This window comes from Acidiferrobacter sp. (genome assembly GCF_054609335.1).
The window spans coordinates 1-54,177 of the sequence record NZ_JBTRWP010000017.1; the positions used below are offsets into that span (position 1 = coordinate 1).

Annotated in this window: 45 protein-coding genes and 1 tRNA gene; 10 read left to right on the top strand and 36 right to left on the bottom strand. The window is 63.3% G+C overall.

Annotation, left to right across the window (positions count from 1 at the left end):
* Positions 1-168: 168 nt before the first annotated feature.
* Positions 169-984 (bottom strand): hypothetical protein, encoded by an 816-nt coding sequence (locus ACYCTF_RS06200; protein WP_461284697.1) that lies wholly within the window; start codon positions 982-984, stop codon positions 169-171.
* Positions 985-1,027: 43 nt separating this feature from the next.
* Here ACYCTF_RS06200 and ACYCTF_RS06205 point away from each other — a divergent pair, with 43 nt between their 5' ends.
* Both ACYCTF_RS06205 and ACYCTF_RS06210 read left to right on the top strand, forming a co-directional pair.
* Positions 1,028-1,375: a hypothetical protein gene (locus ACYCTF_RS06205; RefSeq protein WP_461284698.1), complete on the top strand. Its 348-nt coding sequence runs from the start codon at positions 1,028-1,030 to the stop codon at positions 1,373-1,375.
* A 1,573-nt stretch (positions 1,376-2,948) separates the two neighbouring features.
* The gene (locus ACYCTF_RS06210) at positions 2,949-4,445 is read left to right on the top strand and encodes an MFS transporter (protein ID WP_461284699.1); all 1,497 of its coding nucleotides are present in this window, start codon (positions 2,949-2,951) and stop codon (positions 4,443-4,445) included.
* A 171-nt stretch (positions 4,446-4,616) separates the two neighbouring features.
* Here the strand turns inward: ACYCTF_RS06210 and panD are convergent, their stop codons facing one another.
* The 6 genes from panD to pcnB are packed head-to-tail and all read right to left on the bottom strand — an operon-like array spanning position 4,617 to position 9,181.
* Complete coding sequence (gene panD, locus ACYCTF_RS06215) at positions 4,617-5,000, bottom strand: aspartate 1-decarboxylase (protein WP_110137493.1); 384 nt, start codon at positions 4,998-5,000, stop codon at positions 4,617-4,619.
* A gap of 7 nt (positions 5,001-5,007) precedes the next feature.
* Positions 5,008-5,889: a pantoate--beta-alanine ligase gene (gene panC / locus ACYCTF_RS06220; protein ID WP_461284700.1), complete on the bottom strand. Its 882-nt coding sequence runs from the start codon at positions 5,887-5,889 to the stop codon at positions 5,008-5,010.
* 45 nt (positions 5,890-5,934) lie between these two features.
* Positions 5,935-6,744 carry a 3-methyl-2-oxobutanoate hydroxymethyltransferase gene (gene panB, locus ACYCTF_RS06225; protein WP_461284701.1) on the bottom strand — a complete coding sequence of 270 codons (810 nt, stop codon included), beginning with the start codon at positions 6,742-6,744 and terminating at the stop codon, positions 5,935-5,937.
* Positions 6,741-7,418 (bottom strand): deoxynucleoside kinase, encoded by a 678-nt coding sequence (locus ACYCTF_RS06230; protein WP_461284702.1) that lies wholly within the window; start codon positions 7,416-7,418, stop codon positions 6,741-6,743. The genes panB and ACYCTF_RS06230 overlap by 4 nt, the downstream gene beginning before the upstream one ends.
* Before the next feature lie 10 nt (positions 7,419-7,428).
* On the bottom strand, positions 7,429-7,929 hold the full coding sequence (folK, locus tag ACYCTF_RS06235; protein ID WP_461284703.1) for a 2-amino-4-hydroxy-6-hydroxymethyldihydropteridine diphosphokinase: 501 nt from the start codon (positions 7,927-7,929) through the stop codon (positions 7,429-7,431).
* Positions 7,913-9,181: a polynucleotide adenylyltransferase PcnB gene (gene pcnB / locus ACYCTF_RS06240; RefSeq protein ID WP_461284704.1), complete on the bottom strand. Its 1,269-nt coding sequence runs from the start codon at positions 9,179-9,181 to the stop codon at positions 7,913-7,915. Before pcnB ends, folK begins: the two co-directional genes overlap by 17 nt.
* Positions 9,182-9,277: 96 nt before the next feature.
* Between pcnB and ACYCTF_RS06245 the strand changes: the two genes are divergently transcribed.
* Together ACYCTF_RS06245 and trxA are read left to right on the top strand one after the other, a co-directional pair.
* A tRNA-Glu gene (locus tag ACYCTF_RS06245) sits at positions 9,278-9,353 on the top strand.
* A gap of 67 nt (positions 9,354-9,420) precedes the next feature.
* A complete protein-coding gene (trxA, locus tag ACYCTF_RS06250; protein ID WP_461284705.1) occupies positions 9,421-10,284 on the top strand; it encodes a thioredoxin in 864 nt (287 codons plus the stop codon).
* On the opposite strand, the gene ACYCTF_RS06255 is transcribed toward trxA, so the two are convergent.
* Complete coding sequence (locus ACYCTF_RS06255; RefSeq protein WP_461284706.1) at positions 10,281-11,336, bottom strand: NAD-dependent epimerase; 1,056 nt, start codon at positions 11,334-11,336, stop codon at positions 10,281-10,283. The genes trxA and ACYCTF_RS06255 overlap by 4 nt on opposite strands.
* A gap of 28 nt (positions 11,337-11,364) precedes the next feature.
* Positions 11,365-12,645: a nucleotide sugar dehydrogenase gene (locus ACYCTF_RS06260; RefSeq protein ID WP_461284737.1), complete on the bottom strand. Its 1,281-nt coding sequence runs from the start codon at positions 12,643-12,645 to the stop codon at positions 11,365-11,367.
* 190 nt (positions 12,646-12,835) lie between these two features.
* On the opposite strand from ACYCTF_RS06260, the gene ACYCTF_RS06265 reads away from it, so the two are divergent.
* Together ACYCTF_RS06265 and ACYCTF_RS06270 are read left to right on the top strand one after the other, a co-directional pair.
* Positions 12,836-13,780 (top strand): NAD-dependent epimerase/dehydratase family protein, encoded by a 945-nt coding sequence (locus tag ACYCTF_RS06265; protein WP_461284707.1) that lies wholly within the window; start codon positions 12,836-12,838, stop codon positions 13,778-13,780.
* A 535-nt stretch (positions 13,781-14,315) separates the two neighbouring features.
* A complete protein-coding gene (locus ACYCTF_RS06270) occupies positions 14,316-14,684 on the top strand; it encodes a KGG domain-containing protein (RefSeq protein ID WP_461284708.1) in 369 nt (122 codons plus the stop codon).
* 144 nt (positions 14,685-14,828) lie between these two features.
* On the opposite strand, the gene ACYCTF_RS06275 is transcribed toward ACYCTF_RS06270, so the two are convergent.
* The 24 genes from ACYCTF_RS06275 to ald all read right to left on the bottom strand — a co-directional run bounded on the left by ACYCTF_RS06275 (position 14,829) and on the right by ald (position 44,621).
* A complete protein-coding gene (locus ACYCTF_RS06275; protein ID WP_461284709.1) occupies positions 14,829-16,715 on the bottom strand; it encodes a DUF4091 domain-containing protein in 1,887 nt (628 codons plus the stop codon).
* 37 nt (positions 16,716-16,752) lie between these two features.
* Entirely contained in the window at positions 16,753-17,868 is a 1,116-nt protein-coding gene (locus ACYCTF_RS06280; RefSeq protein WP_461284710.1) for a glycosyltransferase, read from the bottom strand.
* 568 nt (positions 17,869-18,436) lie between these two features.
* Positions 18,437-19,651, bottom strand: coding sequence for a glycosyltransferase (locus ACYCTF_RS06285; protein WP_461284711.1), 1,215 nt, complete (start codon positions 19,649-19,651; stop codon positions 18,437-18,439).
* A complete protein-coding gene (locus tag ACYCTF_RS06290; protein ID WP_461284712.1) occupies positions 19,648-20,772 on the bottom strand; it encodes a glycosyltransferase family 2 protein in 1,125 nt (374 codons plus the stop codon). The genes ACYCTF_RS06285 and ACYCTF_RS06290 overlap by 4 nt, the downstream gene beginning before the upstream one ends.
* Complete coding sequence (locus ACYCTF_RS06295; protein ID WP_461284713.1) at positions 20,769-21,920, bottom strand: glycosyltransferase family 4 protein; 1,152 nt, start codon at positions 21,918-21,920, stop codon at positions 20,769-20,771. Before ACYCTF_RS06295 ends, ACYCTF_RS06290 begins: the two co-directional genes overlap by 4 nt.
* Position 21,921: 1 nt before the next feature.
* Complete coding sequence (locus ACYCTF_RS06300; RefSeq protein ID WP_461284714.1) at positions 21,922-22,647, bottom strand: acyltransferase; 726 nt, start codon at positions 22,645-22,647, stop codon at positions 21,922-21,924.
* Entirely contained in the window at positions 22,622-23,905 is a 1,284-nt protein-coding gene (locus tag ACYCTF_RS06305) for an O-antigen ligase family protein (protein WP_461284715.1), read from the bottom strand. The genes ACYCTF_RS06300 and ACYCTF_RS06305 overlap by 26 nt, the downstream gene beginning before the upstream one ends.
* A 21-nt stretch (positions 23,906-23,926) precedes the next feature.
* On the bottom strand, positions 23,927-25,297 hold the full coding sequence (locus ACYCTF_RS06310; RefSeq protein WP_461284716.1) for a lipopolysaccharide biosynthesis protein: 1,371 nt from the start codon (positions 25,295-25,297) through the stop codon (positions 23,927-23,929).
* 111 nt (positions 25,298-25,408) lie between these two features.
* Entirely contained in the window at positions 25,409-26,011 is a 603-nt protein-coding gene (locus tag ACYCTF_RS06315; protein WP_461284717.1) for an acyltransferase, read from the bottom strand.
* Entirely contained in the window at positions 25,996-26,994 is a 999-nt protein-coding gene (nadE, locus tag ACYCTF_RS06320) for an NAD(+) synthase (RefSeq protein WP_461284718.1), read from the bottom strand. Before nadE ends, ACYCTF_RS06315 begins: the two co-directional genes overlap by 16 nt.
* A gap of 10 nt (positions 26,995-27,004) precedes the next feature.
* Positions 27,005-27,277, bottom strand: coding sequence for an acyl carrier protein (locus ACYCTF_RS06325; protein WP_461284738.1), 273 nt, complete (start codon positions 27,275-27,277; stop codon positions 27,005-27,007).
* The gene (locus ACYCTF_RS06330) at positions 27,277-28,890 is read right to left on the bottom strand and encodes a class I adenylate-forming enzyme family protein (RefSeq protein ID WP_461284719.1); all 1,614 of its coding nucleotides are present in this window, start codon (positions 28,888-28,890) and stop codon (positions 27,277-27,279) included. The genes ACYCTF_RS06325 and ACYCTF_RS06330 overlap by 1 nt, the downstream gene beginning before the upstream one ends.
* A 9-nt stretch (positions 28,891-28,899) precedes the next feature.
* Positions 28,900-30,873, bottom strand: coding sequence for an asparagine synthase (glutamine-hydrolyzing) (asnB, locus tag ACYCTF_RS06335; protein WP_461284720.1), 1,974 nt, complete (start codon positions 30,871-30,873; stop codon positions 28,900-28,902).
* Between the two features lie 11 nt (positions 30,874-30,884).
* On the bottom strand, positions 30,885-31,970 hold the full coding sequence (locus ACYCTF_RS06340; protein WP_461284721.1) for an ExeA family protein: 1,086 nt from the start codon (positions 31,968-31,970) through the stop codon (positions 30,885-30,887).
* A gap of 2 nt (positions 31,971-31,972) precedes the next feature.
* Positions 31,973-33,319, bottom strand: coding sequence for a hypothetical protein (locus ACYCTF_RS06345; RefSeq protein WP_461284722.1), 1,347 nt, complete (start codon positions 33,317-33,319; stop codon positions 31,973-31,975).
* A 49-nt stretch (positions 33,320-33,368) separates the two neighbouring features.
* Positions 33,369-34,208 (bottom strand): P-loop NTPase family protein, encoded by an 840-nt coding sequence (locus tag ACYCTF_RS06350; protein ID WP_461284723.1) that lies wholly within the window; start codon positions 34,206-34,208, stop codon positions 33,369-33,371.
* Positions 34,205-35,734, bottom strand: a complete 1,530-nt coding sequence (locus ACYCTF_RS06355) for a hypothetical protein (protein WP_461284724.1) — start codon at positions 35,732-35,734, stop codon at positions 34,205-34,207. The genes ACYCTF_RS06350 and ACYCTF_RS06355 overlap by 4 nt, the downstream gene beginning before the upstream one ends.
* Positions 35,735-35,762: 28 nt before the next feature.
* A complete protein-coding gene (locus ACYCTF_RS06360; RefSeq protein WP_461284725.1) occupies positions 35,763-36,389 on the bottom strand; it encodes an XrtA/PEP-CTERM system exopolysaccharide export protein in 627 nt (208 codons plus the stop codon).
* Positions 36,390-36,492: 103 nt separating this feature from the next.
* The gene (locus ACYCTF_RS06365; protein ID WP_461284726.1) at positions 36,493-37,878 is read right to left on the bottom strand and encodes a TIGR03013 family XrtA/PEP-CTERM system glycosyltransferase; all 1,386 of its coding nucleotides are present in this window, start codon (positions 37,876-37,878) and stop codon (positions 36,493-36,495) included.
* 360 nt (positions 37,879-38,238) lie between these two features.
* Positions 38,239-39,294: a DMT family transporter gene (locus tag ACYCTF_RS06370; RefSeq protein ID WP_461284727.1), complete on the bottom strand. Its 1,056-nt coding sequence runs from the start codon at positions 39,292-39,294 to the stop codon at positions 38,239-38,241.
* Positions 39,295-39,364: 70 nt separating this feature from the next.
* Positions 39,365-40,654: a replication-associated recombination protein A gene (locus tag ACYCTF_RS06375; protein ID WP_461284728.1), complete on the bottom strand. Its 1,290-nt coding sequence runs from the start codon at positions 40,652-40,654 to the stop codon at positions 39,365-39,367.
* Positions 40,654-41,268, bottom strand: a complete 615-nt coding sequence (gene lolA / locus ACYCTF_RS06380; RefSeq protein WP_461284729.1) for an outer membrane lipoprotein chaperone LolA — start codon at positions 41,266-41,268, stop codon at positions 40,654-40,656. The genes ACYCTF_RS06375 and lolA overlap by 1 nt, the downstream gene beginning before the upstream one ends.
* A complete protein-coding gene (locus ACYCTF_RS06385) occupies positions 41,265-43,523 on the bottom strand; it encodes a DNA translocase FtsK (RefSeq protein ID WP_461284730.1) in 2,259 nt (752 codons plus the stop codon). Before ACYCTF_RS06385 ends, lolA begins: the two co-directional genes overlap by 4 nt.
* 33 nt (positions 43,524-43,556) lie before the next feature.
* Positions 43,557-44,621 carry an alanine dehydrogenase gene (gene ald, locus ACYCTF_RS06390; protein ID WP_461284739.1) on the bottom strand — a complete coding sequence of 355 codons (1,065 nt, stop codon included), beginning with the start codon at positions 44,619-44,621 and terminating at the stop codon, positions 43,557-43,559.
* 126 nt (positions 44,622-44,747) lie between these two features.
* Here ald and trxB point away from each other — a divergent pair, with 126 nt between their 5' ends.
* Both trxB and ACYCTF_RS06400 read left to right on the top strand, forming a co-directional pair.
* Positions 44,748-45,719 (top strand): thioredoxin-disulfide reductase, encoded by a 972-nt coding sequence (gene trxB / locus ACYCTF_RS06395; RefSeq protein ID WP_461284731.1) that lies wholly within the window; start codon positions 44,748-44,750, stop codon positions 45,717-45,719.
* Positions 45,703-46,239 (top strand): Smr/MutS family protein, encoded by a 537-nt coding sequence (locus ACYCTF_RS06400; RefSeq protein ID WP_461284732.1) that lies wholly within the window; start codon positions 45,703-45,705, stop codon positions 46,237-46,239. Before trxB ends, ACYCTF_RS06400 begins: the two co-directional genes overlap by 17 nt.
* Here ACYCTF_RS06400 and ispF read toward each other — a convergent pair.
* Genes ispF through ACYCTF_RS06415 form a run of 3 tightly spaced genes read right to left on the bottom strand, consistent with a single transcriptional unit; the run spans position 46,236 to position 48,002 of the window.
* Positions 46,236-46,718: a 2-C-methyl-D-erythritol 2,4-cyclodiphosphate synthase gene (gene ispF, locus ACYCTF_RS06405; protein WP_065971072.1), complete on the bottom strand. Its 483-nt coding sequence runs from the start codon at positions 46,716-46,718 to the stop codon at positions 46,236-46,238. The genes ACYCTF_RS06400 and ispF overlap by 4 nt on opposite strands.
* 7 nt (positions 46,719-46,725) lie before the next feature.
* Positions 46,726-47,439: a 2-C-methyl-D-erythritol 4-phosphate cytidylyltransferase gene (gene ispD, locus ACYCTF_RS06410; RefSeq protein WP_461284733.1), complete on the bottom strand. Its 714-nt coding sequence runs from the start codon at positions 47,437-47,439 to the stop codon at positions 46,726-46,728.
* Positions 47,436-48,002: a CarD family transcriptional regulator gene (locus tag ACYCTF_RS06415; RefSeq protein ID WP_461284734.1), complete on the bottom strand. Its 567-nt coding sequence runs from the start codon at positions 48,000-48,002 to the stop codon at positions 47,436-47,438. Before ACYCTF_RS06415 ends, ispD begins: the two co-directional genes overlap by 4 nt.
* A gap of 373 nt (positions 48,003-48,375) precedes the next feature.
* On the opposite strand from ACYCTF_RS06415, the gene mfd reads away from it, so the two are divergent.
* Together mfd and ACYCTF_RS06425 are read left to right on the top strand one after the other, a co-directional pair.
* The gene (gene mfd / locus ACYCTF_RS06420) at positions 48,376-51,885 is read left to right on the top strand and encodes a transcription-repair coupling factor (RefSeq protein ID WP_461284735.1); all 3,510 of its coding nucleotides are present in this window, start codon (positions 48,376-48,378) and stop codon (positions 51,883-51,885) included.
* A 632-nt stretch (positions 51,886-52,517) separates the two neighbouring features.
* Positions 52,518-53,945, top strand: coding sequence for an RNA-guided endonuclease TnpB family protein (locus ACYCTF_RS06425; protein WP_461284736.1), 1,428 nt, complete (start codon positions 52,518-52,520; stop codon positions 53,943-53,945).
* Positions 53,946-54,177: the final 232 nt, after the last annotated feature.

Here is a 54,177-nt window from a genome sequence, read left to right on the forward strand (position 1 = left end):
CGTCCTGAACCGCACGGACCGCCTGAAAGCGGATCTCTTCGAGTTTCTCGTGAGAGAGTTTGCGTCCATCAACCTTCATATGACCATTGTAGCACATGGTCTCTAAGTTGTGAACTGATTAGTAAGTCCTTTGTTTCTATGTTGCCGGTATCCTGGTATGGCAGACAGCTACGGCGTATGGGCGAGGGGCGGTACCACTGCGGGCGCAGGTGCCGCGTCTAGAAAATCGATATGGAGATGGGTTGCATGGACCGTAATAAGATCTTGGACGTTATCTCCCTGGCACAAGAACCATGTAGGATGTTTGGATAATCCGCACCTGACATTAAATGCCGGTAGTGTTGCCGTACCGCCGGGGGTCCCTTCTAATCTCCGGTGCGTACCATGACCTATCCAATGCTGGTGCGGGCCGGTGGTCCCTACCCAAATAAAAGGGGTAGCATTAACCATCTTACTGGGTAGGCCCATCTGGTTTATGCGATAACTGATATCATACGGGCGCCATCCACAATGACCTTTGTGATAACGGTCGAACGCCATGGTTGCTTCATAATGGGCCCCAACATGACGTATAGGCAACGGGACCAGCAATAATTGTTGTTCTGCACCGACCAAAGGGTTGGTCCCCTCTTTGCAGGATCTGCGGGTGGTTACGTAAAGGGCCTGTAGTTTGACGATAAGAGAGGGGGCGATGGTGCCGGAAATATGTAGAACCTGCGCAGGATGAGCGCGTAATTTATGGGCATCACGAGGGGTTGCAACCGCATTATGGATATCGTCGCCGATCATCTTCATACCGCCAACCACAAACAAAACAAGAAATACCGGTACAGCGATGATGGTGGCCAAAATAGGCACATGGCCTGACATTGTATGTAGAGGTTTCATCAAGAGCCAGTATAGCCACCAATTTTCGGTCACTGTCAAGAAGTCCCGGCCAGCCGACATCGGCGATCGCCGCCGCCAAATGGCGGTTTCGCTCAAGGAGGTGAGGTCCATCCTGAGCCTGCGGGATGAGCAATAGATTATGCTCGTGTACGTCAACCATTTCCTGTTTGAGCCTGCGCAGGGCCTGGACCAGATCATGGAGTTCGTGGCCGAATGGGTGGGGCAGCGTGCAAAAAGTTATGGCGATGCCTCGCGGCTTGCCGAGGGAATCCGAGAGCTGAAGCTCAAGGATGGCAGTACATTGAGCTCACGTGCCACTTGGTCTCACGACAAAGGAAAGACCTATCCTTTCTGGTTCTGTGCGCAGCTTAGCCACCGAGATAAAAAAGACCGCCTTGCCATGGGAATCCACGCCATGGACCGCAAAGACCGTTTTTGCCAGATTAACTCCGTTGTAATCTTCAGGATCGTCTCCTCTCTAGTTTGAGTGGCACGCCACACTCGTCACCTTGGCACAGCTGATGCCGTTTAGGGAGGGGGCGGCCGTCCCATTATCTGCGGACCGAGGATCTGGTGGGGAGGTTGGGGTAGGCAGCGCCATAGGGCTGGCGCCGGTGGTCGTGGTGGGTTATTTGTGCTTGTGGCCGCGATGATTAAACCATGCCAACGCAAGGCCGCCGCCACCAAAAACTAAAATCACCCATCCCCAAGCAATCCACAACTGTGTCGTTGTAATAGTGCTCATGAGTCTCGATCTCCTAATATCAAGATAGCGGCGAACTCAATAAGGGCAAAGCCAATCGCCGCCGCTCTCATAAACCACCAATCCTTTCGCGCAAGTCCCGCCGTATACCCAAAGAAACCGAACTGAGCGATTGCGACAACCCGTAAGGTGTCCGCCGCATGCTTGGCCTGTTCGTCGTTGAGTTGCATCTCGTATATTTCCCAGCATATCCGCCCTTTCTGTCATGCTCAAGCCTCGCCCATTGCGGGCCGAATGGGCCGTTCGGCCCACAATGCGGCCTATCCCCGCCGTGCCGGTATGGCGGAGAGATCTATGAGGGTGGGACGAAGCGGCTGGCGCGGATCCTGCCGCGCCTCCTTCTCCACCCTCTTGCGCGCCCTGTAGCGCCTCGCCGCCTCAGTGTCGCCGACACGACGCAGGATCTCGCGGGCTGGCCGCGTTGGGGGCGTGGTTTTGGGGTGGCCGGCCCGGTTGCTCATATCGTCGCCCCATGTGCCGTTCCTGTGACCTATTAACGGTGACCGATCCTATTGAATCAGGATATTTCGGTGATGAGTCATCGACAATAGGGGCTTTGGGGGGGTCGGCGGGCCTTACCTATAGATATCGGGGATACCGGCCACGATCGGGCAGTTCGGACCGCAAGATCCTGAACGCGCGCCAGCTCTCGTATGCCCACTGGCATATCCGGGCCGCCCATTGCCGCCCGCATTGGGCAGCCTCCTCACACTGCGCGTCCTCGCCGTGTCCTCCACGGCACACACTCGCCGAAGCCCATGCGCACAAAATGCGATCGGGATCGACAGGCACCCGTTCGTCTCGGCGACTAGGGCTAGGCCTATGAGCCCGCCGAGATCGCCACCCCCTTTCCGGCCTCATTCGGGGTAGGCCATGCCACGAAAGGCCCGCCCTTGGGAACCGACAAAACAGGCCCCTGCCGCGCTTACGCTCGCGCCCTTGGCACCGTGATGATCGGTCTCCCGCCGTATTCATCCCGGATCCGGATGGCCACCGACGGCTGGCTACCCCAAAAAAGGCCGCACCGACCCCTTCCTTTCGGTATATCAGATTATGCTAAAAATCGGTGGCATCGACCCTAAGCCCGGCGTATACTATTCGCCTCAATCGCCGCCTTTTTTGCGATCCCTTTCGAACCCTGCGTTCGATATGCCATCCGACAAGGGACGACGAGCAACCAGGGTATAACTTTCGCGGATTGGCGGACGTAGCCCCATTAGCCGGTCTCAGGCAAGCCACGGCCGCCGCAAGGCGCGCCGAAGGTTCCCTGCGGCCTTGACTTTGAGAGGACCATTGCGTGGAATCTCGATTTCCCCACCCCTACTTCAGTTCGCATCCCCAATGGCGTTGGTTCATCCTGATCACCGTCCTGATCGGGGCGTCGATGTCGGCCCTGGACGTGAGCATCGTGAATGTCGCCCTGCCGACGCTCCAAGGGGATTTCAAGGTCAATATGGCGGTCATCGAGTGGGTGGCGATGGCCTATATGCTCACTCTCACCATCTTCCTTCCTCTCTTTGGGCGTCTTGCCGACATCTTCGGCCGCACCAAGATGTACAATACCGGTTTCGTGGTCTTTACCGTCGGCTCGGCGCTCTGCGGACTGGCCTCCTCCGCCGGCTTTCTGATCGGTGCACGCATCCTGCAGGCGATCGGCGCGGGCCTTCTCCAGGCCAACTCGGTGGCGATCATCACCGCCGCATTCCCAAGCAGTGAGCGTGGACGTGCCATCGGTATTCAGGGCGCGGTGCAGGCGGTCGCCATGTCGATCGGCCCGTTCGTCGGCGGCATTCTGATCTCGGCGGTCAGCTGGCGGGCGATCTTCTACGTCAACGTGCCGATCGGTATCATCGGTACATTCGCGGCCCTCTACTGTCTGCCGGCGGCCGAGCGCTCCGACAAGGCGCGCGAGAAGATCGACTACCTGGGCACCGCCTTCTTCGCCACCGGGCTTGCCTTCCTGGTGCTCGCAGTGAACGAGGGCGAGGCCATCGGTTGGACGGCCCCCATCATCCTGACCTACTTCGCGCTCGCCGCCGTCTTGCTCACCGCCTTCCTGATCACCGAGATGCGCGTCGCGCACCCCATGATCGATCTCACGCTCTTCAAGCGTTATGCATTCTGGGCGGGCAACCTGACCGGACTGCTGTCCTATTACGTCCTGTTCGCGGTGCTCTTCCTGATGCCCTTCTATCTGGAAAAGATCGCCGGCTACAACCCGGTCGTGACGGGGTCCATCCTCACACCCATCCCGCTCGCCATGGCGATCGTGGCCCCATTCGCGGGCCATATCTCGGACAAGTACGGCTCACGCCTCATGACCATGTGGGGTATGGCGGTGTGCGCGCTCGCGACCCTGCTTCTGATCTTCACCGGTCGCTCCCCCAACATGCTGATATTGATCGTCGAACTCGTCATCCTGGGAATCGGCATGGGCCTTTTCACACCGCCCAACAACTCCGCCATCATGGGCTCGGTCCCGCGCGAGCGCTTAGGGGTGGCGGGCGGCATTCTCAATATGATGCGCGCGCTCGGCCTCATCTTTGGGGTCGATATCTCGGGCGTGATCTTCACCTCCGTCGAGCATAGCTACATCATTCAACATGGCTATAAGGTGATGGTCTTCAAGGACCTGCCGGTGGCGCTGCGCAAGGAGGCCTTCCTGCACGGCTTTGCCCCGGTCATGATCACCCTGCTCGTGATCAACGTCATCGCCGGGCTCCTGTCGGCCGCCAAGAAGGATCAGGAGCACAAGGGCCCGATCGAACACGGCGAGCCGATCGATCTCATGTGATACCCCTGGGGCCGGGACGAACCGGTTCCGGCCCCGGGGACTGGTGAGACGCGACGTCCGGACGATCCCGTCGCAGGTCGTGCGATCCACGGCCTTTACGCCGTCCCAGGCGTCCCCAACCCGCTTGTTTTTCCTGTCCCTGAAAGGATCACCGGGACACAGGGTGACCGATCAGCCGGCCGCCTGCATGGGGATGGTGTGGCTGCTGCGCACGATGCGGTTGCCGGCATCGACATAGATGAGGCGGGGCTTCATCGCATGGGCCTCATGCTCCTCGTAGATGCCGAAGGCGCAGATGATGATGAGGTCACCGACAGCGGCCTTGTGGGCTGCCGCGCCGTTTACCGAGATGAGACCGGAGGCCGGCTCTCCGCGTATGGCATAGGTGCTGAAGCGCTCGCCATTACGGACATTGAAGACATCGATACGCTCATACTCGCGGATACCGGCGGCATCCAGCAAGGTCGCGTCGATCGCCACCGACCCTTCGTAGTCGATCTCGACTTGGGTGACGCGCACGCGGTGCAATTTGGCATGAAGCATGGTTTTCTGCATGGGGTTATTATCCGGTTTTCGCGCATCCCTGCCAATGCCCGCCATCGCCCCGCCCGATCCTGCGAAATTCCCGATTATCGATGAGCCGGGTACGTCCCAGACGCGCCGCGGCCAACGCCACGAGCTCGGCGTCGCCGGGAGACGGGGGCGCAAGATCGACGGCGCGCCGCACGGCAAGGTAGTCGGGCACGAACCCGAGCGCCACAAGGCGCGCCATCCCGGCCACCTCGGCGTCGGCCGGCGCCATGCCCGCGGCCACCTGCCTGGTGGCCTGCGTCAAGGTCTCATAGAGACCCGGGGCGCGCGCACGTTCCGCGCTGCTGAGATAGGTATTGCGCGTACTGAGGGCTAGGCCGTCGCGCTCGCGTACAGTATCGATACCGGTCACGGCAACCGGGAGCATCAGGTCCGCCACCATGCGTGTCACGATCCGCCATTGCTGGTAGTCCTTCTTACCCATATAGCAGGCCCGCGGGCGCACGATGCCCAGCAATCGCGCGACTACGGTCGTCACCCCCTCGAAATGGCCGGGTCGGTAGCGTCCGCACAGATCCTCGGACAGCCCCGGCACACGCACCTGGGTGTGCTGCTCGCGACCACGCGGATAGATGGCGGCCTCGGCCGGCAGGAAGACGGCATCGACGCCGGCCTGGGCGAGCCGCGCGCAATCGGCCTCCTCGGTACGCGGATAGGCGGCAAAGTCCTCCTGTGGTCCGAACTGCAGCGGGTTCACATAGATGCTGACCACCACGCGCGCATGCTGGCGCGCGGCGCCTACGAGCGCGAGATGACCGTCATGCAGCCCGCCCATGGTCGGCACAAAGCCAATGTCATCCGGACACTGCATCCGATACTCCCACCACTCGCCGAGCGTGCGCGCGACGATCATGGGCCACAGGCCGCGCAGGACAGGGCTCGGCCGCGGCGCACGGACCTATTCCCCATAGCTCTCTTCAGCGGCAGGGAAGAGGCCCTGGCGCACGGCGTCGATATAGGCGGCGAAGGCCGCCGCGATACCGCCTTGCCCCGCCAGAAAATCCCGCACGAAGCGTGGGGGATGCGCGCCCATCCCCAGGGCGTCATGCATGACCAGGATCTGGCCGTCGCATGAAGGGCCGGCCCCGATGCCGATGGTCGGCACCGTCACCGCCGCGCCGATCTCGGCGGCCAACGCCGCGGGTACCGCCTCCAGCACGAGAAGCGACACCCCCGCATCGGCCAGCTCCTTGGCCTCGGCGAGCAGCCGTGCACCGTGGGCACCCCGGCCCTGCACACGATAGCCGCCCAGGCTGTGGACGAATTGCGGGGTCAGTCCGATATGACCGCAGACCGGTACCCCACGCGCCGCGAGATAGGCGGCGTTCGCCGCGAATGGACCGGCACCCTCGCCTTTCACCATGTGCGCGCCGGCACGCATGAGCACCGCGGCATCGGCCAGCGCGCGATCGGCGCTTCCCTGAAAGCTCAAGAACGGCAGATCGGCCATGAGCAGGGCGCGGCTCACGGCGCGCGCCACGCAGCGGGTGTGGTAGGCCACGTCCTCCAGCATCACGGGGACCGTGCTCTTGCGTCCCTGAATCACATTCCCAAGCGAATCCCCGACCAGGATGATGTCCATGCCGGCCTCATCCATGGCGCGCGCGAAGCTCGCATCATAGGCGGTCATGGCGGCAATCTTACGGCCCTCCCTTTTCAGGGCGACGAGCCGTGGTATGGTCATCGCCTTGGGTGCGGGCATGGTCATGATCCGGTCCTCGACGCCAAAGGATTGAAGAAGTGCCGCCCGCTATGGATGCTGCGAATCGATTCGATGAGCGAGGCCAGATCCTCGTCGCTCTCGACAAAATTGGCCTCGGCGGCGTTGACCATGAGCAGCGGCGAGTCCTGATAGCGATGAAAGAACTCCGTGTACCCCTCGGCGAGCGCCGCCAGATAGTCACGGTCCACATGCTCATAGCCGCGACCCCGACGACGGATCCGGTCGATCAACACATCCACAGGGGCCTGCAGGAATACCACGAGATCGGGCGTCTGGACAGGTTCGGGCATGGTCGAGGTGATCTGCTCATAGAGCCGCCATTCGTCATCGTCGAGCGTGATGCGGGCAAATACCCGGTCCTTGGCCCATAGAAAATCCGCCACGACCCCGGCGCGCAGAAAATCCCCCTGGGCGAGGTCTTCCAGCAGGCGGCGGCGCTGGAACAGGAAAAAGAGCTGCGTGGCCAGCGCATAGGCCCGGCGATTCTCATAAAAGCGGGTGAGAAACGGGTTTTCCTCCGGCTCCTCGAACAGACCTTCGAGACCGAGTCTTAACGACAGGCGCCGGGCGAGACTCGTCTTGCCGACCCCGATTGGCCCCTCAATGACCAGAAACGATCCCGCAGACAATGATATTGGCAGCGCTGCCTGTCCCTTCACCGAAGTCCCCTCACCACTGTCTATCCAGTCGCTCCACCCGCTGATCGCATACCGCCTGGCCGAGGTCCGCCAGCGCCCCAAGCCCCGGGATCCGGAAATCCGGCATGATCTCCCTCCAAGGATACAGCACAAAGGCGCGCTCCTGCAGGCGCGGGTGGGGCAGACGCAAGGCCGGGTCCTCCCGGATCACGCCCTCATAGTATAAGAGGTCGATGTCGATGGCGCGCGGCTCGTTGCGCACGCCGGTGCGCACCCGCCCGAGCCGTCTCTCAATGGCAAAAAGCGCATCCGCCAACCCCTCCGGGGTCAGCGCCGTCTGCAGCCGGCACACGGCATTCAGGTAATCCGGCTGTCGCTGCCCACCGATGGGGGCCGTCCGATAGAGGGAGGAGGCCGCCACCAGGGTGGTCTGCGGAAGGCCGGACAGGGCCTGACGCGCGCGGCCCAGGATGGCGGCGGTCTCCCCGAGATTGCCGCCCAGCCCCACGATGGCGTCAACCGCCGGCGGCACGCCGTCTACGCCGCTTGCGCGGACGCTTCTCGCCCTGCGCGCTCAAGGCCCCCACCATGGCCTCGCGCTCGTCGGCGGCGGCCTCCTGGAAGCGTGTCCACCAGTCGAACAACGCCTCCGGCGCCTCGCCGGAGGCGACACGCAGCCCGAGAAAATCATAGGCCGCCCGGAATCTCTTGCTCTCCAGAAAGCGGAAGGCATGGCGCCCGGCGCGCCGCTCGAAGCGCGATTGCAAACCCCATATCTCGCGCATCGGCACGCTGAAGCGCTTGGGGATCGTAACGACCCGCAACTGTTCGCGCAGCACATGCTCGGCGGCCCGTGCCCACGCCTCGACCGGAACCGCACCCTCGGCAATGCTGTGCATGGCCTCTTCGCGCACACCCTCCCAAAGCAGCGCGGCAAACAGGAAGGCCGGGGTCACGGGTTTGCCCTCGGACAGGCGCTGATCGCTATTGGCGAGCGCTCGCCCGAGCAATGAGTCGCGATCGGCATGCGGACCCAAGATCGCCGCCACCCCCGGGAACAACACCTCGAACAGCCGGTACTCGCACAGCGTCTCGTAAGTCGCGGCGGCATTGCCGGTGTGAAAGAGCTTCAGCACTTCCTCGAAGAGCCGCGCCGGCGCGACACCCTGCAAAAGCGGCCCCAGAACCGGCAGCAACCGGCGCCCGTCCTCGGTTAACTGGAGACGCAATTTGGCGGCGAAGCGCACGGCGCGCAACATGCGCACCGGATCCTCCCGAAACCGCGCCTCCGGGTCGCCTATGACCCGCAGCCTGGCGTGCGTGAGGTCATGAAGACCGTTGACGTAATCGGTGATGAGGCCCTCGTCGGGATCGTAATAGAGGGCGTTGACCGTGAAGTCGCGGCGGAAGGCGTCCTCCTCCAAGGTGCCGAAGACATTGCCATTGTCGTCCTCCGAGTCTGCGGAAGGCGCGGCGCGATAAGTGGCGACCTCGATGATCTCGCGTCCGAAATGGACATGCGCCAACCGAAAGCGTCGGCCGATCAGGCGCGCGTTGCGGAACACCTGACGAATCTCCTCGGGCCGCGCCTGGGTCACGACGTCAAAATCCTTGGGCTCCTCGCCCAGGATGAGGTCGCGCACGCAACCCCCGACCAGATAAGCGGTATAGCCCGCGTCCTTCAGCCGCTCTATGACCTGACGGGCCTGCGCACTGATCCTCCCCGGTATCAAGCCGTAGGATGTGGCATCCACGATCCCCGGCGCCTTACTGATGTCTGTCAAAGGAAAAAGAACCCTCCCGATCTCAAGTTTGTTTCAATTTGCAGAGAGCCTTGTATAATAGCACCGCTTCGCCGCGGCCAAGAATCGGCGCGCACTGCTCCCTTCGTCTAGTGGCCTAGGACGCTGGCCTCTCACGCCGGTAACAGGGGTTCGAATCCCCTAGGGAGCGCCACTCCCCCCGCTTGATATTCGCTCGATGTGACCGCACATCACCCCGCAACGGAATCAAAGGGGGGTTCATGGCCACGTCGCCTTACATCACCGATGTCACTGAGAGCAGCTTCGATCATGCCGTCCTCGCCCGCTCGCGCGAGGCGCCTGTACTGGTCGACTTCTGGGCGGCATGGTGCGGGCCCTGCCGATCCCTCATGCCGATCCTCGCCAAACTGGCTGAAGAGTACCAGGGCCGGTTTTTTCTTGCCAAGGTTAATAGCGATGAACAGCAAGGCCTGGCGGCCCGCTATGGTGTGCGCAGCCTGCCGACCGTGAAACTCTTCAAGCAGGGCGCAGAGGTCGCCCAATTCGTGGGGGCACAGCCGGAACGGATGATTCGCGAGTTGCTCGATGCCCATATCGACAGGCCTTCGGATGCCCTGTTAAGGGCGGCCCTCGACCAGGAAGCGGCGGGCGACCGCGCGGGCGCCCTTGCTCGGCTCCAGGCCGCGCACGAGACGGATCCGGGAAACGACCGGCTGACCGCCCATCTCGGGCGGCTGCTATGCGAGCACGGCCGGGTCGCCGAAGGCGAAGCGGTGCTAAAAGGCCTGTCCGCGCGCGCCCTGGGAGACGCCGAGATCAGCGCGGTGATGGCGCGGCTCGAGTTCGTGCGCATGGCCGCCGACGCCCCGCCCCTGGCCGATCTCGAGCGGACCGTCAGCGCGCACCCTGAGGACTTGCGGGCGCGGCTGGCCCTCGGGGCGCGTTACCTCCTCGCCGGTCGCCACGAGGAGGCCCTGGAACAATGGCTTACGATCGTGCGAACCGATCGGCGCTTTGGCGACGATGCCGGCCGCCGGGCGCTGCTCGCAGCCTTCACGCTGCTCGGCGGCAAGGGCGATCTCGTGCGCCGCTACCGCGGCCTGCTCGCCGCCACCATTACCTAACCCGCACCTACGGCGCGGCTGGCGGCGGACCCGCTGGCCTCGTGCCCGTCCTTGTAATAACCGACATACCACTCTACGAACCGGTCGATACCGGTCTCCACGGAGGTCGCGGGCTTGAAACCGAGATCGGCGGCCAGATCATCGACATTGGCTACCGTCGAGGGGACATCCCCCGGCTGCATGGGCAACATCTCAATCCGGGCCTTGCGGCCGAGCCGCTCCTCGAGTACCTGGATATAATGCATGAGCTCGACCGGTTGGTTGTTCCCGATATTATAGAGACGAAACGGGGCATCGCTGGTGGCCGGATCCGGCGCCGCCGGCGACCAGCCATCGGCCGGTCGCGCCGGGCGGTCGATCACGCGCACCACCCCTTCCACGATGTCGTCGATGTAGGTGAAGTCGCGCACCATGCGCCCATGGTTGAAGACCTTGATGGGGGTGCCTTCCAAGATCCCCTTGGTGAACAAAAACAAGGCCATGTCCGGACGTCCCCACGGCCCATAGACCGTGAAGAACCGCAGACCCGTGCACGGCAGGCGAAACAGGTGGGCATAGCTGTGCGCCATGAGCTCGTTGGCACGCTTGCTGGCCGCGTACAAGGACACCGGGTGAGCGACGCCATCGTGTTCGGAAAACGGCTGCCGGCTGTTTGACCCATACACGGAACTCGAGGAGGCGTACACGAAGTGCCCGACCCCGCCATGGCGGGCGCCCTCGAGGAGATTCACGAACCCCACGATGTTGGCGTCGACATAGGCATGCGGATCCTTCAGGGAATGGCGCACGCCGGCCTGCGCCGCGAGATTCATGACGGCATCGTAATGGTCGGCCGCAAACAGTTCAGCCACGGCCTTGCGGTCGGCGATATCCAGATGGCGAAAGCGAAACCCCGGCTGGGCCTCAAGACGCGCAAGCCGCGCCTTCTTGAGCTCCACCGAGTAGTAATCGTTCAGGTTGTCAACGCCGGTCACGGTATCCCCGCGCGCGAGCAACCTGTGGGCGAGCGTCGAGCCGATGAACCCGGCGGCCCCGGTAATCAAGATATGCATATCACCGTCCTTGCGTCCTACCGCACCATTATAGCCGCCAGAGCGAAAGCCCGCATGCCGAAAGTGCCGCGGCATCGAATCGCGCCTTCACGTCGACGAACACCCCCCCGGGCCTGACCTTGGTGGCCAGGGTTTCCACATCCTGGGTCAAGAAATCCGTGTGCGCCACGGCCACCACCATGGCGTCTGCGACCGGCAACTCCTCCCATGACAACAGCGTAATGCCATACTCCTCGCGCGCCGCATCCTGCGCCGGCACCGGATCATGCACAAACACCTCGGCGCCATAGGAGCGCAACTCGCCAATGAGGTCCATGACCCGCGAGTTGCGCAGATCCGGACAGTTCTCCTTGAACGTGAGCCCCAACACATTGACGCGCGCCCCTTTCACCGTGCCCCCCGAACGGATCATCTGCTTGACCGTCTGCTCGGCGACATACTGGCCCATGCCGTCATTGATGCGCCGGCCGGCCAGGATCACCTGCGGATGGTACCCGAGTTTATCGGCCTTGTAGGTCAGGTAATAGGGATCGACGCCGATACAGTGGCCGCCCACGAGACCAGGACGAAACGGCAGAAAATTCCATTTGGTGCCGGCCGCGGCCAACACCTCGCCGGTATCGAGATCCAGCTTGTGAAACAGGATCGACAACTCATTCATGAGCGCGATATTGAGATCGCGCTGCGTATTCTCGATCACCTTCGCGGCCTCCGCGACCTTGATCGACGAAGCCCTATAGATACCGGCCTCGATGATCGATCCATAGAGGGCCGCGACCTTCTCAAGGGTCTCGGCATCGTCGCCGGCCACGATTTTCGTGATGCGCGTCAGGGTATGCTCCTTGTCGCCCGGATTGATGCGCTCCGGCGAGTATCCGACATGGAAGTCCCGCCCGCAGACGAGTCCCGAGCGCTGCTCGAGAATGGGCACACAGATCTCCTCGGTGGCCCCAGGATACACCGTGGACTCATATACGACCACGGCGCCGCGCTTCAAATGTTCGCCGACCGTGCGACTGGAGCGGACGAGCGGTCCAAAGTCCGGCTGATGCGCGGCATCTATGGGCGTCGGTACCGCCACGATGACGTAATCGGCCTCGGCGAGCGCCGCAGGATCCGTTGTCACCGCAAGCCGACGGGCCGCGCGCAATTCATCGCTCGTGACCTCCCCCGTCGGGTCGCAAAAATGCCGATAACTGTCGACCTTCCCTTCATCGAGATCGAAGCCTATGGTAGGCCACTTCCTGCCGAAGGCCACGGCCAAGGGCAGACCCACGTAACCCAGCCCCACCACTGCTACTGTATTCATCATACGTCCTTGTTCATCCATGAACCTTCCAGGCCTACCGTTCCAATGGCCAACCGCTTCAGGCCGCCACGCTACTGGTCTTGGATGCCGGCAACAATAAGCCTAAAGCAGGATACCGCGCACGGCGACCGGCCCCCACCATGAGGGCGTCTTCCAAAAGCCGGGCCGCTGAGCCATGGACGGTGCACGCATGAAAGTCTTGATCACTGGTGGTGCCGGCTTCATCGGCTCCCATCTCGCCGACCGTCTTGTGATCGACGGACACACAGTGACGCTTCTCGACAACCTCTCGACCGGGAAACGCGAGAACCTGCAAGGGCCGGCCAGGGGCGCGCGACTCGTAATCGCCGACGTACGCGACCGTGAGGCGCTCATGCGCGCGGCCCGCGGCATGGACGCCCTCGTGCACCTCGCGGCGGTGGCGTCGGTCCAGGCGAGCATGCACGATCCGCTCGCCACCCATGCCACCAATTTCGGCGGGACCCTGAATGCCCTGCTGGCGGCCACCGCTTGCCAGGTGCCGCGCGTACTATACGCAAGCTCGGCCGCGGTCTACGGCGATGACGCGCCCACTCCGGTCCCCGAGAGCGCGCCATTGGCGCCGCTTTCTCCCTACGCCGCCGACAAGCTTGCCAGCGAACATTATCTCGCGTACTTCGCGCGCACACGGGGGATCAATGCCACGAGCTTTCGCTTCTTCAACATCTATGGCCCTCGCCAGGATGCCAGCTCCCCCTACTCGGGCGTCATCAGCCTATATGCCCAATGCCTGGCTACGGGCGCGCCCTGCGTCGTCTATGGCGACGGCCGACAGAGTCGTGACTTCGTCTACATCGACGACCTAATCGAGGTCCTGGCACGCGCATTGGCCCGTAACGACCTGTCATGTACGGTCATGAACGTCGGCACCGGCGTCGAACAAGACCTGCTCGCCCTCATAAACGCCTTCGAGACGCTCGCCGGCAGGCCGATCGTATGCGACTTCCGGCCCCCGCGCGCCGGAGACATTCGCCGCTCCCTTGCCGACGTCACCGAGCTGCGGGCAGCCTTCGGTTATGTCCCTCAAACCCTTTTGTCTGCAGGTCTTAGGCATCTTTTGCGCGATCTCGCACCGCTGGCGCGCTGCGCCACATGAGCCACCCCTCGCCGCATTACCGGCCGCTGCCAGCGCCCCTCATTCGGTGTCAAAGCCGGAGGGTGCGCCGCTTGCTTTTCGCAAGCCTCCGCCCCTCCGACTTTCGTCTGATGCCTATGGCCTTCCGTTTTCCGAATAATGGCGCTTCCGCTCGTCCTCCTCCCTGAGCGGCGCCTTAAACCTTTTAAGGCCTTTGCTACCTCCGACTTTCCCCCCCTAGTTCGGAGGTTTTTTTTCGCCTATCGCCAGCCGAGAGCGCTCACGTCACCGGGCCTTGCAATCGGTGCCGCGGGCCTACCGGCACATACCTAACCAGTCGTAGACCTATTTATTTCCATAATATTTGTTCCGATATTTCGATTCTGAGTGTTTCCACACCATTAATTTGTGGTTTTTAGTCTCATAAATCACACAATATCGGGCCTTTGTCCGATGACGGACTAAAGTGCATCTCCTAGACTGCCCCCAATGTCATGCACATCCAGTCGTGGGTGCGTTCTTGAGCATTTCTTCATACGAAAAGGAGACAGGATTCATGCCGAATGAGCGCAAAAGCAAGCGCGGTTTCGCGGCGATGGACGCCAACAAGCAGCGCGAGATCGCCAGCAAAGGCGGAAAGGCTGCGCACGAAAAGGGCACGGCCCACGAATTTACGCCCGAGGAGGCCCGCGAGGCGGGGCGCAAGGGTGGCGAGGCCGTGAGCCAGAATCGCGAACACATGGCGGCCATAGGGCGCAAGGGCGGAGAGAGTTCCCATGGAGGGTGGGAGAGCCGACCCCGGCAAGGCGGCGAAGCCTATTCCGATGGACACAAGGGCGAGCCGCAGGTCAAGCGCGGTGAAGGCGAGGAAGCGGAGAAGGCGACAACGCCCCACAGTGGGCCGAAAAGCGGAAAGTCCTCGTAAGGCCCGCGCGCGGCCGCTCCGGCCGCGCGGATTTTTGCCTCTTTGCTTGCGACCCCGCCCGAATCGACGCCCTTACGCCTTTCGCCCCGCCATCCGAAAAGGCACAACTGCCCAAGCCTTCGCTTGGGGAGCAGTGTTTTGTGATCAGCCATGTGGCCCGCCTTTCAGGCGTCGTTCGATCATCATGGCAAGCCGCCATTTAAGCGCACGTAACACTTTGGGGCTCTTGGTCCAGCTGTGCGTGGAGCGAATCGCATGGTCTATGACGCGCAATACCGCCGGTCGCCCATACAGGCGCGAGGCCATGTGCAGATATTCGTAGTCCTGGTACCCGGCTCGTATCATCATGAGGCGTATGCTCTGTATGGGAATATCGCGCTTGCCGCCGATCACCGATGGCAGACCAGGGTAGAAAAGCGTGCCGTCACCGTTTCCCCCGAAATGGTACTGGTCCTTCCAGGGATTCTTACGGCCCATGCTGAAACCGATATCCGTGTCGTAATACAATTCTCCCTGCATTTTATACTTCCAGGTAAGCCACGGCATGATGCGATTGTAGATGGCAGGCTGGTCTATCATGTAGCTCGGCCATCCGAGACTGCTGCGCCTGCCAACCACCCAGCAGCCATGGCTCATGCACGACTGGTACCACCAGAGTTTCAAGTGATAGCGCTTGGCTACGCGCCCAAGCAGGGGCCGCTTGTTGACATCGTTGAGTCCGTCCACGTCGTTTATGACAGGACACAGGATGCCGAAATCCTTGAGATCGAGCCTGTGTACATGAATGGTCGTCACCATTGGCAGTATGGCGTGCGTGGCACGACGGATGATCGCTGCGCGCCGATCGGCAAGCGCGAACTGCGCTGGCGTATGCGGCTCGTCGACTCCCAGCGCGTACAGGCCGACATGCCAGTGCTCGTGCCGGAAATGGCGCGCCCATGCCCGGAAATAGGCGACCTGCTCGCGCGGCGGCATCTTGTGATAGAACACATGGGTCAACCAGCGGACGTCGGTCATGCGCCATCGGGCACCATGGGCGGCCTTGCACCCGGTCATGAACGGCCGCACCTCCTTGTCGTATTCATGCCAGTTCAAGGTGAGTCGGCCGTGCGCCCAGTGCATGGGCGCCGGTATGCCGGAGCCCCCGCTCAGGGCGATGCGATCCTTGAGTGCCGCAATGTTGAAAAGCTGGGTCAGATGCATGAGCTGGGTGTTCGACAGCCGCCCATAATGGCCGCGGAACACGAGCGACAGTGGCGCGCCGTCGAAACCGAAACTCGACGGCAGAGAGGATGTCGCGGGGATAGCAAACGGCAGGACCCGCAAACGCACGCGTAACACCCGCACCTGAACGTGCCCATGGGTGCGGATCATGACCGCAACCGTACCCCGGTAGCGACCGGCGCTCACGGTCCGCGGCACATAGATCTCGATCCAGAAAGACTGCGTGAACCGCGCCGGTACCGCCCATGGCAGGGCGTTGCGCCGTTCATGGTAATAGTTATCGACCGTCGGGATCAGGGCGTCGGGCCATAGACCCACGGGGGCCACGACATTGGTAGGATGCACGGTCCTTATGAAGGCCTCCCGATAGACCGTCATCTGCCAGCGGCCGATCGCGGAGGCATGATCCTCGAGCGCGGTCGGCACGATACGCAGCACCCGCAGCGGATGGTCGGCCCTGACCGAGATCTGCAAGGCGGCGTATTCGCCATGGGCCGCGAACAGGTGAATCACCGATCGCACCCGCGCCGGGGCATCGGGACGGATCTTGTGCGTGCTGTGCGAGAGCCACACGGACACCTGAGCGTGGGCGGCGACTGCCCACAAGAGGCATACGGCGAGCGCCGCGACCCTTAGGAGGCCCGCACCGACATGCGCGCGCGCCGGGTCCTGGCCGCCAGCAATCGTGCGTGCCACACGACTATGCGCGCGCCGCCGCGGTCGATACGCGCATTCGCTATCGGCATTCTCTGGACCGTGGATCCCGTCCTGCCGGCAAGGCCATGCACACTGTAATCGATCTTCCATAACTGCCCTCTTCGTGCTGGCCCGTCGCCGTCTGCGATCAGGCTGTCTTATACGACGTTTTTTTGATTCGTATTCCGAGTTCCGCGGCATACGAACGGCTCGCGTCCGAGATCGTGTAGTGCGTCCGGACCAGTTCGCGCGCGGCCTCCCCGAGCGCCCGGCGCCGGCTGCCATCGCTGGCCAGAGCGGCGAGCGCGTCGGCCATGGCCACGGCATCCCCCGGCGGCACCAGTATCCCGGTACACCCGTCCTCTATGATCTCGGGGATCGCGGTAATCCGTGTCGCGACGACCGGCAAGGCGGTGGCCATGGCCTCCAGAACCGCTATCGGCAGGCCTTCATGGCGTGAACTCAAGACGTAGATATCAAGCTCGCGCAAGAACGCCGGGACGTTATCGCAGGACCCATGGAAACTTACGAGGCCGCGCAGACCCAGCGCCTGGGCCCGCTCCTTCAGATCCGCAGCCAGCGGTCCGTCGCCTGCGATCTCGGCAAAAAAACGCACGTTCCGGGCCTTTAAGAGGGCCAGTGCCGCCAGCAAGGTCGGGTAATCCTTTTCCGCAACCAGGCGGCCCACTGCGCCGATACGCACCACGGGACAAAACGCCGCGCGCGGCGCGCCCGGCTTGTAACGATCGATGTCCACGCCATTATAGATGGTGAGCAGAAGCTCCGGGGGGACACCGAGGGTCGTGAAAAACTCGGCGAGGTTGCGCGATACGCAGGTAAAGCGCGTCACCAGCCGACTCACGACCGGGAGCAGACGTTGCATCCATCGCGTGCGCGCGATCGTATAGGCGGAATGCTCGGTATAGACGATGTTGAAGCAACCCGCGAGATAGGCAGGCACAAGCACGTTGACCAACGACCCGAGATGATGCGCGTGGATGGCCCGCGGCCTTGTCCGATAGAAATACCGCGCTGTGCGTAGCCAGCGCCCGAAGAGCCGATGACCGCCGATATCGAGCAGATCGTAGGGTATGCCGGCCTCCTCAAAGACCTTGGTCAAGGCCCCCGAGCGCTCGTAGAGGCAGCAAATGCGCGTCTTGATACCACCAGCCTGCCACTCCTTGCAAAGATTGAAGGCCAGCATCTCCGAACCCCCCACCAGGGGCGCGTAAATCACCTCCACCACGACATCCTGCCGCTTCATAGACCCCTCACCCGATATCCTCCCCTGCCCGAAGGCCGGAGATCCCGGCACCGCGCGGTGCCAGTGCCTGCTTCATCGTGCGTCGCTCCCCGGTGTCCCTTGGAGGCTGACGCGCACTCCGCGGGTTTTAAGATGCCGCGAGTCCCGCGACGCTTTTCCCGTGTTGCCGCAACCACTCCGCGCCAGAGGCCATGGCCATCCCCGCCTCGCGAATATGGATGGCAGCGCCGATGTCCCAACCGCGTTCCGCGGTGCCGTCCAGGCGCGTCCCGATGCGCGCCGCCAGGGCGCGCGGCGGCGGAATGCATCGGCCGCACGAACATCGTGTGCAGCCCGCATAGAACCGCTCTACCGGGACCTATGTCCACCCCCACCCATGGGTTTTGGGCCCCCACTGACGACCGATCTCCGATGCGCCGGCATCGCGCATGGCCCACGCCGGGCCGTGGTTCTCGGCCATCCGCGATCTCTCCCCGGAGCCGTGCACGCCCCTTCTGGCAGCCCCCGGCCGTGGCCGGCCCCGCTATTGTGCCGGGATCGATGACATCGCGATGCCCAGGAATCGCCGTCATACACCGATCCTTTGGCGCGCAAGAGCCGCGCGGTCCGCGGTGGAGGAAGCGGAATGCGGCTCCCACAGAAGATCCTCGCAAAGCCCCATGAAATCCCGCGCGCGCATCTCCCAGGATTGCGCCGCCGCATACGCCCGGCGCCGGGCCTTGTCTGCTGGATCGAACGGGTAGCGGGAAACAACCGCCTCGAGGGTCGCCAGATATGGCTCGTGGCCGCGCGCGCGGTGCACATGGTGCTCATGCGCCGCGAGCTCCGGGATCGGGACCGACACGACCTCCTGGCCCAAGGCCAGATATTCGAGAAGCTTCAAGGGATTCACGTAGGCCACATGCTCGTCGTCACGGTAGGCCACGAGGCCCACGTCGAACACCTGTATGACCGACGGCAGGTCGGCATAGGACACGGGCCCGACGGCATGGACATTAGGCAGGCGCTTTAGTGGTGCGATATCCTGCTCCTCCTTGCCGACCAGCACCAAGGAGGCCTTGGAAAAACGCCGCGCGATCTTTTCCAGGAGCTCGATATCGACACGCGCCCCGATGATGCCCTGGAACCCTATGATTGGACGCGGCAGGGCCGACAGCGCCGCCGGCGGGGGGCCCGGGTTTTGGAAATGCGCGACATCCACCCCTTGCGGCAAGTAGATCGGCCGCCGGCCTTGCCAGGTCTTGCTGTCTACGAGCGCCTGCGCCGTGACCACGGTGGCATCCGCGCGCGCCAGCATCAGCCGTTCACAGACCTCGATCAGTCGCGCATCCGAATCGTGCATGCGTGCGTAGTCGTCCATGCAGAAATAGATGGTGGCATCGGGCCGAAGGCTGTTGGCAAGCGCCACCACCGCCGGGTTGGTGGCCACCAATACTATCTTGTGTCCGGGGAAGCGCGCCAACAGCGGTCGCAACTGGCGCGCGATGAGCCATCCGTTGACCGATCGCACCGACGGCAGTCGGTGATAGGGAATGGCGCGCGGATGAACGACCAGCGGGCCGTCGTGCTCGCGACGTGACGTCGGTCGCAGTGACGCCCAGCCCTTATGGACGGCACGCACGACATCGTGACGTGACAGCCGGGGACTGCGTTGCGCGATGCTATTGATCCAGATCACCGGATGGTTACGCACCACGACCCCGATGATATGGGAGAGGCTGGAAGGGTGGCGCCCCCAATCGGGGCCTGCGGCCACGAGCAGATAACGGCGCGACGGGCTCACTTGACCTTCTCCCAGCGCACCGATAATCGTCCTGCAAGATAATAGTACGACCCGGCGACCGCGGCCCAATTCAAGAGGCAGAAGGCATACGGAATATTGAGCCATGGGTGCTTCGAGCGCTGCACGAACACGGCGGTCAGGGCGAGCCCATAGAACAGGGTCTGGGTCGCCAGTACGACGGGGCGCAGAGGCCATGGCAGGCCAAAGGTGCCGACCAGCATGAACACGAGCGCGTAAGGAACCAGCAGGCGAAATACCTTGTGCGACCAGAACTGCCAGGCGATCGGGCTTTGCGGCAATAAGAGCCGCCAATAGCGGGCGATGATCTGGTAGTTGCCAGCAAGCGTGCGGCGCTTGCGTATGAACTCGTGACGGCTGCCCTGGGTCGCCCGCTCGAAGGCAAACGCGCGTCGCTCGTAGCCGACCCGGTAACCCTGCCTTATGACCTCGAGCGGGATGGCAAGATCATCCAGTATAGTGTCGGCCGGCATCGGCTGAAACAACGCACGGCGAATGGCATAAGCGGGTCCTGTCACCCCGACCACCGATCCCACGACCGCCTCCAGGGCGCGGATCGCCTTTTCATAGCGCCAATAGGCGCCGAGGCTGCGGCTAAATCCGGTATGCAAGGCCACGAGCCCGAGTTCGCCGGAGACCGCCCCCATGGCCGGATCGGCAAAACGCGCCACCAGCCGCGGCACCGTGTCCTCGTCGAACATCTCGCCTGCGTCGGTCATGATGACGATCGGCTCACAGACGAGACTCATGGCATAGTTGACAGTCGCCATCTTGCCCGACCGTGCGCTCCTGCCAATTACGGTAAGCCTGGGGTCCGACACCGAACGGGCGGCAGCCACTGTGGCGTCCGACGAACCATCGGACACCACCAGCACGCGCAGTCGTTCGCGTGGATAATGCGAGGCCAGAACGGTACGCAACTTGTCAGCGATCGCCGATTGCTCGTTGTAGGCCGGGATCACGACCGCGACCTCGGGAAGCGCCGAACCCCAATGATAGACGGGACCCGGTCGACGCAGCCGCGCCAACACCCATAAAAGAGCCGGGTAGCCCACATAGGTATATGCGGTGAACGCAAACGCCGCCCAGAACATCGCGCTCATATGGCCTCCAGGACGCGACTGTAGAGGCTCTCGAAACGCTCGACACGCCGCTCCGGGGAGAAGCGGGGGTAGAGCGCCTCAGCGGCCTTGCGGCCCATGCGTACGGCCTTATCGGGATCCCCCATGACCGATGCCATGGCGCGCGCCAGCGCGATGGGGTCGCCGGGACGCACAAGCAGGCCCGACACACCGTGGATTAGCATCTCGGGCACCGCGCCCACCGCGGTCGAGACGATCGGCAATCGCCATTGCATCGCCTCCAGGATGACATTGGGCATGCCTTCACGATAAGACGGCAACACGAGCATATCGATATTGGCATAGATATCGTCGGTGCGCGCCACATGCCCCAAAAAGCGCACGCAACCCCCCACACCCTCGTTTTGCGCCTTCTCCTGCAACACGTCCCGGTCCGGCCCGTCACCGGCCACTATGAGGGTGAAGCGGGCCCCCTGGCGCGCCAACCGACCCGCCGCCTCCAGCAGCAGCCGCTGGCCCTTCTCGCGGCTCAGACGGCCGATACATCCGATCACCCAGCCCCTTGTCTGCCAGGCCTGACGCAGCGTCTGGCGTGCCACCAGGGCCTCCGCGGGGCGCTCGACGGCATTCTCGATGATGGCGAGCTTGGCCCTGTGGCGGGGCCGGAGCATGCGCTCGGCGAGCTCGCGCGACACCGACACGATGATATCCGCGCGCCTTGTCAGCGCGCGGTCGAGGCGATGGTACAGTCTCACCTTCAAATTTTCCTCGGTGGTTCCATGCATGAACGCGATCCAGGGGCGTCCCGACAGGCGCTTGACCGCCAACCCGAATACCGCCTCCTTATAGCCATGGGTCTGTATGATCGCGCCCGGCGGGTCGAGGAGCTCACGCAATACCGCGAGCGGTCGCAAGTCCCAGTGATGGCGTTGGCGCAGGATGGTGACGGGTATACCGCGCTCACGGGCGGCGGTGATGAACGGCGATTCCGTTTCCTTGGCGTCGGCAAAGGTGCACAGCACGACCTCGAACCGGCCACGGCGGTGCAGCTCCGGTATCACCTGCAAAAGGCCCTTGGCGGGCCCCCCCACGACGCGCGTCGATATCAGGACCACGACGCGTGGCGCCGTACCGATACGGGGATAACGCCTAAGAGTCGAGACCTGCATGTCACACCTGCCCCGAACGCGCCTGGCGCGATCGACCCGGGGGTCCGGACAGCACGCGTGCGGGATTGCCGCCCACCACGCTGTTTGCGGGGACGTTCTCCACCACCACGGCGCCTGCCGCCACAATCGCGTTTTCTCCTACGGTCACGCCTTTCAGGATCATTGCGCCCATGCAGATCCAGGCGCCATCTTCGATCACGATCGGCCGGCTGCTCGCCGGCTCCGCAGGCAGGCCCGCCGCCCGTTGTATGGGGTCGCGAGGATGGCTGTCATAGGCAAACAGCGAGACCCTGTTGCCTATCAAGACATCGGACCCGATGGTGACATCGGCACCGACCGCGACCGAGAAGTACGACCCGCAATGGCTACGGTCGCCTATGACCAGCCGCGGGTTATCGAATACCTTGGCCCCCACCAGCGTCGATGTGCCATGCATCACGACATTCTCCCCAATCTCCACCGAAAGCCCGCCCCATATGGCCGGGATACCGTCGAATAGGCACAGACCACGCCCGCAGACCCGGCACTGGCGACGGAACAACGGTTCGTCGTAGAGCTTGCGCTTGACCCAGCCGCCGACGTGGCGCCGCGCCAGGCGCTCCTTGGCCAAAAAGGCATAAAGCAAAGGCACCTCCGGGACATTCAGGCGCTGTATCCCCTTGTAACCACGGTACAGGGCATCGGCCAGCGGTCCCTCGCGCCTACGCACCCGGTCGAGATATGACATTCCCTTCCCTCATGACGGTATAGCGGTATACCCGGTCGGCGGCGATGATCGCCCCCATTTGTATGTACAGGATCACGGCATACGCCTCTGACAAGAACGATGCCGTCACGAAGTACGCGAACAGGGCCAGCACCAGGGATAGACCGATTCGCGACATATCCTCGCGGGTCCCATTCTTGCGCAGCCGGTTGGCGGTCTGCATGCCGCGCTTTAGCAGGGTCAGGAACACGATTCCACCCAGGATCCCAAGCTCTGCCGTGGCCTCGAGAAGTGCGTTGTGGGCATCCATCCACCGCTCACCGATCACGTCTTCCACGATGTGTCCTTCGGCGATCGGGAAATTGCGCATACCCACGCCAAGGGGATGCGTCTTTATGATCTTCAGGCCGCGTTTCCAAATCGCGATACGCCCGGTACGCGCCGTCAGGTTGTAATCGTTTTGAATGTGTATCAGCGTACTTACGGCATGGTGGACCTTGGGCGGACCGAACTCGTAGGCGCCGACCACGACCGCCAGGGCCAGAAACACGCCGCCCACAATGGCAAGCCCCGCGCGCCGTCCGAACCGTATGTACGTGTACAACATGAGCACCGCCGATAGGCCGAGATAGCTACCGCGCGACACGCTCATGAAAATCGAGAACGCGAGCATGAGTCCGGCCGCCCACTTGAGTACCTTACCCACACCGCTTACCGGCAGGCCAAGCAACATGCCAAAGGCGATCACAGACGTCATCGCGATCTCATTTTTCCCAAGATGCACGATCGTGATCTTCTGATCCCCGTAATGCAGGAGAATCGCATCCAGAATCAGGGTATTGATGATGATCGTCCACAGCAGGCGGCGCATGTCCTTGGGAGTCCTTGTGGTCACGATCAGCAACACGACCAGGACCATGTCCTTCAGATAATTACCGAATAAGAAATGCGCGCTCCCGCCCGGCCACACCGCGATCGGTATGGTCACAAGACCCATGACAAATAGCCCCATGTAGGCACGCATGATCGGATGGCTCAAAACCCCTTCCTTCCAGCCACCGCCTTCGAAGAGCAGCGCCAGAACGGAAAGACCGATCATGACCTTGCCGATCTCGAAATGCCCGAGATGCGGAAGATTGCCGATCTTTGCCAAAAATACGAACATGGACGCCAGGGTCAGGCGATGGGCCAGCGGCGTCTCGATGATACGTGCCGTCTCCCAGGGACGAGGCGCCCTGCCCGGCCCTGGTTTCGTGTGCGCTGCTTGCGGCATCAGCATTGTCTATTCCTCCTTGTCGATTCAGCTTTCAACGCGCCCGAGGGCCAGACGCCAGGAACGCGGCACGGACCACACGCGCAGCATCGCCCCAAGACCCAAATAGGCGATGCCCATGAACCATGGCGCAACCGGGAAAAATGCCAGCGCCACGAGATAGGCGATGGCGGCGCGCATCAAAAGATGGGATGGCAAAACATCGATCCCGCGGCGCTTCATATCGAACCGCTGGACCACGGTCAGCACCGTCCAGCGCAGGACCACGGCCCATGCCACGCCGATCAGGCCGAAGGTCTGCGTCAGGAAAAACACCGTCAAGGCATAGAGGGCGAGCGCCACGACCTGGGCACGCATATTGCTCGTCGCCGAATCGCGCGCCACGGCAAGACTCGACTGCACGAGTTCGACGGCCTTTACGAGAATCACCGCGCTGAGCACCGCGAACACCGGAAAGGCCTGCGTGTAATTGCGGTTCAACATAAGCGGCATGAGCCACGGCAGTACGGCGGCCGCGGCAAGACCCATAAGCGGCAGGACGGCGAGATTGACGCGCACGATCTCCAAGGCCTTGGCGTGACCGGCACCGTGATCGGCCTGGGAAAAGTGCGACAGCAATACCCGCGAGAGCATATGGACGGGCTTGTTCAGCACATTGAACAAAGTGAGCGCCATGACGTAGACGCCGAGATCCGCAAGACCCAGGACGTGGCGTATCACCAAACGATCAGCAAGCTCCCCGATGGCGAATACCGAAGACCCCAGAAACACCGGCAGCGCCGTGCCCCAAAATGCCCGCCGCCAGGCACCGGGCCAGCGCAATCGCGGCAGTCTTCGGGTCAAGGCATAGCCTACCATGGCAAAAGCCGTGCTATAGGCCCCCAACACCTGACCGAGAATGGGGGCCCAATAGCTGTGATAGGCGAGCAGCAGGACGAATATCCACGCCGAGGTCGCAAGCGACGCAAACACCAGCGCCAATGCCTCGCGTCGCCTCCATAGGCGTGCGCGCGCGGCACTCAAACCGACACTGAAGATCTGGTACGCGGGCAGCGTAAACAGGGCCGCGGCCAAGACCTTGAACGACAGGAGATAAGCCACGCCCGCGGCGACATACAAAAGGCCCGAGATGCCGGCCAGTCGCAGCATCATGAACGTGAGGAATTCCCCGTCGTCCACCGCCCCGCTCGCCACCCACTTGACGGTCGCGGGCGCAAGCCCAAAGCTCGATGCATAGGCGCCAAACAGAAAATACGCCTGAAACAGGCCATAGATCCCAAGATTGGCACGCGACATGTCGCGGCTTATGAGGACCGTAAGGCCGAAGGTCACGATCGAGGCCGCGACGTTGGCACCATACAAGGTGCCTGCGTAACGCATGATTTCGCGAAGCGTCACCGGACCCCCGCTTCGGCATCCCGCCACGCATCCGCTGCGACCGGCGTCGCACCTCGTGCCCCAAGTCCATTCATCCGAGATCTCCGCCCATCCGTGGGCTGTGAGCGCGCCCTAGCCGGCCGCGACTTCGGCCTTGTCCGCATAGCGCAGGAATCGTGCCGGATTGCCGATCGCCGTCGCGCCACTCGGCATAGCCTTGGTGACCACGCTTCCGGCCGAAACGATGCACTGACTACCGACATCGGCCATGATCAGCGATCCCTCGCCAAGCCAGCTCCCATCGCCGATCCGCACCGGCTCCAGATACAGGTCGTTGGCGCGAAAGTCACGCCCCCGCCGGCCGCCTCCATGCTGGTACTTGCCGCTCAATACCGACACCCGGCTTGCCACCATGACCCCGTCGCCGAGGCGCGCCGTCCCTATGATGGTAAAACTTCCGATGCCCACCCCCTTTCCGACCTCCGCCTCCGGGTGGGAAAAAAACGAGCCGAACCCGACCGCCAGATCGCAATGGCACGCCTTGAGCGTCTTCATGTAAAACGATGCCCGGAGAACCTGGCCGACGCGTCCCGGCCACAGGCTCAAGAACTTCGCCGAGACATCGAAGGCCCGCTCCGAGCCCAATAGGCGGTAGGCTAGGACCGACGGTATCCAAAACGGCCATGTGACAAAATGGACGAGTGATACGACTACCGCCTTCACTTCGTATCGCATGGCGTTTCAATGTCCCCCATAAGGACCGGGGCCTCATGTAAGTAACGTGTCGTCCGGCGCTTGGCCTCGATATCGGCATAGATGCGCGCGGCCGCCACTTGGTCCAACCCCAGGGCGACAGCGAGTTCGGCGGCGCTGCGGCCCGCATCCCGATAGGCGAGCGCCACATCGAGCTGCGCGTAAGGCAATGCGAAATAGAAATCCTCCTGTTCCTGAGGCAGGCTGTAGGTATCGCTCGTCGGGACCGACTCCACGATATCGCGCGGCAGGCCCATATGCCGGGCAAGCCCATAGACCTGGGTCTTATAGAGATGCGCTATGGGCTTGATGTCGGCCGCGCCGTCCCCGTTCTTTACAAAAAACCCCTGATCGTACTCAAGCCTGTTGGGGGTGCCCACGACCACATAGTTGAGTCGGTCGGCATGGTGATATTCGACATTCTTGCGGACCCGTTGCTTGAAATTGGTAGCCGCCACAATCGCGAGATATTCTTTGAGGCCCAGGCGCCGCTCGATGCGCCTACCATCGGGCCCCGCCACGATGACATGAAAATGGTTGAATTGCCCGGACAGGCCGCCTGCGATCACAAGCTTGTTACGCCACTCGTCACGATACTCCGGCACCGCGGCACGGATCGCGGCATCGCGTCGCTCATAGCAGTCGAGCGCCACAAGCGCCCCGGTGATGTCCTTGCGCTCATAGGGCACGCCAAGCATGTCCACCACCTGCATGGCGAGCCGTTCGGAATCCGCCGAGGACTCACGCTCTGGCAACAACAACGCGAGCACGCGCTGCGGCCCCAGGGCCTGCGCAGCCAGCGCGCAACATACCGCGCTATCCACGCCTCCCGACACGGCCACCACCGCGCCGCGCCTGCGAAAACGCACCACAGTCTCCTTGAACCGCTTTGCGATCGCCTCTATCTCTCGATCGAAGTCGAGCGCGAGCAGTACGTCTCCACCGAGTTCCTTGGCCGGTTCCATAGGGCGACTCCTAAGCGGTCATGGACGACGCCCGACGGAACGTCTTGCGTGCAATGAACTGCTCGATCGCGTCGAGACTGTCGAGGTTCTCCGGCGTCATTTCCGCGTCCTCGACCCGTATTTCATAACGTTCTTCGAGAAATGCTATGAGCTCGATCACCCCTGTCGAGTCGATGATTCCGAGATCCAAAAACGAGGCGTCATCGGTGAGCGCCGCGTCCTTCAAGCCCATGAGAAAATTCTCCGAAATGTAATCCTTGACGCAATCCCTTACGCTTGTCATCACACGTGCTCCCGCTTTTCCTTAAGAGGTTGTTTTCCCATTGCCGCAACGCCGACCGCCTTGTCTCCTGCCCTGGCGCGCGCCGCCGCGGCAAGACCGGTCTTGCGGATCTTCCCGGTATCCGTCTTGGGTAGCGCCGACACGATGTGCACGACTTTTGGCACCATGTAGCTCTCCAGATATTCATGGCAGTGCCGCACGATATCCCGTTCCGTGACTCGCGCCTTGGCGCCCACCACCACAAAGGCATGGACGGCCTGCCCCAGGACCTCGTCATCCACGCCTATGACCGCGGCTTCCCGGACCGCAGGCATGGCGTACAGGACGTTCTCCACCTCCTTCGGGCTCACCTTCTCGCCGCGACTCTTTATGATGTCGTCCGAGCGCCCTACGAAGTAGAGATAGCCGTCCTCATCCATGTGAAAAACATCCCCCGTGTGCAAGACCCGCTCGCCCGGATAAGGCCCCGATTTCAGGCGTTGCGCCGTCTCCTCGGGGCGCCGCCAATAGCCGCGCATGACATGACTGCCGCGCACCACGAGTTCCCCTACGGAGCCCGGCGGCAGACGCCGGCCATCGGCATCGATCAGGTAGACCTCCTGATTGGGCATGCCCCGACCGACACTGGTCGGGCGGCGCTCGAGCTCTTCCGGCGCCAGGTAGGTCACGCGCTTGCACTCGGTCAAGCCGTACATGGAAAAGATGCGGGCCTTGGGGAAACGCGCCTTGAGCCGCTTGATGTGTTCAGGCGGAAGACTCGCTGCGGTATTGGTGATCGCACGCACGGCCCTCCAGTCATGGGCATCCAGAATGCCCTCGCGTGCCAGCAGTATGGAAAATATGGTGGGAACGCCCGGGAATACCGTGACCTGCTCCTGCGCCATAACCTTCACAACCGCCGCCGGAAACGCAAACGACCGTTCCAGGATCACGCAGGCCCCCACCATGAACCCCATCAACACCTGATAGAGCCCATAGTCGAAGGCAAGCGGGAGACAGCACAAGATGCGATCGGCCGCCGTAAGGCCAAGATACTCCGACACCGATCGCGCCGCGCTCACCATGTTGTGATGCGTCAACATGACGCCCTTAGGCGAGCCCGTGGAACCCGATGTGTAGATGATCGCGGCAAGATCCTGATCAATCGTGGCCACCTCCGGACACGCGCCGGCCGACGCCGCCTCGTCCAGTATGCGGGCACCGCACCCCGTATCGCGCTTGTCGCCGCCATTGACGATCACTATTGACGGCCGGTACGTTTCCCAGGCGGTTTCGTAGACCGATCGCAGGTGGCTGTCGCCTACGAACGCAGCGGCCTCGGCATCCTTGAGAATGAATGCCAGCTTGTCGGACTTGGTGAGCGGATTGACCGGTACCATCACCGCCCCTGACTTCAAGATCGCATAAAGAGCGACGACCGCTGCCACAGAATTGTCCATGAACACCACGACACGATCACCACGCGCCACACCATCTTTTATCAAAGACGCGGCCAGCGCATCGCTACGTTGGTGGATTTCACGATAGCTGGCCCATGTACCTGCCGCTACCAGCGCCTGCGCGTCCGGATTCTCCATGGCCCTTCTTACAAACGCATCATGCAGCAGCATCATGGCTCCCATTCATCCTGCCAACACAGTCGGCAACTCATCCATCATGCGCACCGCGGAGGCATCACGCTCCACGAACTGCTCGTGAAGAAGCATCGTGGAATAAATGCCCACGAAGGCCATATTGTCCGCGAAGCCTATGGCTTTACCCTGGCGGCACTTCTCAAATAGCTTACCGGCGGCCTCAGCATCGAAGTATCCGACCTCTAGTAGTCGCTTTTTTTCAAAAGCGTGCGCCACGCCTTCATCGGGGATCCCCTTGTGAAAAAAGCTTGCGCTATCTGGGGCCCGGTACGGTTGCTTGGGCCGGTCGCAGACGACGTCGGGTATACGTCCGCGCCCCAGGCGCTTTAGGATGTACTTCTCCTTCAAGCCCATGAGCTTGTAGCGCGATGGCAGCCGATTGGCATACTCAATGACCTTGGTATCGAGAAACGGCACGCGCGTCTCGACGCTATTGGCAAGCGCGACCCGATCCCCTTGCGAACTGAGAAGATAGCCGGACAACAGCGTACGCGCCTCGATACACTGGTCGACGCACAGGGTGTCCCAGGCTTCGTGGTCGGCCGGCAGTAACGCCCGCCCCTCCTCCGCGTAGTCGAAATCCATGGCCGCCCTGAGATCGGGATGAAGAAATTGCAGGCTGCGCCGCGTCGTCTGCCATCGTGGCCAGTGCCCGAAACCCGGATAGGCGGCCTGATCGAGCCCCTGCCCGAAGAACTTTTGCGCATAGGCCGCGGACGTCGCCGGATGGGCGCTCAGGTAAGGATAGAGGCGTGCGAGGAGCGCCGGGCGCATACGCGATTGCGGCACGCGCGCCCAGAAGCGGCGCACGCGTGCCTCACGGAAAATATCGTAGCCGGCCAGCGTCTCGTCGGCACCTTCCCCCGTCAGTACGACCTTGATTCCGGCCTCATGTACGTGGCGCGACAACAGCATCATGGGGACCGGCGCCGTGCGCAGTATCGGGCTCTCGGCATGCCATACGGTGCGCGCGAAGGCCTGGGCAATGTCCCGGGTGCCCACGGTGACCTCGGTGTGACGCGTACCATGGCGGTCCGTGACCGCGCGCTGGTAGCCTCCTTCGTCAAATTCCCGATCCGCAAAACGCAGGGAGAACGTTGGTGGCGGGGCCTCCATAATCTGCGTCATGTACGCGACGATCATGGCGGAGTCTATGCCACCGCTCACATAGGCGCCGACCGGCACGTCGGAGCGCACCTGGCGCGCGACCGCCGCTTGCAGGGCCCCATCCAGGCCGGCGAGACATTCCTCGAACGTGCGTCCGTCAGCGGCCGCACGTCGCGCGAACGCCCAATCCCAGTAGCGATGCTGGCTTTGGCGGCCGTCGGCCTCGAATACCACGACACATCCCGGCCTCACGCTCTGCACGCCGCCGAACACGCTGCCGGGTTCGGGCACACCCCAATAGGTAAAGACCCGGGCCACACCGCCCCAATCCAGCGTGCGCGGGATCTCCGGACAGGCGAATAGCGCCTTTACCTCCGAGCCGAAATAGAGGCGCGCGTGCGCGCGGTGGAAAAAAAGCGGGCGTATGCCCACCCGGTCGCGCGCCAGAACCAACCTTCGGCGCCTGACATCCCAGAGCGCAATGGCGAACTGCCCGTTCAGGTGGCGGGGAAAATCGTCGCCATACTCCTCGTAGAGATGCACGATCACCTCGGTGTCGCTGTGTGTCGAAAACGCATGTCCGCGCTTTTTGAGAAGGCGTCGCAACTCGATGTAATTGAATATCTCGCCATTGAACGTCACCCACACCTGGCGATCCTCGTTCGCCAGCGGCTGGGTACCGCCGGCAATATCGATGATGCTAAGCCGCGCATGGCCCAGGCAGCAGCGACCATCGATATAACAGCCCCGGCCATCCGGACCGCGATGGTTAATACGCTCCACCATTCCGTCCACCTCGGCTGCTGCCGGCGGCCTTCCACCAGAAAAAGCCACTATTCCCGCTATACCGCACATACGCCGCCCTCTCAAGCGTGGTGGTTGACCTGAAGCTTCTCCATCTCAGCGCTTATCTGCTTCAGGAATTGTTGGATCTGGTTCTCGCTCACTCTAAGCGATATCCGATTACGCCTCTGAAGTATGGTCACCATGCTTTTCAATAGTGTCTCTATGTCGTCCAGACGCGGCTCCATGGACGCCACGGCCTCGGCGATCTCCTTCAGGTCACGATCGCGCGCTCCGGGGTTGCCGTCGAAGCCCATGGATGGCATCGGCCGAGGCGCCTGGCGCGAACGGGCGCTAAACGGCTTCCATTGGAGCTCGAGCACCGCGGATTTCACGGTAGCGTCATCCACCCCCGCGCTATCGTCGGCAAAGGCGCAGGTAAGCGCCGTATCACACAGGGTGTTTATGAGGCGCGGTATTCCGCCCGTGTACTCATAAATGGTCGGGATCGCGTCGCGCGCAAACAGTGCCTCGGGGTTCGCAGAACCGGCTACGCGCAGCCTGTGGTAGACATAGTCTGCGGCTTCGGCCTCGGTGAGCGCCGCAATATGAAAACGCAACCGCACCCGCTGCGTGAGCTGCTCAAGACCCGGGGCATCAAGGGTCTCGTTTAGTTCCGGTTGGCCGACCAAAATGACATGGAGGAGCTTTTGTTTTTCCGTTTCCAGGCCCGACATCATGCGGATCTCCTCCAGGACCCGTCTGTTGAGGTTTTGGGCCTCGTCGACGATGAGCACGAGCTGCTTTCTTTTCAGGAAGCTCTCGACGAGAAACGACGACAGCATGTCCATGAGCTCGACCTTGCCGGCGTTGAACGGGTTCAGACCGAACTCGACGAGTACCGCCTGCAGAAACTGCGTCTCATCCAGCTGCGTCTGGAAGATCTTGGCCACCACCACATTGTCATCGAACTCTGACAGAAGCTTTCTTATAAGCGTCGTTTTGCCGGCCCCCACCTCGCCTGTTATGACGACGAAGCCGTCGCGATTACGGATGCTGTAGTCCATGTAGGCCTTGGCGCGCGAGTGCCCCGCGCTCATGTACAGAAAATCCGAATCCGGCGTGATCTGGAACGGCTGCTCCTTCAAATGAAAATGGTCGAGATACATGGCTAATAGAAGATCGCGTTGGTGTAATGAACGAAAGGATCCGTCCGCATGCGATTGGGGTTCGTGAGATACGATATACCCACTATCGCCCGCCACTCGGTATAGGAAAGCACCGAGTCCGTGCTTATGCCCCGGTCGTACATCCCCTCGAGGCTCACGCTCAAGGTCGGGGACAGGCGATAACGGACGCGCATTCCGCCACCGTAATCGCGCGTATTGGCGTTGTAGTTCAAGTAGTGGACCTTGACGTAGTCCCCAAATACGGAATCTGTCAGCCGGTCGGAAAAGTCATAGCCAATATTGAACACGCCCCCTTGAAGCTGCTGACTCAAGGTCGCGGTCAAATAGCGGAGATGCTGCCAAAAGGCCGTGACGCGATCGACGCCATAGGGACGGCGATACTCGTAACTGAGGTTCGCCATACGCCCGTAATACAGGCCCCCGCCCACGATCTGTGCGGGATTCGTGGCGATCGGCACGATCAGGTTCGGCGCCGGCGCCTCGAGCAGCGCATAGCGGCCGGCATCCCCGTAGCTACGATCCGCCGATGCCGTGAGCCGCGAACGCGGACCCAGGCGGTCGGTAAGGGCGATACGCGCAAGTGTGCCGCTCAAGACATGGGTCTGTCCGGTCTGCTCAATACGGGTGCGGCCCCCTTGGGCGCTCACCCCAACGCCTTCTATGCGCGTATCGATGCCCAGGAACACGTCCTGGCGCCGGTAATCCGGGTTCACGACGGTATTGTTATAGCGCACCGTCGACGGCACATAGTTTATGGAGGCCTCAGTGGTGTGTGAAAACGCATGCACGAAGCGCGTTTCCGCCACCCAGCGATAGTTGCTGGTGGAATAGGTCGGCGGAATAGTCGACGGCTCCTTCTGGTAATAGAAGTTGCGGTAACGCAAGTCGATCTTGAACGCGTCTATGGGGTCGACATACCACGAGAAATTCGGCCCCGCCGAGAACGCGTTCGTGTTCTGGAGATTCGTCGGCGTCATCACAAACCGCGGATCTATGGGCGCCTGTGTGAATATGTCACGTTCCGACAGGCTAAATATCTTGGGCAGGACGATATAGTGGGTGAGCGAGTTCACCCCGAACAACACATCGTTCCCATAGGTCCCGCGCGTAAAGACACGCCCCATCGCCTCCAGATCGAGATGGGTATCGAGGCGCCGGCTGTGTTTCTGATAGGAAAAGAGCCCGCGAAACACGTTTATGTATTCGTTTTGCCTGTCGGTATTGGATCTGTATATGTTGTTCGTATAAATGCCGTTGTAGCCGAGCCCATACTCGATATGGGCCGCGTTCGCCCTTGTGGACACCACCATAAGGGCGAACGATCCCATACCCAGCACCCTTGCGATGCGGGTGTATTGTTTAGTTTTACGCACGCTGTTAGTTCCAGATGACACGACGTGGCTGCGGCTCGTCGTTGAAGACAACCCCCAGGAACTTTTGCTCGTCGATCCCCTTGGCAGCGCTCCAGATCTGCGACTCTGTCACCTTGCCGTAGGGTACGACCAGCAGCACGAAGTCGGCGATCTCAGCCAGCACGGAGGCATCGGCAGCCTCTGCTGGAGAGGCCGCATCGAGGACGATATAGCGGTCCGGATAGCGGTCCCGTAAGTGCGTAATCAGATCGCGCATGCGCCGTGAGTCGAGATGCTCGGTCCCGGCATCACTCTTGCGACCAGCCGGAATCAACCGAAATCGAGGCAATCCCCCTTCGTGTATGATCTGGCCCACTTCGACATCCTCGGCCTCAAGGTAATCGGTCAGTCCGTAGTGGATGTCGCCGCCCACCAAACGATCCTGCTGAGGGTCGCGCAAGCGGCAATCGATCAACAGCGCGGTCTTGCTCTCGTCGAACGCAAACGCCGCGGCGAGATTCAACGCCACGAAGCTTGCGCCGCCGTCTGGCACCACGGATGTCACGAGCACGACGCAGTTTCGTGGACCCGCATTCTGCAGTATGTGGGTCCGCATCTGCCGGAACGATTCCACCACTCGGGCATCCTCCATTTCTTGGTAGATGATCTTGGCCTCGCTCAGATCGGAGCGCTCCATCTGAAATTTCTGCGACATCCTCGGGATCTGGGCGGTGTAGGCCGCGATATCCTTGGCGCTCAGAATGAGCGGTCTTTCCTGGGCGGCTGCCGAGGCGGTGGTCGGCGTCGTCTGCGTGACGTCGTCCATGGCACGGGCCTTCTGTAATGCTTTTTCGACTTTGCTCATAGTGTTCTACCTGAAAGGACGATGCTGACGGCGATGAATAAAACGCTGAACATAAGGACGCCAAGCCAGTGGACGCTGCGGCGGGCCGATAGTGCCTCACTCGGGGCATAGAGGTGTGGCACTACCGCAAGCAGTGGCAGGTTCAGGGTCTCTGGGATGACTGCCTCGGCGCGCACCCGGGCATCCATCTGACTGCGGCCATAGAGCAGACCGAAGGGCAGGATGAGGCCAAGGGCGATGCCCCCTATGACAAACAGGCGGAACGGAGGCCCTATCGGCTCTATCGGGCGCGTCGCCGGCTCATAGACGCGAAACGAGAGGGCCTGCTGCTGCTTGTTCAGGTTAAGGGACACCCGCGCCTGTTCGCGGCGTTTCAATAGGCCATTCAGGGTCTGGCGATTTGCGGCATAGTCGCGCAGGAGCGTGGACACCGCAGATGACCCTTGAGAGGCGCGCAAGGCCTTCATCTGCGTGCGTAGGAGGGCCTGGGACTCCATGGTTTCAGCCTGCAAGGTGGCGACACGCGCCTGGGTCTCGTCTAGCTCGTGCTCGAGCTTGCGAAAGAATCGACCCGACCCGACCGCGAAGGCGAACGGCTGCTGGCCGGGATGCAGGACCTTCTCGCGGGCCGTTAGATGGGCGAGCTTCGTGCGCAGGCCGTGGATCTCGGACATGAGCGTCTGGATACCAGGGTAGGTCCGGCGGTAATAGAGCTGCAGCTTTTGCAGACGGGCCTCGTCTGCGATCAGACGCGAGCGATCCAGACCTTCCTGGGCAATGATCGAGTTCGTCCGGCCGTGGCCGGTGAGCTCATGCTCCAGGGCGCGCACGCGCCCCTCATCCTCTTTGAGCTCGATCCGGCCCTTGTCGTAGGCCATGCGCAGGTGGGCGATACGCCGCCTTTCGTAACGCGCGAACGTATGGTCGGCATCGAGGGTATTGGCCTTTAGTTTCTTGATCTCCGCGCCTTCGCGGGCGAGGCGGTGACGATAGCTTGCGACCTCCTGATTCAGGAAGGTATAGGCGCCCTGCGCCTGCGCCAAGGCCGCATGCCGGTCTTGCCCGATGAACTGGGCGACGACCGCCTGGGTCAAGTGGTAGGCACGCAGGGGATCGGTATCCTTGAAGGACACGCTTATGAGATTCTTGCCGAGGTCCATGACCGAGGCATTGCTACGCACCGACGCCAATACCCCCGCCGTTTTGCGCGGTGACATGGACTTCTTCAAGAGACCCACCTTGGCCATGGCCGGCATGAGGATCTCACGGCTCGTGATGAGGTCCTGGGCGATCTTGGCGCGCTGCTGGCCGACATCAGGCTGGTAGGCCGCCCCCTTGATGAGCGGCGCTATAAGGCGCTTGTTGTTGACGAGAATCAGGGATGTGGATTTGTAGGCGCGCGGCCATAGCAGTCCCGTGATGGTCGCCAACGCCGTCACCGCGATAAACGTGCCGGCGACGAAGCGGCGGTGCGAGAATGCCTCCTTGCCGAGAATATGGGCGTTCTGCTCGAATGTCAGTCTCATACGTTGTCCTTAATCTCAGATGCGTGACTTAGAGGAGGCGCTCGGGGACGGTGATGATGTCCCCGGGGCGGAGCCGATAGTTGGTGCCAAGCCGTCCTTCACTCAATATGTTGCCGAGCCGCACATGTATGACCCGCTCGGAGTGACCTACGACGCGATGGATCTCGGTGTCATTGGCGGCCGCAAAGGTATTGATGCCGCCGGCGTCCAGAACCGCGTCCAGCACGGTCATGCCGGGTTCGTAACGGAGCGACGCCGGGTGCTCGACGGCACCGGTCACGCGGATCCTGTCCCGGTAACTGTCCTGAACGATATGCGTGACGATGACGGTCACCTGCGGATCGCGCACATAGTAGGCAAGCTTGGTCTTTATGGTCCGCGCGACACCCGAGGCGGTATGGCCGGCAACCAGCACGGAGCCTATAAGCGGCATGGATATACGCCCATCCGGGCGCACCGGGACCGTCTCCGAGAGGCGCTTGTTATGCCACACCGAAATCTTGATGACGTCGGCAACCGCCAGGCGGTAATGGGGAACGGGCGCATGGGCGGTGGCCGTCATGCGCGGGGCCCCGCCCGCCGTCGACATCGGGGCCTGCGCACAAGCACTCAAACCCGCCAGCGCGAGAGTGGCGACTAATAGCTTTGGCTTCATCTGTTCCATCCTTGGCTGCATCTTCCTTGTGAGGGCCTTTCAACATTATCGCGGCAGGCTCATCCCTTATATCCGACCAAGGTCCGCCCGCGAGACCTGGTATCTAGCGTGCACCGTCCTGGAAAATCACGACCTGTACCGTCTGGAAGAGGATGATCAGATCCAGAAACAGGGTGTTGTTCTTGACGTAGTACAGGTCGTACTTCAGCTTTTCTATGGCGTCCTCCACCGAGGCGCCATAGGGGTAGCGTACCTGCGCCCAGCCTGTGATGCCGGGCTTTATGGTGTGGCGATAACCGTAATAGGGGATGTCGCGCGTGAGCTTATCGACGAAAAAGGGGCGTTCGGGGCGAGGCCCCACGAAACTCATGTCGCCTCGCAGGACGTTGAACACCTGGGGCAATTCGTCGATCCGCACCTTGCGGATAAACGCCCCGATGCGCGTCACGCGACTGTCGTTGTGGCTGGCCCACTGGGGCGTCCCGTCGTTTTCGGCATTGACGCGCATGCTGCGGAACTTGAACAACGGAAACACGCACCCGGCCTGGCCGACCCGATCCTGCCGGTAGAGCACTGGGCCATTGTCCTCGAATTTGACCAGGACAGCCGTGATCACCATGATCGGCAGGCACACGATCAACAGGGCGATACTGGCGGCGACATCAAAGATACGCTTGATCCAGGTCTTCAGTATCCCTTGCTGGAAACCGTCGGCAAATACGAGCCAGCTCGTGTTGAGCGACTCCAATTCGATCCGCCCGCTCTCGCGCTCGAAAAACGTCGTAAGATCCATGACGCGGGTCCCGGCCAGCTTGCACTCGAGCAACTCATTGACCGGCAGGGTCTGTCTGCGATCCCGATTCCCGACCACGATCTCGGTGACACGATAACTGCGGGCGATGGCGGCGAGCGGCTGATCGCTGCGCAACACCAGTGGGCCGCCCCTGTCTTCCCGCTCACCATAGGGCATGAAACCCACGACCTGAAAACCGGGGCGCCCGGGACTCCCTTGGGCGAGCGCTTGAATGGCGCGCGCGCGCCTACCGGTGCCCAATACCAACACCTGGCGATGGACGGCCGCGCGGCTGGCGACGGCCAGATACATAAGTCGTGTCAGTATCGTCCCGCACAGGGCCACGAGTACCACCGAGGCCAGCACCGCCGGCGGTAGTACCAGCGAAGGCAGGATGGGCAGCAGTGTGCAAAAGACCAGAAAACCCATGGAGAGGCTCACGACAAGGCGCGGGAAATAGCCCCACTGCCCCTCTTTGAGTTCACGCTGATAGAGGCCGAACGCGGTCATGACGACCCACATCACGACTACGAACAGCAGTGCCCTGCCAGAGGTCGCGGCGAGATGGGCCGGCGTTGCGAATCCGCCGTAACGGACCTGCGAACCCAAGTACAGCGCGCCCCACAAGACAAATACCTCGGAAAGCCCCAGGATCACGAGACCCTTGGGCAGGTAATGCCGGAAGATACGAATCACGTTACGTCCCTGTAACAGCTCAGCATGCCGCCATTTAGCGGCGCCGGCCGTCGCAAGACAATCCGACCTTTCGGCCGCCGCAAACCGGCCCTGCTCGATCAGGCGCCGGACCTACCAAGACCCGCCGATCGACCCTCGCCTGCGCCCGGGAATCCCCAGGGCACAGAGGTCCCGTGATCGCCGCCACCGCTCATGGACCTGGACCATTGGGCGTCTCCGCCACCCCCAGGAGGACCGCCGCTTGGGCATAGCGCCCAACACTCGCACACCGCCGTCAGGGGACGACACCCGGGTCCTGACGGCGCCCGGGAGTCGGTCGTGCGCCCACACCGGCGGCCATGCGCGGGCCATTTTTAGGGCCTAATGGCCGTGGCGATGATGAATATCCGGATAATGGGGATGATTATGCACGAGCGGTTCATGAACGTGGCGATGGACGTGCGGTTCACGGCGGTCCCACGGAAAATCATGCGTATGCTGGTGGTGCGCGTCATGCGCATGGCGGTGACTATGCACCAGGGTCTCATGGCCGTGGACGTGGGCGTGGCGCTCGGCGAGGTGCAGCCATAAACCCGCCGCCATGAGGCCGGCCGCCACCCAGAATACCGCGCTCGCACTCTCATGCAGCCATAGTAAGGCCATGATGGCGCCGACGAACGGCGCCGCGGAAAAATACGCACCCGTGCGCGCGGTCCCGATATGCCGCAATGCCGTGACGAACAAGGCTAGGCTGACGCCATAACCCAGGAAGCCCACCAGACCCGCGGCTGCCCCGGTGGAAAACGAAGGAAAGGGCTCCCCGAGCAGCAGGGCCACGGCAGTATTCACGCTCCCCGCCGCGACACCCTTGACGGCCGCGATCATGGCCGGATCCCCGGCCGATACCCGTCGCGTGAGATTGTTGTCGAAGGCCCAGCACAGGCAGGCCCCCATGACCGCCAATGGACCCAGGATCGAGGTCGGACGAGCGTACGCCTGCCCGGTCAGCAGCGCGCCCGCAAGCGCGATCAACACCATGCCCCACACGATGCGCCGATCATGATGTTCATGAAACACAAACCACGCGACGAGCGCCGTAAATACATTTTCCAGATTGAGCAATAACGAGGCGCCGGCGGCCGGCATGCGCGCCAGCCCGAGCATCAGCAGGATGGGTCCCAAGACACCGCCGAATACGATCGCGGCGGCAAGCCACGGGATATCCTGGCGCTCCATGGTGCCAGTCCCGGCATCGCGCATACGCCGCCACAGCCATACACCCAAGAGACCGGCCCCGGCGCCGAGATAGAGCAGACCGGCGAGCGCCACGGCGGCCACATGCGCGAGCAGGGCCTTGGCAAGCGGGGTGCTGGCGCCGAACAAAATTGCGGCCGCGAGCGCGCTTGCGATACCGGGAGACAGACGCGGTGCGTTCACACAGCCATCCTTACGCTCTCCTGACCCAACAGTCTTTGATGGCGGCCGGCGTCCGGCCACGCGCCGGCCATCACCCCCGCCGCTCCTCGCGATCGCGATCGCGCAGCCGCATCAGCCGCTCCCGGATGCGGATCTCAAGACCGCGGTCGGTGGGCTCATAGTAGACGGCGGGCGCCATGGTGTCGGGGAAGTAGGAGACGCCGGCGGCGTAGGCCTCGGCCTCATCGTGCGGGTAACGATATTCGCGCCCGTGGCCCTGAGCCCGGGCAAACGCCGTCGGGGCGTTACGCAGATGCGCGGGGACCGGCAATGTCCCGTGAGTCCGGACGTCCTCGGTGACCGCCTGGAAGGCCCGGTACACGGCGTTGCTCTTGGGGGCCGAGGCCAGATACACCGCCGCCTGGGCAAGCGCCAGATCACCCTCGGGGCGGCCTAATCGATCGAAGGCCTGCCAGGCATCCAGGGCGATGGTCAGCGCGCGCGGATCGGCGTTACCGACATCCTCGCTCGCCGCGCGCACCAGCCGCCGGGCCACATAACGGGGATCGCAACCCCCGTCAAGGAGCCGCGCCAACCAATACAGGGCGGCGTCGGGGCTCGAGCCGCGCACCGCCTTATGAAGCGCGGAGATCTGGTCATAGAGGAGATCCCCGCCCTTGTCGAAACGCCGGTAACGGGTGCCGGCGGCGCGGCGCACATGCGCCTCGTCGATGACCACGGCGTGCGCCTGTCCGGCAAGTTCCGCCGCCATCTCCAGCAACGCGAGCGCGCGGCGCGCGTCGCCATCGGCAAGCTCCGTGATAAGGGCCAGCGCCGCCTTGGACGCCGTCTGTGCCCGCGCCAGGCCCTCGGGTGCCTCCAGGGCACGCGCCAATAGCCGTCCCAGATCCGCGGGCGTCAAGGGCTCCAGGACGTGGAGCCGCACACGCGATAACAGCGCGGCGGTGAGCGCGAACGCCGGGTTTTCCGTGGTGGCCCCGATCACGACCACCGTGCCTTCCTCGAGAGGGCGCAGCAAGGCGTCCTGCTGGGCGCGGCTGTAGCGATGGATCTCGTCTATGAAGACGATGAGGCCGCGACTGTGCGCACGCGCCGCACGCCCTCGCTCCTCGAGATCCTTCAACTCGCGCACGCCGCTCGTGAGTGCGCTCAAGATGACGAACTCCCCGCCGGAGACCTGCGCCAGCAGGCGCGCGAGCGTGGTCTTGCCGCTGCCCGGCGGCCCATAGAGGATCATGGGATAGGGATGGCCACGCTCATAGGCGATCTTGAGCGGCGCATCGTCGGCAAGCAGCGATTCCTGCCCGACGAAGTCGGCGAGGGTGCGGGGGCGCAGGCGTTCCGCGAGCGGAGTATGCACTACTGATAGACGATGGCCGTATGCGGTGGCGGCCGGAAGTGAAACGTGGACGACGGCAGGGCCATGTTCCAATGCAGGTCATGGAGCCGGATATCGGTCGTCTGGCCCATCGCATCCGCGACTACGATACGCCGGATACGCACCCCGCGATAACCGATACGGATCCAGCGAAAGCCCTGACCGTGACCGCGTGGTTGCAAACGAACCCAGCGCAGGCCGTCGTGATCCGCAAGCGCCTGCACCACAAAGAGCCCCGAGAGGTGGCCATCGCCGGCCAACAGCAACGCCGGAGTCCGACCGAGGGCCGCCGAGGCCTTATAGCGCGTCGCTTGCGCAAGCCCCGGGTCGTACAGCCAGACCTGTCGGCCATGACCTACGATCTGCTCGCGGTACGGCGCCGCATAGTCCCATCGAAACCGCCCCGGGCGCTCCAGCCAGACCTGCCCGTGGCCGCGGCTCACCACATGGCCATGCCGATCGCGCACAACCTGCGTGAACCGCCCATGGAGGGTATGGACGGTCGCGAAGAATCGCGCGAGGTCGGCGCCCAACACCGGTGCCGGCACCAACACCGTCCACCACAACACAATCCGCAAAAAACGGCGGCCCATCATCGTACCTCCGGTGGGGGCGGCGCGAGCACCTCGCGACTGCCATTTGACTGCAGCGGGCCGACGACGCCGGAACGCTCCATCTGCTCGATAAGCCGCGCCGCCCGGTTGTAGCCTATGCGCAACCGCCGCTGCACGCCCGACACCGAGGCGCGCCGCGTCTCGGTCACGATGCGCAGGGCCTCGTCGTACAAATCGTCGGCCTCGCCATCCTCGCTCCCGCCCTCGACCGTCCCTTCGCCGCTCTCGTCGCTCGCGAATATGCGCTCGTCATAGACCGGTGCCCCGGTCTTTTTCAGGGCCGACACCACCGCATGCACCTCGGCGTCGGCCACGAACGCGCCATGGATACGCTGCGGGAACCCGGTCCCGGCCTGCAGGAACAGCATATCGCCATGACCTAACAATTGTTCCGCCCCCATCTGATCCAGGACCGTGCGCGAATCGACCTTGGCGGATACCTGAAAGGCGATACGCGCGGGGATGTTGGCCTTGATGAGACCGGTAATGACATCGACCGACGGCCTCTGGGTGGCAAGTACCAGATGGAGTCCCGCGGCGCGCGCCTTCTGCGCCAGACGCGCGATCAGTTCCTCGACCTTCTTGCCCACCACCATCATGAGATCGGCCAACTCGTCTATAACGATTACCACATAAGGCAGCCGCCCCATTTCGCGCACCTCGCCCTCGGGTGCCTGGGGATCATTCAGTATCTCCCCGCGCGCATGCGCTTCGTCATAGCGCTTGTTGTAACCTGCAAGATTGCGGACCCCAAGGGCGGCCATGGCCCGGTAGCGACGGTCCATCTCGCCTATGCACCAGCGTAACGCCTGGGCGGCCTGCTTCATGTCCGTGACCACCGGCGCCAAAAGATGCGGCAAGCCGTCATAGACCGCAAGCTCGAGCATCTTCGGATCGATCATTATGAGCCGCACATCGGCGGGTGTGGCCTTATATACGAAGCTCAATATGAGGGCGTTCAGGCACACGGATTTACCGGAGCCCGTAGTGCCCGCGATCAAAAGATGGGGCATGCGCGCAAGATCGGTCACGATCGGCTGACCGCTGATATCCTTGCCGAGCGCAAGCGCAAGCGGCGAGGCGATCGCCTCATAAGGACGAGACGACAGGATCTCGCGCAGCCGCACCACCTCGCGGCGTTCATTGGGGACCTCGATGCCGATATAGGTCTTGCCCGGGATGTTCTCGACCACACGTACGCTCACCACGGACAGGGCACGCGCCAGATCACGCTGCAGTCCCGTGATCTGGCTGGCCTTGATGCCGGGGGCGGGCTCGATCTCGAAGCGCGTAATGACCGGCCCCGGATGCACGGCCTCGACCTTGACCTCGATATGAAAATCCAGCAGCTTCTTCTCAAGCAGACGCGACATGGCATGCAGCGACTCCTCGGAGAAACTCGCCTTCTCGCCCGACGGCAGATCAAGTAGCGAGAGCGCCGGAAGGCCGGGATCGGCGGGCTCCAGAAAGCTCGTTTGGCGGCCGCGGGCGGCGCGCACCCCCTCGATCGGCTCCACGGCCGGCTCGATACGCGGGGGCGCCGGCCGCCTCAAGGCCTTGCGTCCCTTCTGTACGGTCTCCTCGCGCTCCTGGCGCGCCTGCCTGCCACGCCAGCGATCGGCAAGGGTGCCGAGGCGTGCCGCGACCCCCGACACCGCGGCAAACGCCATGTCGCCCAGGTAATCCATGACCCCGAGCCACGAAAGCCCGGTGGCAAGCGTGAAGCCCGCCAGGAACACGGCGAGCAGAAACAAGGTCGCCCCCAGCGGATCTATGATCCTCGAGAGTGCGCTCGAGGCAAGCCCGCCGAGCAGCCCGCCGGCCCGGAACGGTAGCGACGCCGGTCCCCGGAAGTCGAGGCTTGCCAGACCACAGGCGCCCACGAAGGCGAGCGCCACGCCCAGGGCCGTGACCTTGGGAGAATGCCCGGGGGCCGCCACGCGCAGCCGTAACAGACGCACGCCGCCCCACGCGATCAGGATCGGGATCACATAGGCCGGCACGCCGAGCACGGCCAGCAGACCGTCGGACAGCCACGCCCCGGCAAGCCCGCCGGCATTACGCACAGTGCCATTTCCACTATGGGACCAGCTGGGATCGCCGGGATGAAAGGTCGCCAGCGTCACCGCCAGATACAAAGCCGCCGCCAGGATCACAAACAGCAGGGCCTCGCGCACGAGGCGCGACGCCGCGGGCGCCAATGCCGCGCGCTCGCGCCTAAACCGCGCCTGACCCATGACCGTCGTCCCGGTATCGCGCGCTGCGCCCCCTCATGACATCATGGCGGCCGCCACCGCTTCGTGAGTGATGCGCCCCCCGCGTACATTGACTCCGCCGGCGAGCCGTGGATCATCGACCCCATGGGTGGCCAGGACCTGCACATAGGGCAGGAGCACCGCCGACAGCGCCTGCGAGGCCGTACGCGGCACAGCCCCCGGCATGTTGGTCACCCCGAAATGGACGACACCCTCCTCGATATAGGTCGGCGCCCCATAATCGGTTGCGTGCATGGTCTCCACGCACCCCCCTTGATCGATGGCAATATCGACGATCACCGCACCGCGATGCATGGCGCGCACCATGGGGCGGGTTACGACATGCGGGGCGCGCGCCCCGGCCACGAGCACCGCGCCGATCACAAGATCCGCCTCGCGCACCGCCGCTGCCACGGTCTCTTCATAGGCGGGCAGGGCCGTGACATTGGGCCCGACCGCCATCATGGCGCTCTGGCGCGCGCGCAGCTTGTCGAACACCGTCACGCGCGCGCCCAGCGATGCCGCGACACGTACCGCATTTCCCCCCGCCTCACCCGCACCGATGACGACCACATGCCCGCGCTCGGTGCCTGGCAGGCCGCCGAGAAGGATGCCACGACCGCCGCTGCGGGCATGCAGGAGCTGCGCCCCGATGTGCACCGCCAGCCGTCCGGCGATATCGCTCATGGGCGCGAGCAAGGGAAGCAGGCCGTCCTGAACCACGGTCTCGAAGGCCACGGCCACGAGCCCTATCCTTTGCAAGGCCTCGGTGAGCGGGCGATTTGCCGCCAGATGGAGGTAGGAAAACAGGATGTGGTCGGCGCGCAGCCGCCCCCACTCCTCGCCGACCGGTTCCTTGACCTTGACAATGAGCTGCGCCGAGCGAAACACCGCGGACGCGTCCGCGACGATGTGCGCGCCATGCGCGGCATATTCCTGGTCCTGGAAGCCGCTACCGTGGCCGGCCCCCGCCTCCAGGAAGACCTCATGACCCTCCTGAATCAGCGCCGCCACCGCATGTGGCACCAAGGCCACCCGCGCCTCCCATGGCTTCACTTCCCGTGGCACCCCTATGCGCATCATTTCCTCCGATCCCTGCCAGTCTAACGGGCTTTGCACGAGCCCGCCACGGCGCGTTGATCCGGGCCGACAAAAGGGGCAGGATGGGCCTATAATACCTGATCGTTGCGACATCCGAGGTCTGTCATGTCATCCACACGTCACGCCCGCCTACTCATTCTCGGCTCGGGTCCCGCCGGGTATACCGCCGCCGTCTATGCGGCACGCGCCAATCTGCGCCCGGTACTGATCACGGGCCTCGAACAGGGTGGCCAGCTCATGACCACGACCGAGGTCGACAATTGGCCCGGGGACGTCGAGGGATTGCAGGGGCCAGACCTCATGGAGCGCATGAAGCGCCACGCCGAGCGCTTCCAGGCCGAGATCATCTTTGATCATATCCATACCGCCGATCTCGGCCAGCGGCCCTTTTCCCTGAAGGGCGACGCCGGCGAATACACATGCGATGCCCTCATCATTGCCACCGGCGCATCCGCCAAATACCTCGGGATACCATCGGAGGAACGCTTCCGGGGGAAAGGGGTGTCGGCCTGCGCCACCTGCGACGGCTTCTTTTACAAGGGTCAGGCCGTGGCCGTGATCGGCGGGGGCAACACCGCCGTGGAGGAGGCCCTATACCTCTCGGCCATCGCCTCCGAGGTGGTCGTCGTCCACCGCCGGGAGCGCTTCAAGGCCGAGGCGATACTGATCGATCAGCTGATGGCCAAGACCCGCGACGGCAACGTCCGTATCGAGTGGAATGCGGACCTAGACGAGATCCTCGGCGACAAGAACGGCGTGACCGGCATCCGCATCAAAACCCCCGGCGGACCCAAGGACATTGCGGTCCACGGCGTGTTCGTGGCCATCGGGCACGCACCCAATACCGGTCTTTTCGAAGGCCAGATCGACATGGTCAAGGGCTATATCAAGACCGGCCATGTCGAGGGCCATCTGACCGCCACCAGTGTGCCTGGGGTGTTCGCGGCCGGCGATGTGCAGGACTTCATCTATCGCCAGGCGGTGACCTCGGCCGGGAGCGGCTGCATGGCGGCCCTCGATGCCGAACGCTATCTCGGGACGCTCGCAGGGAATGATGCTCATGGCGGACAACCCTGACGACACGCCATCCTCATTCGCGCGCGCCATGACCGGTGTGCGCAAGCTCGCCCAGGATCGGGTGGCGCCGTTTCGGCCGCGCCTGCGCCCCATCCCCTGGCAATCGCGGCGCGACCGCGAGGCGGTGATCGTCGAGATGCTGACGTTCAGCCCGCAGGACATCGACCTTGCGACCGGCGACGAATTGTTGTTCCGGCGGCCGGGTATCGACAAGGAGACCGTGCGACGCATGAAACGCGGGCAATTCGCCCTCGAAGGCGAGCTCGACCTCCATGGGCTGACCGTGGAGCAGGCGCGCGCGGCCTTCGCCGCGTTCCTGCACGAGGCGATACGTCAGGGACTGCGGTGCGTGCGCATCATTCACGGCAAAGGCCTGGGGTCGGAGGCGAGACTGCCGGTGCTGAAGGGCTTCGTGAACCGCTGGCTTCGGCAGACAAACGCCGTGCTCGCCTTTTGTTCGGCGCGCCCCGAGCAAGGCGGGACCGGCGCGGTCACCGTGCTGTTGCGGCGCCGATCCTAGGGCTTGCGGGGTCCGTCCAGGAGCACGACGGCATGCGCGCTCATGCCCTCCGCGCGGCCGGTGTAACCCATGCCTTCAGTGGTGGTCGCCTTGACGTTGACACAATCGACGGCCACGTCGAGATCGGCCGCCAGGTGCTCGGCCATACGTCCCACGAATGGCGCCAGACGCGGGGCCTCGGCCACTATGGTGGCATCCATGTTGACCACAAAGAGCCCCCGCTCCTTGATCATGGCGACCACCGCACGCAACAGCATGCGGCTGTCGCAGTCCCGGTAGCGGGGGTCCTTGGCCGGAAAATGTCGTCCGAGGTCACCGAGCGCGGCGGCCCCGAGACAGGCGCTCGTTACCGCGTGGGTCAACACATCGGCATCGGAATGACCCGCGAGCCCGCGGGGATGCGCGATCGTCACCCCTCCCAAGATCAACGGCCGCCCCGCGACCAGACCGTGCGCATCGAACCCCTGCCCTATCCGCATATCGCCGTCATTTTCCTTCTTGTTGGGATTTCTGCCATGCCAGATAGATCTCGGCCAGGACCAGATCCTCGGGCGTTGTGATCTTGATGTTATCCTGGTGACCGGCCACGAGTCGCGGCCGGCCTCCCATGCGCTCGATGGCGCCGGCCTCGTCGGTGACGAGTGCCTGTGCCGCCACCGCGCTCGCCAACGCCGCCTGCAACCGGCCAAAACGAAACACCTGCGGCGTCTGCGCGAGCCACAGATCACGACGATCGATGGTGGCGGTGACCCCTTCGGCCCCGCCACGCTTGACGGTGTCGGCCACCGGGCGTGCGAGCAGCGCCCCGTCGGGGGCATCGAGCGCGGCCTCATAGAGGCGTCGCAGATCGCTACCCCGCACACAGGGACGAGCGGCATCATGGACGAACACGAGATCGTCCTCCGCCGCCTGATCGGTCAGGGCGGCAAGGCCGTTCAGTACCGTAAAGGCGCGCTCGGCACCCCCCGTGAAGGTCAGGAGCGGGGTCGTAAGCGACAGGCGCAGTTCGGGCCAGTAGGGATCCTCGGCCGCCACACCCACGGCGATCGCGCGCGCGCCGAGATCGTCGAGACGACGCAATGTGTGCGCCAGCACCGGTGCGCCCGCAAGGGGGAGATACTGCTTGGGCTGGGGAGATCCAAACCGGAGCCCGCGGCCGGCCGCCGGCACGATCACAAAGACACGCGGAGACGATGTCACACGCCCTCGGACCCCACACCGATCGAGGACCGAATGATGTCGCGGGCGGCCTCGACGGTCACGCCCTGGACCGCCGCCAGCTCGCGCGCCAGATATCCGTCCGCCATCTCCAAAAGGCGCGCCTCCTCGAATGACAACCCGGCCCCGGCCTTGAGGCGCATCAGATCGCGCACCGCCGAGCCCACCTGCAGAACGCCGCCGGACTGGATGCGGCGCTCAAGATCCTTGTAATGCTCGGCCCAATGTCCCGACGGGCGCGCACTGCTCTTGTCGGCCAGGACCTCCAGCAGCTCCTTTACATCCTTGCCGCGCAGCAGCGGGCGCAGGCCGTTACTGACGGCCTTGGTCTTGGGGACCTTGATCGTGACGCGATTCTCGGGGATACGGATGACGTAACAGAGTTCGTGCTCGACCCCGAACACCACCTCCTCCATGGCCTCTATGACTCCGACACCGGCAGAGGGGTAGAAAACGTCCTGCCCTACCTCGAACTCACACTCCTTCTTCATGAGGGCCTGACGACGCGTATCGCGGTCATCGCGCACGGGCGATACGCGACGCACCGCCCCCTGAGGGCTTGGATGTCATATCTCGTCATCGCCGCCTTTCTGTCAGCCGGGCCCATGAAAAACGCGCATCCATCCACTGTCTTGACCATAAGCCCCTCCATGGCCACCGATCCGCGACGACCGTTCACTGGCAAGGGTCTTCATTATGCCCTGAACCGCAGCCACACGACAACGCGACCGATGAGGATCATCGCCGATCGCCCGCGCCTCAAGACCACGTGCCCGCAGACGGGCACGCAAGGACCGGACAGGCGCGCGCAAAGACCGCATGGGTCCGGTGTGCCACGGCGAGCATTCGGCGTGCGCGCCCCGGGAAACCGCCACGCCCTCCTCACGGGGCCGTATTTTGGATTACAATGCCGCCCCTATGCCGATGTCCGTCCCCGAGCTGCCCACAATCCATTCCCCCCTGAACCCGCCGGCACCGTCCGGATCCGAGCACTGGGTGGGGCTTCATGCCAGCGCCCGAGGATTGGCGCTGGCGCGCGCCGCCGAGGCCGGGCGCCTCCTCATCGTCGTCACGCAGGACGTGCGTTCGCGCGAGCGACTGGAAGATGAGATCGCCTTCTACCGCGACCCGAACGGGCCGCCGATCCTCACCTTCCCGGACTGGGAGTGCCTGCCATACGACCGCTTTTCGCCCCATCCGGACATCCTGTCGGAACGCTTGGCGACGCTCGCCACCCTGCCGCACCTCACCCACGGCCTGGTGCTCACGGCGGCGGCCACGCTCATGCACTATCTGCCGCCGGCCTCACATCTGCTCGGCCACAGCTTCGTCCTGCGGGTCGGCGACAAGCTCGATATCGAACGCTTTCGCGAGCGCCTTGTGCAGGCCGCCTATAACGCCGTCGGTCAGGTCATGGAGGCCGGTGAATTCGCCATCCGCGGCGGACTCATCGACCTCTTTCCCATGGGCGCCGGCCGCGCCTTTCGCATCGACCTCTTTGACGACGTGGTGGAGTCGATCCGCACCTTCGATCCCGAGACCCAGCGCTCCCAGGAGACCTTGCGCGAAATACGCGTGTTGCCGGCGCGCGAACACCCGCTCACGACGGATGCCGTTCAGACCTTCCGGTCGAATTACCGGGCGGCATTCGCCGGCGACCCGCGCGCAAGCCTCATATACCGTGAGGTGAGCGACGGCCGCAGTCCTGCGGGCATCGAATATTATCTGCCGCTCTTTTTCTCTGAGGTCGCGACCTTTGTCGACTACCTGCCGGCGCATGCCACGCTCGTGTTCATGGAAGGCTCGCGCGCGCAGACCGAGCATTTCGAACGGGAAACGGCGGAACGCTATGAGGCATCGCGCGGACATATCGAACGACCCGTGCTTCCACCCGACCGGCTGTTTCTGACGGCCGCCGGGCTCAAGGAGCGCCTGGAACGGTTTCCCGAGATCTCGCTCGCTGCCGAAGGGACCGGCATCGTCCGGCACTTCGCAACCCGCGAACCGCCGTCCTTGCCGCAAGACACCCACGCCCCCGAGCCCTATGCGGCCTTGCTTGCGGCGCTCGCTGCCGGTACGCGACGGACGCTCATAGTCGCCGAGGCGGCCGGCCGCCGCGAGGCCCTGCGCGCAGCGCTCACCGCCCACGGATACCGCCCGCAGGGCTTCGATTCGTGGCATGCCTTCGTCCAGGATAAGGCGCCGCTCGGCCTCATGTCCGCGCCGCTTGACCGTGGGCTCGAGCTTGACGAACCGGCTCTGCGCGTCATCGTCGAATCGCAACTCTACGGTGAGCGCGCGCAACAGAGGCGGCGGCGCATCAAGGCCCGCGATCAGCAGGCGCTCATAAAAGGGCTTGGCGAGCTGCACGCCGGGGATGCGGTGGTGCACGAGGATCATGGCGTCGGTCGCTACCTCGGACTCGTGAGACTTTCGGTCTCCGATATCGAAAACGAGTTTCTGGCGCTCGAATACGCGGGCGGCGACAAGCTCTATGTGCCGGTGACGGACCTCCACCTCCTCGGCCGCTACACCGGGACCGATCCCGAGCACGCGCCCCTGCACAAGCTCGGTAACGAGGCCTGGGACAAGGCCAAGCGCCGCGCCGAGGAAAAAGCGCGCGATGCCGCAGCCGAGCTCCTCGAGATCTACGCCCGCCGCGCCGCGCGACCGGGACATGCCTTTGCGGTGCGTGGTCCCGAGTACGAGCGGTTCGCGGACGCCTTTCCGTTCGAAGAGACGCCTGACCAGACGCGCGTCATAGCCGAGGTCTTAAGTGATATGGAAAGCCCGCGACCCATGGATCGCCTAGTGTGCGGGGACGTCGGCTTCGGCAAGACCGAGGTGGCCATGCGCGCGGCGTTCCTCGCCGTCCAGGATCATAAACAGGTCGCGGTGCTCGTGCCCACCACGCTGCTTGCCCAGCAGCATTACCAGAACTTTCGCGATCGCTTCGCCGATCTCCCCGTGGAGATCGATCTCCTGTCGCGATTTCGCACGCATCAGGAGATCGGGGAGGCCCTGCGTCGCCTCGAGAACGGCCGCATCGACATCGTCATAGGGACGCACAGGCTATTGCAGGAAGACGTACACTTCCAGGCGCTCGGACTTGTCATCGTCGACGAGGAACATCGCTTCGGGGTCCGGCAGAAGGAGCGCATGAAGGCGCTACGCGCCCACGTCGACGTCTTGACGCTGACCGCGACCCCCTTGCCGCGTACCTTGAACATGGCGCTCGCCGGGATACGCGACGTGTCCTTGATCGGCACACCACCCCAGGACCGGCTGTCGATCAAGACCTTCGTGACCCCCTGGGATACGGCGCTGATCCGCGAGGCGTGCCTGCGCGAAGTGCGCCGCGGCGGTCAAGTCTACTTCCTGCACAACGACGTGCGTTCAATGGCGCGGCGCGAGCATGAACTGAAGGCCTTGCTGCCCGAAATCGACATCCGCGTCGCCCACGGACAGATGCCGGAGCGCGAACTCGAGCGTGTCATGCTCGATTTTTATCATCAGCGCTTTCATATCCTGCTGTGCAGCACCATTATCGAGACCGGTATCGACGTCCCGACCGCCAACACCATCATCATCGAAAGGGCCGACCGCTTCGGTCTGGCCCAGCTCCACCAGCTGCGCGGACGCGTCGGCCGTTCGCGCCATCGCGCCTACGCCTATCTCCTGACCCCCGACCCCGGGGCGCTTACTGCGGACGCCCGCAAGCGCCTCGATGCGATCGCCTCCCTGGAAGACCTCGGGGTGGGCTTCGCGCTGGCCTCGCACGATCTCGAGATCCGCGGGGCCGGAGAGCTTCTCGGGGAATCGCAGAGTGGTCAGATCAACGAAGTGGGCTTCGGACTCTACAGTGAACTCCTGGAACGCGCGGTCGCGACCCTGAAGGCCGGACAGGAGGGCGTCGGCGAATCCGCGCTCTTCACCCGCCCGACCGACATCGAGTTACATGTGCCGGCCTTGCTCCCCGAGGACTATTGCCCCGACCCGCACCTGCGGCTCGTATTCTACAAACGCATTACGAGCGCTGCCTCCGATGAGGAGCTAGACGACCTGGCCGGTGAACTGGCGGACCGTTTCGGGACGCCCCCTAAGGCTGCCACCCGTCTCTTTCGCCTCGCGCGCCTAAGACGTCTCGCCCGGCCGCTTGGCATCGCCCGCATTGACGCCGGCCCCAAGGGCGCGCGCCTCCAGTTTACGCCAAACCCGGCCCTGGACCCGGCCGACCTCATCGCACTCATACAATCGGCGCCCCGGCAATACCGTCTGGATGGACCCAACGGCCTGCGCATCCAGGCCGAGTGGACCGACCCGGATACCCGTATCGACGGCATCATGGCGCTCATCACCCGTCTCGGGTCCGGGGCACAGCCCCTGAAGACCCCGGCCCAGACCCCATTGCGCCCCCGCGTGCGCTAACCCCTCTCGCCCCACACCAAGGGCACAGCCCTTGCCGACAGGGGCTGGGGGTGGGCGTATCGGATGAGCGCATCGGCTACCCGGCCATCACCACGACGGTCCGCGACACATAGCGGCACGCTAGCCGGCCGGAGTCATGGACCGGCGGGTCGATCGCAGGCCACGCGCGCGCGAGGCCCGCATCCCACGCACGCATCGCCTTCGCCCCATCCCGCGCCCGCGCCTCGGAAAGGCCCTCAGGGCACCGCACCCCGCAGGCCCTAAAACGCGGCTATCATTCCGCTTGAGCCGTCGAGAATGCCCTCATTCCGCCTGGTGTCATGGCCGGCCGGGATTGGGCCTCGAGGAACGATGGATCACGAACGGAGGGCCGCGTGCGGGGGCACCATACGAATCCAGGGAGGTGTTGGGCCTATAGTGCGCCGTGGGTACCGGGCGGTTTCCGGTCGAACCGCGCGCGCCACCGGACATTCATGGGCAATGCCAGACGCCGGGTAGTGCGTACCGGCGCCGGTGTCGCGCCATGAGGCCATCACCAGATTCGCGCGAGAGGCCCCAGCGTTTAGGCTGGGGAGGGAAAGCGCCGGTTTTGCCTCCAGACCCTTGCTTCTGTGATGGATATTGTCTGTACTGTGCCCATGAAGATGACCTTGCAAACCCGTCTTCTGCCGGCACCGGACCAGGTGGCAGCGCTGGAGGCCACACTACGCGCCTTCAACGCCGCGGCGGATTGGCTGGCGGGCGAGGCCTTTGTCCGAAAGACCGCCAACAAGGTCCTTCTGCAGCGGTTGTATTATCGGGATCTGCGGGACCAGTTCGCGCTCTCGGCGCAGATGGCGGTGCGGTGTATCGCCCAGACCTGCGAGGCCTATAAACGCGACAAAAAGAAACGGCCGCATTTCCGTCCCTTCGCCTCCATGCCCTATGACCTGCGCCTGATGAGCTTTAAGGGGCTGGACCGGGTGAGTCTCCTGACGCTTCAAGGCCGGATCCTCGTGCCGTTCATCATGGGCACATACCAGTCCGAACGGTTCAGCGCCGCCAAGGGCCAGTGCGATTTGGTCCGGCGGCGCGACGGCCAATGGTTCCTGCTGGTGACGGTCGACCTGCCGGATGGGGCGAAGACGCCAACGACCGACTTCCTGGGCGTCGACCTGGGCGTGGCCAACGTCGCTACCGACAGCGACGGCGTGAAACATTCCGGAGATGGCGTCGAGACCTGTCGCATCCGCCACCACACCCGGCGCCAGGGACTGCAGAAGGCGGCGGCGGGGCGCAAGCGCCGCGGGCGCCGGCCCAAGGCCATTCGCCGCAAACTGCGCGACCTATCCGGCCGCGAGGCCCGTTTTCGCAAAGACGTCAATCATACCCTGTCCAAAACGCTCGTTGCCAAGGCCCAAGACACCGGCCGCGGATTGGCCCTCGAAGACTTGAAGGGCATTCGCGACCGGACACGGTTTCGCAAGGCACAGCAGTCCATGAGCCGCAAACAGAAGTTCAGCCACAACGGGAAGAAGGCGAGGGCCCGCGTCCAGTGCATCCATACCCGGATCGGTGCTACCCGCTGCGACTTCCTGCACAAGACCACGACTGCGACCGGCCATGCGGCCGGCCATGTCAGCCAAAACCACGCGATCGTATGTGTCGAGGACCTGCCGGTGCGGAATATGTCCCAATCGGCGGCCGGCACAACCGAGAAACCGGGAAGAACCGTCCGGGCCAAGTCCGGCCTGAACAAGTCCATCCTCGATCAGGGCGGGTTCGAGTTCCGCCGCCAACTGGACTACAAGCTGGCGTGGAACGGCGGCTGGCTCGTCGCCGTGCCGCCGCAGTACACCAGCCGGACGTGCCCGTGCTGTGGTCACATCAGCGCCGACAATCGCAAGACGCAGGCGCGGTTCGCGTGCGTGGAGTGCGGTTTCGAGGACAACGCCGATCTCGTCGCCGCGATCACTATTGTAGAGCGAGGACATCGCTTGTTAGCCTGTGGAGAATGGGCGCAGTCAGGCCGTTCCGTGAAGCAGGAACCCACCGAAGCGACTCGGGCGCAGGCTGCCTGAGCGCCGTAGGAATCCCCTTCCTCATTGTGGGCCGTATGGCCCATTCCGCGTAAGCGGCGACCGTGAGGTCGAGGGAGGGGAGGATGTCAAAAGGCGCCCCGGCAACCCAGCAATTCTAAATGTGGTAATAGTTCTCAATACGAGCCCCTCCCGATAATCAACGGGCTTCGGGGGCTGGACAAAAGCCGGGCCTTGTTATATAACGTCGCTGGGTCATAAAAACTCATGCGAG

Bases quoted from the DNA above. Each gene is read 5' to 3' on its own strand.
- panC (WP_461284700.1), bottom strand. From the start codon at position 5,889: ATGATCGTCGCGCGCACGCTCGGCGAGTGGTGGGAGTATCGGATGCAG.
- ACYCTF_RS06280 (WP_461284710.1), bottom strand. From the start codon at position 17,868: ATGAAGCGGCAGGATGTCGTGGTGGAGGTGATTTACGCGCCCCTGGTG.
- ACYCTF_RS06265 (WP_461284707.1), top strand. From the start codon at position 12,836: ATGAAAGTCTTGATCACTGGTGGTGCCGGCTTCATCGGCTCCCATCTC.
- ACYCTF_RS06385 (WP_461284730.1), bottom strand. From the start codon at position 43,523: ATGGGTCAGGCGCGGTTTAGGCGCGAGCGCGCGGCATTGGCGCCCGCG.
- ACYCTF_RS06330 (WP_461284719.1), bottom strand. From the start codon at position 28,890: ATGATGCTGCTGCATGATGCGTTTGTAAGAAGGGCCATGGAGAATCCG.
- ACYCTF_RS06400 (WP_461284732.1), top strand. From the start codon at position 45,703: ATGGCGGACAACCCTGACGACACGCCATCCTCATTCGCGCGCGCCATG.
- trxB (WP_461284731.1), top strand. From the start codon at position 44,748: ATGTCATCCACACGTCACGCCCGCCTACTCATTCTCGGCTCGGGTCCC.
- ACYCTF_RS06355 (WP_461284724.1), bottom strand. From the start codon at position 35,734: ATGAGACTGACATTCGAGCAGAACGCCCATATTCTCGGCAAGGAGGCA.
- panB (WP_461284701.1), bottom strand. From the start codon at position 6,744: ATGACCATGCCCGCACCCAAGGCGATGACCATACCACGGCTCGTCGCC.
- asnB (WP_461284720.1), bottom strand. From the start codon at position 30,873: ATGTGCGGTATAGCGGGAATAGTGGCTTTTTCTGGTGGAAGGCCGCCG.
- ACYCTF_RS06205 (WP_461284698.1), top strand. From the start codon at position 1,028: ATGCTCGTGTACGTCAACCATTTCCTGTTTGAGCCTGCGCAGGGCCTG.
- ACYCTF_RS06260 (WP_461284737.1), bottom strand. From the start codon at position 12,645: ATGAATACAGTAGCAGTGGTGGGGCTGGGTTACGTGGGTCTGCCCTTG.
- ACYCTF_RS06340 (WP_461284721.1), bottom strand. From the start codon at position 31,970: ATGTATCTCGACCATTTTCATTTGAAGGAGCAGCCGTTCCAGATCACG.
- nadE (WP_461284718.1), bottom strand. From the start codon at position 26,994: ATGGAACCGGCCAAGGAACTCGGTGGAGACGTACTGCTCGCGCTCGAC.
- ACYCTF_RS06295 (WP_461284713.1), bottom strand. From the start codon at position 21,920: ATGCAGGTCTCGACTCTTAGGCGTTATCCCCGTATCGGTACGGCGCCA.
- panD (WP_110137493.1), bottom strand. From the start codon at position 5,000: ATGCAGAAAACCATGCTTCATGCCAAATTGCACCGCGTGCGCGTCACC.
- mfd (WP_461284735.1), top strand. From the start codon at position 48,376: ATGCCGATGTCCGTCCCCGAGCTGCCCACAATCCATTCCCCCCTGAAC.
- ACYCTF_RS06270 (WP_461284708.1), top strand. From the start codon at position 14,316: ATGCCGAATGAGCGCAAAAGCAAGCGCGGTTTCGCGGCGATGGACGCC.
- ACYCTF_RS06325 (WP_461284738.1), bottom strand. From the start codon at position 27,277: ATGACAAGCGTAAGGGATTGCGTCAAGGATTACATTTCGGAGAATTTT.
- trxA (WP_461284705.1), top strand. From the start codon at position 9,421: ATGGCCACGTCGCCTTACATCACCGATGTCACTGAGAGCAGCTTCGAT.
- ACYCTF_RS06305 (WP_461284715.1), bottom strand. From the start codon at position 23,905: ATGCTGATGCCGCAAGCAGCGCACACGAAACCAGGGCCGGGCAGGGCG.
- ald (WP_461284739.1), bottom strand. From the start codon at position 44,621: ATGCGCATAGGGGTGCCACGGGAAGTGAAGCCATGGGAGGCGCGGGTG.
- lolA (WP_461284729.1), bottom strand. From the start codon at position 41,268: ATGATGGGCCGCCGTTTTTTGCGGATTGTGTTGTGGTGGACGGTGTTG.
- ACYCTF_RS06255 (WP_461284706.1), bottom strand. From the start codon at position 11,336: ATGCATATCTTGATTACCGGGGCCGCCGGGTTCATCGGCTCGACGCTC.
- ispF (WP_065971072.1), bottom strand. From the start codon at position 46,718: ATGCGGATAGGGCAGGGGTTCGATGCGCACGGTCTGGTCGCGGGGCGG.
- ACYCTF_RS06300 (WP_461284714.1), bottom strand. From the start codon at position 22,647: ATGTCATATCTCGACCGGGTGCGTAGGCGCGAGGGACCGCTGGCCGAT.
- ACYCTF_RS06345 (WP_461284722.1), bottom strand. From the start codon at position 33,319: ATGGGATCGTTCGCCCTTATGGTGGTGTCCACAAGGGCGAACGCGGCC.
- ACYCTF_RS06315 (WP_461284717.1), bottom strand. From the start codon at position 26,011: ATGCGATACGAAGTGAAGGCGGTAGTCGTATCACTCGTCCATTTTGTC.
- ACYCTF_RS06350 (WP_461284723.1), bottom strand. From the start codon at position 34,208: ATGAGCAAAGTCGAAAAAGCATTACAGAAGGCCCGTGCCATGGACGAC.
- ACYCTF_RS06360 (WP_461284725.1), bottom strand. From the start codon at position 36,389: ATGAAGCCAAAGCTATTAGTCGCCACTCTCGCGCTGGCGGGTTTGAGT.
- ACYCTF_RS06290 (WP_461284712.1), bottom strand. From the start codon at position 20,772: ATGAGCGCGATGTTCTGGGCGGCGTTTGCGTTCACCGCATATACCTAT.
- ACYCTF_RS06275 (WP_461284709.1), bottom strand. From the start codon at position 16,715: ATGGAAGATCGATTACAGTGTGCATGGCCTTGCCGGCAGGACGGGATC.